General features: G+C 47.8%; 67 protein-coding genes and 2 pseudogenes (1 of these 69 running past the window's edge). 66 read left to right on the top strand and 3 right to left on the bottom strand.

Annotated features, from left to right (window positions below; genetic code table 11):
* The 50 genes and pseudogenes from DW677_RS03675 to DW677_RS03420 all read left to right on the top strand — a co-directional run.
* Positions 1-675: the 3' portion of a C40 family peptidase gene (locus DW677_RS03675; RefSeq protein WP_117566508.1), read on the top strand. Its footprint begins 318 nt before the window's first position; 675 of the gene's 993 nt are visible here — the last part of the coding sequence; its start codon lies off the left edge, out of view; its stop codon occupies positions 673-675.
* 591 nt (positions 676-1,266) lie between these two features.
* Complete coding sequence (locus DW677_RS03665) at positions 1,267-3,057, top strand: reverse transcriptase domain-containing protein (RefSeq protein WP_117566506.1); 1,791 nt, start codon at positions 1,267-1,269, stop codon at positions 3,055-3,057.
* 322 nt (positions 3,058-3,379) lie between these two features.
* Entirely contained in the window at positions 3,380-3,658 is a 279-nt protein-coding gene (locus DW677_RS03655) for a hypothetical protein (protein WP_002593799.1), read from the top strand.
* A 69-nt stretch (positions 3,659-3,727) separates the two neighbouring features.
* On the top strand, positions 3,728-3,991 hold the full coding sequence (locus tag DW677_RS03650) for a DUF6103 family protein (RefSeq protein WP_055650613.1): 264 nt from the start codon (positions 3,728-3,730) through the stop codon (positions 3,989-3,991).
* 407 nt (positions 3,992-4,398) lie between these two features.
* Positions 4,399-4,812, top strand: a complete 414-nt coding sequence (locus DW677_RS03645) for a hypothetical protein (RefSeq protein ID WP_117471965.1) — start codon at positions 4,399-4,401, stop codon at positions 4,810-4,812.
* 155 nt (positions 4,813-4,967) lie between these two features.
* A complete protein-coding gene (locus DW677_RS03640) occupies positions 4,968-5,387 on the top strand; it encodes a nuclear transport factor 2 family protein (RefSeq protein ID WP_117471963.1) in 420 nt (139 codons plus the stop codon).
* Between the two features lie 195 nt (positions 5,388-5,582).
* On the top strand, positions 5,583-5,999 hold the full coding sequence (locus DW677_RS03635; RefSeq protein WP_117471961.1) for a YjdF family protein: 417 nt from the start codon (positions 5,583-5,585) through the stop codon (positions 5,997-5,999).
* A gap of 43 nt (positions 6,000-6,042) precedes the next feature.
* Positions 6,043-6,363, top strand: coding sequence for a TfoX/Sxy family protein (locus DW677_RS03630; protein WP_117471959.1), 321 nt, complete (start codon positions 6,043-6,045; stop codon positions 6,361-6,363).
* 24 nt (positions 6,364-6,387) lie between these two features.
* Positions 6,388-6,987, top strand: coding sequence for an alpha/beta hydrolase (locus tag DW677_RS03625; RefSeq protein WP_117471957.1), 600 nt, complete (start codon positions 6,388-6,390; stop codon positions 6,985-6,987).
* Between the two features lie 110 nt (positions 6,988-7,097).
* Complete coding sequence (gene mobP3, locus DW677_RS03620; RefSeq protein ID WP_117471955.1) at positions 7,098-9,974, top strand: MobP3 family relaxase; 2,877 nt, start codon at positions 7,098-7,100, stop codon at positions 9,972-9,974.
* Between the two features lie 14 nt (positions 9,975-9,988).
* Entirely contained in the window at positions 9,989-10,927 is a 939-nt protein-coding gene (locus DW677_RS03615; protein ID WP_117471953.1) for a DUF3991 and toprim domain-containing protein, read from the top strand.
* 54 nt (positions 10,928-10,981) lie between these two features.
* Complete coding sequence (locus tag DW677_RS03610) at positions 10,982-12,760, top strand: VirD4-like conjugal transfer protein, CD1115 family (protein WP_117471952.1); 1,779 nt, start codon at positions 10,982-10,984, stop codon at positions 12,758-12,760.
* A 15-nt stretch (positions 12,761-12,775) separates the two neighbouring features.
* Positions 12,776-13,039, top strand: a complete 264-nt coding sequence (locus tag DW677_RS03605; RefSeq protein ID WP_002593789.1) for a helix-turn-helix domain-containing protein — start codon at positions 12,776-12,778, stop codon at positions 13,037-13,039.
* Between the two features lie 268 nt (positions 13,040-13,307).
* Positions 13,308-13,478, top strand: coding sequence for a hypothetical protein (locus tag DW677_RS18240; protein WP_181968292.1), 171 nt, complete (start codon positions 13,308-13,310; stop codon positions 13,476-13,478).
* 15 nt (positions 13,479-13,493) lie between these two features.
* Positions 13,494-14,609 (top strand): hypothetical protein, encoded by a 1,116-nt coding sequence (locus tag DW677_RS03595; protein WP_117566503.1) that lies wholly within the window; start codon positions 13,494-13,496, stop codon positions 14,607-14,609.
* Between the two features lie 13 nt (positions 14,610-14,622).
* On the top strand, positions 14,623-15,465 hold the full coding sequence (locus tag DW677_RS03590) for a DUF2262 domain-containing protein (protein ID WP_117471946.1): 843 nt from the start codon (positions 14,623-14,625) through the stop codon (positions 15,463-15,465).
* 31 nt (positions 15,466-15,496) lie between these two features.
* Positions 15,497-15,775, top strand: a complete 279-nt coding sequence (locus DW677_RS03585) for a hypothetical protein (protein WP_117471944.1) — start codon at positions 15,497-15,499, stop codon at positions 15,773-15,775.
* A gap of 21 nt (positions 15,776-15,796) precedes the next feature.
* Positions 15,797-16,306, top strand: coding sequence for a hypothetical protein (locus DW677_RS03580; protein WP_117471942.1), 510 nt, complete (start codon positions 15,797-15,799; stop codon positions 16,304-16,306).
* Entirely contained in the window at positions 16,303-16,536 is a 234-nt protein-coding gene (locus DW677_RS03575; protein WP_117471940.1) for an immunity 17 family protein, read from the top strand. The genes DW677_RS03580 and DW677_RS03575 overlap by 4 nt, the downstream gene beginning before the upstream one ends.
* A gap of 13 nt (positions 16,537-16,549) precedes the next feature.
* Complete coding sequence (locus DW677_RS03570; RefSeq protein ID WP_117471938.1) at positions 16,550-16,750, top strand: hypothetical protein; 201 nt, start codon at positions 16,550-16,552, stop codon at positions 16,748-16,750.
* A gap of 40 nt (positions 16,751-16,790) precedes the next feature.
* Entirely contained in the window at positions 16,791-17,378 is a 588-nt protein-coding gene (locus DW677_RS03565; RefSeq protein WP_117471936.1) for a hypothetical protein, read from the top strand.
* Positions 17,379-17,388: 10 nt separating this feature from the next.
* Positions 17,389-18,531, top strand: a complete 1,143-nt coding sequence (locus DW677_RS03560; protein ID WP_117566502.1) for a hypothetical protein — start codon at positions 17,389-17,391, stop codon at positions 18,529-18,531.
* A 31-nt stretch (positions 18,532-18,562) separates the two neighbouring features.
* Positions 18,563-19,642 (top strand): ankyrin repeat domain-containing protein, encoded by a 1,080-nt coding sequence (locus DW677_RS03555; RefSeq protein ID WP_117471932.1) that lies wholly within the window; start codon positions 18,563-18,565, stop codon positions 19,640-19,642.
* A gap of 84 nt (positions 19,643-19,726) precedes the next feature.
* The gene (locus DW677_RS03550) at positions 19,727-20,230 is read left to right on the top strand and encodes a DUF2004 domain-containing protein (protein WP_117471930.1); all 504 of its coding nucleotides are present in this window, start codon (positions 19,727-19,729) and stop codon (positions 20,228-20,230) included.
* Entirely contained in the window at positions 20,220-20,819 is a 600-nt protein-coding gene (locus DW677_RS19155; protein WP_117471928.1) for a hypothetical protein, read from the top strand. Before DW677_RS03550 ends, DW677_RS19155 begins: the two co-directional genes overlap by 11 nt.
* A 22-nt stretch (positions 20,820-20,841) precedes the next feature.
* On the top strand, positions 20,842-21,396 hold the full coding sequence (locus DW677_RS03540) for an SUKH-3 domain-containing protein (RefSeq protein ID WP_117471926.1): 555 nt from the start codon (positions 20,842-20,844) through the stop codon (positions 21,394-21,396).
* A gap of 23 nt (positions 21,397-21,419) precedes the next feature.
* A pseudogene (locus DW677_RS03535) lies at positions 21,420-22,268 on the top strand (YwqG family protein).
* A complete protein-coding gene (locus DW677_RS03530; RefSeq protein ID WP_242990540.1) occupies positions 22,234-23,268 on the top strand; it encodes a DKNYY domain-containing protein in 1,035 nt (344 codons plus the stop codon). The pseudogene DW677_RS03535 and the gene DW677_RS03530 overlap by 35 nt, the downstream one beginning before the upstream one ends.
* Positions 23,269-23,293: 25 nt before the next feature.
* A complete protein-coding gene (locus DW677_RS03525; protein ID WP_117566501.1) occupies positions 23,294-23,833 on the top strand; it encodes a hypothetical protein in 540 nt (179 codons plus the stop codon).
* Between the two features lie 16 nt (positions 23,834-23,849).
* Positions 23,850-24,176: a DUF5713 family protein gene (locus DW677_RS03520; RefSeq protein ID WP_117471920.1), complete on the top strand. Its 327-nt coding sequence runs from the start codon at positions 23,850-23,852 to the stop codon at positions 24,174-24,176.
* Between the two features lie 5 nt (positions 24,177-24,181).
* On the top strand, positions 24,182-24,529 hold the full coding sequence (locus DW677_RS03515) for a DUF6572 domain-containing protein (protein WP_117471918.1): 348 nt from the start codon (positions 24,182-24,184) through the stop codon (positions 24,527-24,529).
* A 3-nt stretch (positions 24,530-24,532) separates the two neighbouring features.
* Positions 24,533-25,285 (top strand): DUF4241 domain-containing protein, encoded by a 753-nt coding sequence (locus tag DW677_RS03510; RefSeq protein WP_117566500.1) that lies wholly within the window; start codon positions 24,533-24,535, stop codon positions 25,283-25,285.
* Positions 25,286-25,296: 11 nt separating this feature from the next.
* Positions 25,297-26,256, top strand: a complete 960-nt coding sequence (locus DW677_RS03505; RefSeq protein ID WP_117566499.1) for an NTF2 fold immunity protein — start codon at positions 25,297-25,299, stop codon at positions 26,254-26,256.
* Between the two features lie 8 nt (positions 26,257-26,264).
* The gene (locus DW677_RS03500) at positions 26,265-26,501 is read left to right on the top strand and encodes a hypothetical protein (RefSeq protein WP_117471912.1); all 237 of its coding nucleotides are present in this window, start codon (positions 26,265-26,267) and stop codon (positions 26,499-26,501) included.
* A gap of 17 nt (positions 26,502-26,518) precedes the next feature.
* On the top strand, positions 26,519-27,109 hold the full coding sequence (locus tag DW677_RS03495; RefSeq protein ID WP_117471910.1) for a hypothetical protein: 591 nt from the start codon (positions 26,519-26,521) through the stop codon (positions 27,107-27,109).
* An 11-nt stretch (positions 27,110-27,120) separates the two neighbouring features.
* Positions 27,121-27,366 (top strand): hypothetical protein, encoded by a 246-nt coding sequence (locus DW677_RS03490; protein WP_181968291.1) that lies wholly within the window; start codon positions 27,121-27,123, stop codon positions 27,364-27,366.
* Positions 27,367-27,376: 10 nt separating this feature from the next.
* Positions 27,377-27,820: an Imm51 family immunity protein gene (locus DW677_RS03485; protein WP_117471906.1), complete on the top strand. Its 444-nt coding sequence runs from the start codon at positions 27,377-27,379 to the stop codon at positions 27,818-27,820.
* Positions 27,810-28,139, top strand: coding sequence for a hypothetical protein (locus tag DW677_RS03480; protein ID WP_117471904.1), 330 nt, complete (start codon positions 27,810-27,812; stop codon positions 28,137-28,139). The genes DW677_RS03485 and DW677_RS03480 overlap by 11 nt, the downstream gene beginning before the upstream one ends.
* An 18-nt stretch (positions 28,140-28,157) precedes the next feature.
* Positions 28,158-28,454, top strand: a complete 297-nt coding sequence (locus DW677_RS03475) for a hypothetical protein (protein WP_117471902.1) — start codon at positions 28,158-28,160, stop codon at positions 28,452-28,454.
* Between the two features lie 16 nt (positions 28,455-28,470).
* Positions 28,471-29,157, top strand: a complete 687-nt coding sequence (locus tag DW677_RS03470; protein WP_242992102.1) for a hypothetical protein — start codon at positions 28,471-28,473, stop codon at positions 29,155-29,157.
* A gap of 14 nt (positions 29,158-29,171) precedes the next feature.
* The gene (locus DW677_RS03465) at positions 29,172-29,582 is read left to right on the top strand and encodes a hypothetical protein (RefSeq protein ID WP_117471900.1); all 411 of its coding nucleotides are present in this window, start codon (positions 29,172-29,174) and stop codon (positions 29,580-29,582) included.
* An 8-nt stretch (positions 29,583-29,590) separates the two neighbouring features.
* Positions 29,591-29,890 carry a hypothetical protein gene (locus tag DW677_RS03460; RefSeq protein WP_242990538.1) on the top strand — a complete coding sequence of 100 codons (300 nt, stop codon included), beginning with the start codon at positions 29,591-29,593 and terminating at the stop codon, positions 29,888-29,890.
* A 9-nt stretch (positions 29,891-29,899) separates the two neighbouring features.
* Entirely contained in the window at positions 29,900-31,540 is a 1,641-nt protein-coding gene (locus DW677_RS18235; RefSeq protein ID WP_181968290.1) for a hypothetical protein, read from the top strand.
* A 42-nt stretch (positions 31,541-31,582) separates the two neighbouring features.
* Entirely contained in the window at positions 31,583-38,281 is a 6,699-nt protein-coding gene (locus DW677_RS03450) for a DUF2185 domain-containing protein (RefSeq protein ID WP_117566497.1), read from the top strand.
* A gap of 15 nt (positions 38,282-38,296) precedes the next feature.
* Positions 38,297-39,160: a CbrC family protein gene (locus tag DW677_RS03445; RefSeq protein WP_117471898.1), complete on the top strand. Its 864-nt coding sequence runs from the start codon at positions 38,297-38,299 to the stop codon at positions 39,158-39,160.
* Positions 39,153-39,467 (top strand): hypothetical protein, encoded by a 315-nt coding sequence (locus DW677_RS03440; protein ID WP_242992101.1) that lies wholly within the window; start codon positions 39,153-39,155, stop codon positions 39,465-39,467. Before DW677_RS03445 ends, DW677_RS03440 begins: the two co-directional genes overlap by 8 nt.
* On the top strand, positions 39,464-40,624 hold the full coding sequence (locus tag DW677_RS03435; RefSeq protein WP_117471897.1) for a hypothetical protein: 1,161 nt from the start codon (positions 39,464-39,466) through the stop codon (positions 40,622-40,624). Before DW677_RS03440 ends, DW677_RS03435 begins: the two co-directional genes overlap by 4 nt.
* Positions 40,563-40,787: pseudogene (locus DW677_RS19150) on the top strand (hypothetical protein); the annotation flags it as partial. The gene DW677_RS03435 and the pseudogene DW677_RS19150, both read left to right, overlap by 62 nt.
* Positions 40,788-40,807: 20 nt before the next feature.
* Positions 40,808-41,587 (top strand): hypothetical protein, encoded by a 780-nt coding sequence (locus tag DW677_RS03425; protein WP_117471896.1) that lies wholly within the window; start codon positions 40,808-40,810, stop codon positions 41,585-41,587.
* 12 nt (positions 41,588-41,599) lie between these two features.
* The gene (locus DW677_RS03420) at positions 41,600-42,478 is read left to right on the top strand and encodes a DUF4261 domain-containing protein (protein ID WP_117471894.1); all 879 of its coding nucleotides are present in this window, start codon (positions 41,600-41,602) and stop codon (positions 42,476-42,478) included.
* A gap of 243 nt (positions 42,479-42,721) precedes the next feature.
* On the opposite strand, the gene DW677_RS03410 is transcribed toward DW677_RS03420, so the two are convergent.
* From DW677_RS03410 to DW677_RS03400, 3 genes are read right to left on the bottom strand one after another with little or no spacing between them, the layout of a single operon-like run.
* Entirely contained in the window at positions 42,722-43,306 is a 585-nt protein-coding gene (locus DW677_RS03410) for a hypothetical protein (RefSeq protein WP_117471890.1), read from the bottom strand.
* An 11-nt stretch (positions 43,307-43,317) separates the two neighbouring features.
* Positions 43,318-43,839: an ImmA/IrrE family metallo-endopeptidase gene (locus DW677_RS03405; protein WP_117471888.1), complete on the bottom strand. Its 522-nt coding sequence runs from the start codon at positions 43,837-43,839 to the stop codon at positions 43,318-43,320.
* A 38-nt stretch (positions 43,840-43,877) separates the two neighbouring features.
* A complete protein-coding gene (locus tag DW677_RS03400) occupies positions 43,878-44,315 on the bottom strand; it encodes a helix-turn-helix transcriptional regulator (RefSeq protein ID WP_117471886.1) in 438 nt (145 codons plus the stop codon).
* Positions 44,316-44,513: 198 nt separating this feature from the next.
* Here DW677_RS03400 and dinB point away from each other — a divergent pair, with 198 nt between their 5' ends.
* From dinB to DW677_RS03320, 16 genes are all read left to right on the top strand, one after another.
* Positions 44,514-45,752, top strand: a complete 1,239-nt coding sequence (dinB, locus tag DW677_RS03395) for a DNA polymerase IV (protein ID WP_117471884.1) — start codon at positions 44,514-44,516, stop codon at positions 45,750-45,752.
* 14 nt (positions 45,753-45,766) lie between these two features.
* Positions 45,767-46,309 carry a hypothetical protein gene (locus tag DW677_RS03390; protein WP_002593748.1) on the top strand — a complete coding sequence of 181 codons (543 nt, stop codon included), beginning with the start codon at positions 45,767-45,769 and terminating at the stop codon, positions 46,307-46,309.
* Between the two features lie 15 nt (positions 46,310-46,324).
* The gene (locus DW677_RS03385) at positions 46,325-46,528 is read left to right on the top strand and encodes a hypothetical protein (RefSeq protein ID WP_002593747.1); all 204 of its coding nucleotides are present in this window, start codon (positions 46,325-46,327) and stop codon (positions 46,526-46,528) included.
* A 318-nt stretch (positions 46,529-46,846) separates the two neighbouring features.
* Complete coding sequence (locus tag DW677_RS03380) at positions 46,847-47,290, top strand: sigma-70 family RNA polymerase sigma factor (RefSeq protein ID WP_002593746.1); 444 nt, start codon at positions 46,847-46,849, stop codon at positions 47,288-47,290.
* A gap of 635 nt (positions 47,291-47,925) precedes the next feature.
* Positions 47,926-48,180, top strand: coding sequence for a hypothetical protein (locus tag DW677_RS03375; protein ID WP_242990537.1), 255 nt, complete (start codon positions 47,926-47,928; stop codon positions 48,178-48,180).
* Positions 48,181-48,232: 52 nt separating this feature from the next.
* A complete protein-coding gene (locus DW677_RS03370; protein ID WP_038292372.1) occupies positions 48,233-48,586 on the top strand; it encodes a type II toxin-antitoxin system PemK/MazF family toxin in 354 nt (117 codons plus the stop codon).
* Between the two features lie 31 nt (positions 48,587-48,617).
* Complete coding sequence (locus DW677_RS03365) at positions 48,618-48,965, top strand: recombinase family protein (protein ID WP_117471880.1); 348 nt, start codon at positions 48,618-48,620, stop codon at positions 48,963-48,965.
* Positions 48,966-48,985: 20 nt separating this feature from the next.
* Entirely contained in the window at positions 48,986-49,381 is a 396-nt protein-coding gene (locus DW677_RS03360; RefSeq protein ID WP_117471878.1) for a hypothetical protein, read from the top strand.
* Positions 49,382-49,621: 240 nt separating this feature from the next.
* Positions 49,622-50,740, top strand: coding sequence for a tyrosine-type recombinase/integrase (locus DW677_RS03355; protein WP_117471876.1), 1,119 nt, complete (start codon positions 49,622-49,624; stop codon positions 50,738-50,740).
* Positions 50,741-50,757: 17 nt separating this feature from the next.
* Positions 50,758-52,734 carry a site-specific integrase gene (locus DW677_RS03350; RefSeq protein ID WP_117566496.1) on the top strand — a complete coding sequence of 659 codons (1,977 nt, stop codon included), beginning with the start codon at positions 50,758-50,760 and terminating at the stop codon, positions 52,732-52,734.
* The gene (locus tag DW677_RS03345) at positions 52,715-54,217 is read left to right on the top strand and encodes a site-specific integrase (RefSeq protein ID WP_117472695.1); all 1,503 of its coding nucleotides are present in this window, start codon (positions 52,715-52,717) and stop codon (positions 54,215-54,217) included. Before DW677_RS03350 ends, DW677_RS03345 begins: the two co-directional genes overlap by 20 nt.
* Positions 54,207-54,629, top strand: a complete 423-nt coding sequence (locus tag DW677_RS03340) for a DUF6262 family protein (RefSeq protein ID WP_242990749.1) — start codon at positions 54,207-54,209, stop codon at positions 54,627-54,629. The genes DW677_RS03345 and DW677_RS03340 overlap by 11 nt, the downstream gene beginning before the upstream one ends.
* 15 nt (positions 54,630-54,644) lie before the next feature.
* Complete coding sequence (locus DW677_RS03335; protein WP_117472700.1) at positions 54,645-55,019, top strand: DUF6262 family protein; 375 nt, start codon at positions 54,645-54,647, stop codon at positions 55,017-55,019.
* Complete coding sequence (locus DW677_RS03330) at positions 55,016-55,384, top strand: DUF6262 family protein (protein WP_117472702.1); 369 nt, start codon at positions 55,016-55,018, stop codon at positions 55,382-55,384. The genes DW677_RS03335 and DW677_RS03330 overlap by 4 nt, the downstream gene beginning before the upstream one ends.
* Positions 55,385-55,541: 157 nt before the next feature.
* The gene (locus tag DW677_RS19055) at positions 55,542-55,646 is read left to right on the top strand and encodes a Flp1 family type IVb pilin (RefSeq protein WP_117566495.1); all 105 of its coding nucleotides are present in this window, start codon (positions 55,542-55,544) and stop codon (positions 55,644-55,646) included.
* Positions 55,647-57,503 carry a DUF5702 domain-containing protein gene (locus DW677_RS03320; protein WP_117551948.1) on the top strand — a complete coding sequence of 619 codons (1,857 nt, stop codon included), beginning with the start codon at positions 55,647-55,649 and terminating at the stop codon, positions 57,501-57,503.
* Positions 57,504-57,671: the final 168 nt, after the last annotated feature.

Raw genomic sequence — 57,671 nt, 5'->3', positions numbered from 1 at the left:
GATCCCTACCAGGTAAAAGCGATTTTTTATGCCCTGTTTTTTGGTAAGGAGCACCCTCGGATGGATGAGGGGGACTACCGGGCATTCGCAGATTGTTTTGTAGAGTATGAGGAGAGAGAGGATGAAGAGGGAGAAACCTATACGGTTGCAATTCCAATCCAAAGCCTGAATATGGTCTATGGAAATCTTGCTGCAGAATTAAACCAGGAGGTTTCTCTGGAAGATAAAACGAATGTACAGCGCATCTATATGCTGGCAAAATACGGTGTGAGTGTACCGGGTGGAAATGGTCTTCCTCCCGGACAGGCTATGGGAGATGGGAGTTTTTCCGCGCTGATGGCAGAGGCAACCCGTTATATTGGTTATCCCTATGTATGGGGCGGTAGTTCTCCAGATACCAGTTTCGACTGCAGTGGATATATCTGTTGGGTCTACACGAGATCCGGGGTGTATCATCTTTCTAGAACAACAGCTCAGGGGATTTATGACCAGTGTGCGATTGTGTCAAGAGAGGAAGCTAGACCCGGAGATCTGGTGTTTTTTACGGGAACTTATGCATCTGCAGGGGCGGTCAGCCATGTGGGGATTTATGTTGGAGGCTCTAGGATGCTGCATTGTGGTTCGGTGCGTCCAGATAGGACGGAAGTAGAAGTAGACGAAAGGAGGGCAGCTTGAAGGTACTACCCCGTAAGATAACGCGGGAATCCACCTGACTAACCGAAAAGCGAAAGCTGGCACGGGACAATAGCACGTCAGGAAAGCGGTAAGTCACCTAAAGGCAATCGGGTGCGACTGAACTGCGAGGATAAGTGAATATGAGGATAAATCTGGGTTTGAATCTTGTGAGTTCCCAGCCCCTGTTCAGTGTGGGCATAGGAAATTTGCCTGAAACCTATGGTGCAAACAGGGCCAGAAAGGGGAGCCTTCTGACCTGTTATCAGAATACCGGAAAGGGTTGCCTTCCGGTAGGTTATCAAAGAAATGCACGGCGCGCCGGAGAACCGGTGTCAACGGAACGAAAGCATATCCGACAATTCACACTCACCTACTACTTCCGTTAACTGGAGATTGCCTAAACCAGAGCGCCCATAAGGGCTATGTGGCAGACACTGAAAATCTGGCATGGCAACGGAGCTTCCATAGTAGTCTGAGAACCCTGAATTGACAGGGAAAGCCGTAAATCGGATGCGGGAAAGCCGCTCACATGGCGAAGGGAAGCAGTCTGAGCGTATTAAAATCGAAAATTGATTAGGGAGGAAAACCTCATTGAAACCAACAATGGAGATTTTAACTAAGTTACAAGAAAACTCAAAGAAACACCATGATGAAGTATTCACAAGGCTTTATCGCTACCTGCTCCGGCCAGATATTTACTCTATTGCCTACCAGCACCTCTACTCCAATGAGGGGGCTGGGACAAAAGGCGTGGATGAAGATACGGCGGACGGATTCAGCGAGGAGTATGTGGAGCGTATTATTGAAGCATTGAGAACGGAGACATACCGCCCGAAACCTGTCCGGCGCAGCTATATCCAGAAATCGAATGGAAAAATGCGCCCATTAGGTCTGCCTACTTTCACGGACAAGTTGGTTCAGGAAGTCATGCGAATGATTTTGGAGGCGGTCTATGAACCTGTTTTCTCGAATTACTCTCACGGATTTCGCCCCGGCAGAAGCTGTCACACGGCACTGGCCCAGCTCAAGCATGAGTTTATCGGTGCAAGCTGGTTCGTTGAGGGCGATATAAAAGGCTGTTTCGACAACATCGACCATACGGTGCTGATTGCTGTTATCGGCAGGAAAATCAAAGACGCCAGATTTCTGAAACTCATACGGCTGTTCTTAAAATCAGGCTACATGGAGGACTGGAAATACTACGGTACTTACAGCGGCTGTCCGCAGGGCGGCATTATTTCGCCAATCCTTGCGAACATCTATCTGAATGAGCTGGACAGCTACATCGAGGAATTGAAAAAGGAGTTTGACGTTAGAACGCCGTACAGAACCACTCCAGCATACCATGCGATTGAGCGAAAGCGGGCAAATTTAAGGAGAAAAATAGACCGGCGTGAAGCTGGCCTGGAACGTGACTTGCTGATTGCGGAGTACAAAAAGCTAACCAGCGAATTGTATAAAACGCCAGCAAAGTTGTGTGATGATAAAAAGCTTAAATATGTTCGCTATGCGGATGATTTTCTGATTGCCGTCAACGGGAGCAAGCAGGATTGCGAATGGATAAAAGCAAAACTCACGGAGTTTATCCAGAACACTCTGAAAATGGAGTTAAGCCAGGAAAAAACGCTGATTACCCATAGCAACACGCCTGCGAGATTTCTCGGTTATGATGTGCGGGTACGCCGTGACCAGCAGATAAAGCCGTGGAAGAAATGCAAACAGCGCACGATGAATAACACCGTGGAGCTACTGATCCCGCTTCAAGATAAGATTGAAAAGTTTCTGCTCTCAAAAGGCATTGTAAAACAGAGAGCCGATAACGGAAAGCTGGAGCCAACCAGCAGACTTTCTTTATTGCGCCACACAGACTTAGAGATTGTGACGGTATTTGACGCGGAACTGCGGGGAATTTGCAACTACTATCACCTCGCCAGCAACTACCGAAGCCTGAACTATTTCAGCTATCTCATGGAATACAGCTGTCTGAAAACACTGTCCGGCAAGCACCGTTGTAAACTGTCCAAAATTTATGACAAGTACCGTGTTGGTGAAAAGCGTTGGGGTATCCCCTACGAAACAAAAGCCGGAAAGAAAATCCGCCGACTCACGAAGTTTAACGAGATTGACGGTAAAAAGTGTGAGGACATTGAACCGAAAGTCATTACGATTGTAGCCAAAGGACGCACTACGATAGATGACCGCCTAAAGGCCAGAGTATGCGAACTATGCGGCAGAACAGACGTAAAACTGGAAATCCATCATGTGAACAAGGTGAAAAATCTGAAAGGAAAAGAAGCCTGGGAGCAAGTGATGATAGCGAAACAGCGCAAAACACTAGCGGTCTGCCATGACTGCCACCAGAAAATACATCATGGTTTCTAAAAGTTATTTTTGTAATGGAGCAAAGATGGCGAGCCGTGTGCATTGAGAGGTGCAAGCACGGTTCTGGGAGGGGTCTGCGCAGACCTGCCGCAGAAATGCGGCAAGGCGGCGCTTTCCTACTCTACCCTATTGGCTATGCGGACCTTACTTCTCCTTACTGGAACAGCCATCTGTATGCTTTTGGAAGGCTGGCAACTATTCCGGAATGAGACAGCTAAAAATGAAATTTGTGCAGATTTGCCTGGACAGTTTATGGATATGTGATATCGACTTTTAGAAAAAAGTTCGGTATTGTGTGTGGCTGAAAGGAGGGAAGTAACCGATGGATGAGATTATGGATCAGTTAAATCAGGTAATCGAAGAACGAGTTCTGGAGTTGAAGAGGAAAAGTGAAGAGGACAAGGTTCCCGCTTATTGCACAGAGACCAAGGAGCATGTCCTCCGCATGGATCGAATTCTCAATAGCCTTTCAGAGGATGACCGACAATGGTTGGACGACCAACTTATGGCTAAAATGGATATACCGGAACAGGAGCGTCTGAGGTATTATAAGGCAGGTCTTGCAGATGCCATTGAACTAATCCATTATTTAAGAACCTGATGAAACGAGATCGGGCGGCTGTGTGAGCAGCCGCCTGATTTGCTTTCTGAAAGAAAAAGGAGATTTGAAATGAGAAATACTACGATCAATGTCAGTTTTAACACAGAAAAATTGGATGCGTTAAAGTTCCATATGGAAAAAAGGGATACCGATCTTCAGGGGGAATTAAATGATACAGTACAGAAACTGTATGAAAAATATGTCCCACAGGCTACCCGTGAATATATTGATGACAAGGTGGCAAGAGAAATATCCGCCAGAGAACGTACCCGGAGAGCTGATCGGACTGCGAGACGGGAGGAGTCCCAGCTGGAAGAATCAGAAATCGTATGATAACCAGAAAAAAGGAAACGGAATCCCCAGTCATCCATGACATCCCCGTGTAGCCCCCTGTGTGCCCCTGTGTCGGGCTTTGGACAGCTAGGTGGCATCGTGGTACCCATACGAGGATTTTAAGCGGTGTTGGGCAAATGTGAGAGAAGGTTATGGAAACAGCAAGAACACGGGGGAATACGGGATTCTTGAGTGGTTGGCTGGGTCGAAACGTGTGCAGGTTAAAGGGGGTATGCTGCTTTTGGCAGCCCACCCCTGGAAAACACCGACCGGCAAAGCCGTTCGGAAAATCTGGTTTGAATACTTTTGGGGAAGGCGGTCGTAAGAATGGTGCTGGATTTTTGAAAGTGGCAGAATTTTGGAGGAAATGAGAGAGATTTTGTGAATACCAGGGTTAGGAGGAAACGATGGGAAGCGAACATACGAAAGTACGTGCGGGAATTTATGTCGAAAAGGAAATCTTAAACCAGGCAGATGGTCTGTTAGAGACAGCCAATGTGCGTTCCCGGAATGAATTTGTAGCAGAAGCGCTTAAATTCTATATAGGGTATCTTCTTGCAGGAAAAGCAGAAAATTATTTTTTGCAGTCGTTGGCTTCTGTGCTTACGGGAACCATTCAGGATAGTGAGAACCGTCTGGCCAGAATGGACTTTAAGATAGCAGTGGAATTGTCCAAGCTCTCACAGGTAATTGCCTACACTCATGATGTGGATGAAGAATCTTTAAACAGGCTGCACGCAAAATGTGTTGATGAAGTGAGGCGGATCAATGGAACTGTGAAGTTTGAAGATGCGTATCATTATCAAAAGCGGGATGTGTAGATATTGTTGGAAAAGAAAAGATGGAAAGAAAATTTATATGTACTTCCCTCTGGTTGTGTGATGAATTTTCAGAAGAGATAAAATATAGATTTGTCCTTTACGATGCAACAGCTCATCGATTATAATATATAAGAAACGAATCGAGGTGTAGAATTTTGAATGAGAGAGAACAAATCATTCAACTATGGTTCAAAATGTGGCTTACACAACAGGATCTTGGTATGGATGACATTTTTGCGGAAGACGTGATTTATACTGAAAGCTGGAGTCCAAAATATAATAACCGTCAAGTTGTAAAACATTGGTTTAATGAATGGAATACACGTGGCAAGGTGATGGAGTGGAAGATCAAGCAGTTCTTTCATAAAGATAACCAGACGGTTGTAGAGTGGTATTTTAAAAATGAAATGAATAATGGGAATATAGAGGAATTTGACGGAATGTCCTTGATTGTATGGACAGCAGATAATAAAATAAAATCATTAAAGGAGTTTGGATGTAACTTAAACAGTTATAATCCTTATGAGGATAGTGATACGCCTAAATTTAGAGATGAAAAGGCGAGTTGGTTTTAATTAGAAACAGAAAAATTATATGTGTTAATCTGGCCGAGGAGGCTTGATTATAAAAGTAAAGATAAAAACGCAACGTATGCAGTGATGCATACCAGAGCCGGTAGGTAGCCCGGCCGTCCTGCATATCAGGGTAAGTAACCTGCCCCTCCGGGTTGTCCATTCTTTGCTCATTTCAATCATTAAGGAGGGATTGCCATGAGTATAAGGACAGGCAAGCTGACAGTGTTTTTTGAGGAACCATTTTGGGTAGGTATTTTTGAGAGAGTTGAAAATGGGAAACTTTCCGTTTCCAAAGTAACATTTGGAACTGAACCAAAGGACTATGAGATTTGGGAGTTTGTGCTAAAGGAATATGATCGTTTGCGATTTAGTCCATCTGTGGAGGTTACTGAAAAGGAACTAACAAAAAACCCAAAGAAGCTCCAGCGTGAAATTCATAAACAAATGTTGGATAGGGGCGTTGGAACAAAATCTCAGCAAGCACTAAAGCTGCAGCAGGAACAAAGGAAACAGCAGCGTAAGTCTAAAAGCCGGGAAGACAAATTGGCAGAAGAGAAAAAAATGTTTGATTTAAAACAAAAAAAGAAAAAAGAGAAACATCGAGGACATTAAGAATGTAATGTATTCTTACACAAAATTTGGTTTGAGGTAAACGATGGCATCAAGCAAAAATTATTTACAATTTATTTTAGAGCAGCTGTCCGAGTTGGATGAAATTACATACCGTGCTATGATGGGAGAATTTATTATTTATTATCGTGGCAAGATTATAGGAGGTATTTATGATGACAGACTGCTTGTAAAACCTACAAAGTCAGCAATTGCCTATATGACAGATTCGGTATATGAAGTACCTTATGAGGGAGCAAAAGAGATGCTGCTGGTAGAGGAGGTTGATCAGAAAGAATTTTTGACAGGACTGTTCCACGCGATGTATGATGAACTGCCGCTGCCCAAATCCAAAAAGAAAAAATAGGTATTGTGAAGGGAAAACAAATAAATGGACAAGGCAATTTTGTATATACATGGTAAAGGTGGAAATCCGAAAGAGGCAGAGTATTATAAAGCGCTCTTTGAAGAATATGATGTAATTGGTTTTGACTATTCCTCACAGTCACCTTGGGAAGCGAAAAAAGAGTTTCCCGGATTGTTTGACAACCTATGCGGAACATATGAAACGGTAACAGTGATTGCGAACAGCATTGGTGCTTTCTTTGCTATGAGTGCTTTGGCAGACAGCAAAATAGAGAAGGCATACTTTATTTCTCCGGTTGTAGACATGGAAAGATTGATTCGGAATATGATGCAGTGGGCGAATGTGACCGAAGATGACTTGCAGAAACAGAAAGAAATCCCGACATCCTTTGGAGAAACACTTTCCTGGGCTTATCTTTGTTATGTGAGGGAGCATCCTGTTACCTGGACTGTTCCAACGCACATTCTGTATGGAGAAAAGGATAACCTGACATCGTATGAAACAATAGCTGAGTTTGCAGATAGAATCGGAGCAACACTTACAGTTATGGAAAACGGGGAGCACTGGTTTCATACGAAAGAGCAGATGGACTTTCTTTCTGACTGGATCAAGCAATGTACATGATATGTTCAAATGTTGAAACTATGTAACGGAAGAAGATGTGATAAAAAGTAAAAGGAGCCATGGTGTGTGATAAGCCATAGGTTCCTTTTTGCTTTCTAAAAAGGAGTAACATGGCAAAACTTATTTTTACTTCCCGATATTTAAAAGATGCAAAACCATCTCAGAAAGAAAATTATGTCCATTACATTGGAACGCGGAAAGGGGTAGAGAAAATTGATACAAGTAAAAAGCACCTCCCAGCAACGGTGAGTCAAAAGAAGTTAGTGCATCAGCTCCTGCAGGATTTTCCGGCGACAAAAGAAATGCTGGAGTATGAAGATTATCAAAGAAAACCAACAATCGAAAATGCCTCGGAATTTATTTCCTGTGCATTGGAACAAAATCTTGATATAGCAGCGACGCGAAAAAATTATGTGGATTATCTGGCGCATCGTCCCCGTGTAGAAAAGATTGGGGAGCATGGCCTGTTTACAGATGAGGGAGAACCGGTGGTTCTTGGACAGGTGCAGAATCAGGTGGCAGATCACAAGGGAATTGTGTGGACACATGTGATTTCCCTTCGGCGCGAGGACGCAGCCCGGTTAGGGTACGACAGTGCTGTTCAGTGGATGGCATTGCTGCGTTCCAAACGGGCAATGCTGTGTAAGCATATGAAAATTGACAGCGCCAATCTGAAATGGTACGCTGCATTTCATAATGAAAGCCATCATCCTCATGTTCATCTATTGGTGTACTCAGTAAAAGATGGAGAAGGGTATCTGACAAAGCAGTCGATTGAGGCCATGCGTTCTGAGCTGGCACATGATATTTTCCGTCAAGATTTTGCAAATATTTATGAGGAGCAGGCACAGTCTCGTATGGATTTAAAGGAACGGTCGGAAGTTGTAATGAAAACATGGATAGATGAAATACGGGCGGGGACGCTTAAGAGTTCGGAAATTGAAACCAGTATGATGCAGCTTTCTAAACGGCTGCAGAATACAGGCGGGAAAAAGGTTTATGGCTACCTGAAGAGAGATGTGAAGGATCTGGTTGATCATATCGTAGATGAGTTGGAGAAAGATGACCGGGTGTCTGCCCTGTACCGGGAATGGGGGCTATGGCAGGATGAGATTGTGAAGACCTACCGAAAACAGACGGAAGAATTACCGCCTTTATCAAAACAGCCTAAATTAAAAAGTATCAAAAATATGGTGATTGCAGAAGCATTGAGGCTTGGCAGTCATCATTTTTTGTTTGAAGAGAATGAAGATGGATACTCAGAACCAAAGGACGATTTTTTTATACAAGAACCAGATCCGGTAGCAGAGCTGACAGGGGAACTAGATTCGGACTATGCGGAGGAGGAACTCAAGCAAGAGCTTTTTCCTAATGGCAGAAAAGAAAAATCCAGTTCCAACTGGTGGACAGATGGATATATACAGGCTAGGAATTATTTGTATGGCAGCGATTCTACATTACAGGATTTTGAAAAGGCATATCAGAAGTTCCTTCAGGAAGCAGAGCAGGGGAATGGGTTTGCCATGCACGACCTTGGCCGGATGTTTGCGGATGGCTTGGGACGGGATGCGGATGTGGGGCTGGCACAGAAATGGTATGAGAAAGCATTGGAAGCATTTCTTGTAAGAGAAGAATCCGTAAAGAAAAAGGAGAAACCATATCTGCAATATCGTATTGGGAAAATGTATGCTTCTGGTTTGGGAGCAGAACAAAATTATGAAAAGGCGGCACACTGGTTTTCTCAGGCGGCTGCAATGGACCATAAGTATGCCCAGTATTCTCTGGCTGGGCTTTACCGACGGGGACGGGGGGTGGAGCAAAATGATATGCGGGCATTCTCTTTATACAGGAGTTCGGCAGAACAGGGAAATCCTTATGCCAGTCTGGAACTGGCAAAGATGTATCGGGATGGTCTTGGTACAGAGCCGGATCCCAAACTAGCAGAGAGAGGATTTCAGGATGCGTATTCCGGTTTCGTGATATTGGAAGAAAAAAGTCATGATGATAAACTGCAGTACCGAATTGGTCAGATGCTCCACACAGGAACGGGAACCGAAGCGGATGATAAGAGAGCAGCTGAATATTGGGAAAAGTCTGCCAAGCTTGGAAATACCAATGCTCAGTATGCACTCGGAAAACTCTGGCTGGAAACGGGAAGTGGAGACAGCGGCCAGGCAGTGGAATGGCTTACAAAAGCAGCAAATGCAGAGCACTCAGCTGCCCAGTATGTGTTGGGGAAATTATACCAGGATGGTGTGTATTTTAATAAAGATATGGATCAGGCCATGAAATGGTTCCGCTCTGCAGCAGAACTTGGAAATGAATATGCTGCATATCGGATGGGATGTTTGTTGCTTTTGGGGGAGGAAATACCGAAGGATGTGGAAGCGGCTGTGAAGTGGCTCAGTCTGTCAGCGGAAAAAGGAAATCCGTATGCGCAGTATCGGCTTGGAATGCTATATCTCAAGGGGGAAGAGTTTTCTCCCCAAGTGGAAGTGGCAATGAAATGGCTTCAACAGGCAGCGGAGCAGAAAAATGAATGGGCCTTTTATCAGTTAGGGAAGTTATATCTTTCAGGAGAACATGTAACGAAAAATGTGGAAACAGCAGTACATTACCTGGGACTATGTGCGGAAAAAGGAAACCAGTATGCTCAGTATGCGTTGGGAAAGTTATATCTCTGTGGCAGAGATGTTTCCCGTGATCGGGAAAAGGCAGTGGAATATCTGACAGCATCGGCAGAACAAGGAAATCTGTATGCCAGTTTTTTACTGGAACATCTGGATGCATATCAGGATCCGTCCTTGTTTCTGGCAGCAACCAGACTGCTTCATCATCTGGAAAAGCTGTTTTGCGAAGAAGTACAGAGACCAATGGAAATGAAGCGGTATCAGATTGACCGGAAACGACGCAGGAAACTGTCAGAGAAAAAGCAGGCTCAAGGACATCATAGGGATGATCAGGAGCCGGCACAAGGTATTTATTGACGAAGGAGGATGGCATGGGAGAATTTGTTTATTTTACGGAAGAACAGAAACAGAGGGCCAATGCGGTGGATCTGGAAGATTTTCTTTCCAGGCAGGGGGAAAAGCTGCTTCGTTCTGGAAGAGAAAAGCGCCTGGCCAGTGATCACAGTATTACAGTGAGGGGAAATCGATGGTATGATCACGCGACAGAAAAGGGAGGCTGTGCCATTGACTTTGTGCGGATGTTTTATAACCAGAGCTTTCCGGACGCAGTTACAATGCTGCTTAGCGGAGAACAGGGAGTTGCATACCAGGAAAGCGTGAATCAGCAACCAGAACCGAAAAAGCCATTCGTACTTCCAGAAGCGAACCAGACCATGCACCGTGCTTTTGCGTATCTGATAAAGACAAGGTGTGTGGATCCTAAAGTAGTATCTGTATTTGCAGGAAAACACATGATTTATGAAGATGTCAAATATCATAATGTTGTGTTTGTGGGTTTTGATTCAGATGGAATTCCACGCCATGCACATAAAAGGGGAACCTGTCAGAAGGGACAACCATTTAAGGGGAATGTAGAAGGATGCGATCCAAGGTACAGTTTTCGTTGGGTTGGGAAGAGCAATACCGTGTATGTATTTGAGGCACCGATTGATATGCTGTCTTTTATTTCCATGTATCAAAAGGGGTGGATGGATCATAGTTATGTGGCACTCTGTGGGGTGGCAGAACATGCGTTGATGCAGCTTTTGAATGATGCACCGCACATCTCCCAAATTGCTTTATGTCTGGATCATGATAAGGCGGGAATCCAGGCAAGGGAACGGATAAAGAAAAACCTGTCTGAGCGGGGATACCATATGATATTCTCGCTTTTTTCAAATCTTAAGGATTGGAATGAGGATCTTCAAGAACTGAAGAAGCCACCGCCGGAATATATGAACAGACAGCAGACAGTTATACAGATGATGTGAGAGGAGGGGAGTAGGATACAGGGAGTCATTATATTTATTTGTATAGGTTTGGGGATGTTCGCTGTAATCGGCAGTCTGGTAATGATATCAAATCATTATACCTTAAACGGAATTAAATCGAGAACGGTAGGAGACGGGCAGTATGGAACTGCACGGTTTGCAACGGAAAAGGAAATACGGGAAACGTATGCTCATGTACCATATGAACCGGAGCAATGGAGAGCAGGAAAGCGTCTACCAAAAGAGCAGGGGCTGGTAGTTGGATACAAAAAGAAAGGAAATTCCATCACAGCACTGGTAGACAGTGGAGATATTCACTGTCTCATGATCGGGGCAGCAGGAGTGGGTAAGACCGCAAACTTCTTATACCCCAATATCGAATATGCCTGTGCTTCTGGAATGAGTTTTCTCACCACAGACACGAAGGGCGATCTGTTTCGTAATTATGCAGGTATAGCCAAGGAATATTATGGCTATCGGATTTCCATTCTGGATTTACGAAATCCCACCCGTTCTGATGGCAACAATATCCTGACGCTGGTTAATAAATACATGGATGAGTATTTAAAGAATCCTGAAAATCTGGCAGCAAAGGCAAGAGCAGAGAAGTATGCAAAAATTACAGCTAAAACAATCATCTGCTCTGAAGGGGCTTCTGCCAGCAGTTATGGACAAAATGCTTTTTTCTATGATGCAGCAGAAGGTTTGCTGACTTCTGTGATTCTGTTGATTGCAGAGTATTGCCCGCCAGAGAAACGCCATATCATTTCTGTGTTCAAGCTGATTCAGGATCTTCTGGCGCCATCCCCCGTGAAGAACCGGAGCCTGTTCCAGTTACTTATGGATAAGCTACCACCTACTCACAAGGCGAAGTGGTTTGCAGGAGCAGCTTTAAATTCTGCGGATCAGGCAATGGCCTCTGTGCTATCCACAACCATGTCCAGATTGAATGCGTTTCTGGATTCTGAAATGGAACAGATCCTGTGCTTTGAGAGTACCTTGGACACGGAAACATTCTGTAGGGAAAAGTCAGCAATTTTTATTGTGCTGCCGGAAGAAGATAACACGAAGTATTTTATGGTATCCCTGTTTTTACAGCAGCTTTACCGGGAAATGTTGACGATTGCAGATGAACATGGAGGAAAGCTGCCCAACAGAGTCATGATGTTTGCGGATGAAATCGGAACCATACCGAAAATTGAATCCATGGAGATGATGTTTTCTGCAGGCCGTTCCAGACGGATCAGCATGGTTCCTATCATTCAGAGCTTTGCGCAGTTGGAAAAGAATTATGGAAAAGAAGGTTCCAGTATTATCATCGATAACTGCCAGGATATTTTGTTTGGAGGTTTTGCACCAAACTCAGAGAGCGCAGAAATCTTATCCAAAGCATTGGGAAACAGAACGGTGTTGTCTGGTTCTATATCCAAAGGAAAAAATGACCCCAGCCAGAGCCTGCAGATGATGAGCAGACCATTAATGGCGCCGGAGGAGTTAAAGACATTGCCAAAAGGGAATTTCATTCTTGCTAAGACGGGGGTATGCCCTATGAAAACAAGACTTCCTTTGTTTTTAAAATGGGGTATCCGGTTTGAGGAGGTTTATGAAGTCCCGGAACAGGCAGCAAGAGAAGTTGTATATGCTGACCGATTGGAATTGGAGGAGGAAATAGTAAGGCGGTCTGATTTTGATGAGGAAGATTTATGGAGGGGATCTGTTGAAAGCGGAAAGTTGGAGGAGGCTTCTTTTTTAGGAGGAAAGGCTCATGGAGAGACAGCGAAGGAAAAACAGCATAAGGCAGCTACTCGAAGACCACCTCTTAGAACCGATTAGCAGAGAGGAGAACAGATGGCTTATTTTTCTAAAATTTATTCTTCAGATCTGCCCCATCGGGCTAAAGCTGTGTATATGTATTTGAAAGACCGGAGTAATACAGACGGACAATGCTATCCTGCGATTGGTACTATCGCAAAGGAATTAAACCTATCACGGAGAACTGTAGAGCGGGCGATTCAGGATCTGGTAAAGGCTGGGCTTATAAAAAAGGAACAGAGGTGGCGTGAAAACGGAGGAAAAAGCAGTCTTTTATATACGCTGATAGACAGCAGCTAGAAGATACGCCACCAAGGGATCAGTTTGTTTTCTTGGTGGCATATGGGATATGGCAATATGACATATGAAGAGAAGGTATCACTTGAAGAAATATAATAATCAGAGAAAAAATTAGACAGTTATCTATAAAAAAGGAAGGTGGGTGTGAGGTTAATGCGTATCAATTTTTGGTGAATATAAAACAACTTAGGGTAAGAAAAATATTCCCGAATAAAACAATATGTGGTATAATAAAAAAAAATGCTATGTGAACAAAAAGGGTGCTGCGATGAAACAATATATTGGACAGCAATTTGCTGCTTTAAGATACGAAAAAAATATTTTGGTTGTTGAAGAAACTACATCTGCTGGTGGATGCGGCTCCTTCAACGCGGCTTCTTCATGTCCTGCGTCAGCCTGTCTTTATGACAGTGCGGCGTGGGGCTTTTTTATTGCCTGAAAGGAGTATGAGAACATGAGTCTGAAATATACCTGCCCCAGCTGTGGAACCCCCTTGGGTTATGAGGGATTGTGTTGGAAATGTAAGTGCGAGCAAGAACGGCAAGCTGCTCTTGCCTGGACGCCGGAACAAATCACGCAGAAACAGAAAAACCTGATCCAGAACATCCAGAAGCTGGCTGATATGGAGGACCCGGAGTTCACCGACTTTTGGCAGCTGCTTGGCTACCATGATGCCATCACCCCGGAGATTCAGCAGGTGGCACTGGCCGCAGAGGTGTTTTGGCCCTGTGAGCTCTACTACCACGCGCCAGAGGATGTGCGGGACGCTTTAGTTGCTGCCCTGCTAAAAGCAGAATACTCTCGGAATGCCGCCGACCTGATGAGTTGCCTTGCTATGCAAGGAGATGACAAGGCAATGGAGACTCTGCTGGAGCTGGAGCGAAATCCCCGGCCCTGGCGCAAGGGTCTCTATGTAGACTCATCCAGCTATGCGCAGATCGGAGGCTGGACCTTCGACAAGGAGGGCCAGAGAATCCAACTCAACTTCGACACCTGCTATCCTATGGTCAAGGGAACCACTGGCGAGAAATCTCCCATCCGCATTGGCCGAGCACGGGAGGACACCTGTCCCCACTGCGGCGGACACATGGTGGATATTTTGGTGCTGGATGGCCGGGATGAGCGGCTGAAATTCCTGGGGCTGGACGGCATCCTGACCGCCACCTGCTGCCCCAACTGTGTGGGATTTTTGAAAGGCCCCGCCTTCAACCGCTTTACTCTGGACGGCGGCGTGGAGGTCTTTCCCTCCGAACTCTTTGATGGTGCGGAGAAGACGAAGTGCTATGTTCGGCCCGAGGACTACAAGGCCCTCACTGAAAATCCCTTTGTGCTGGGCAAGACGCCGGTACCCTTGTTTTACGGCGCGGCCTGTCAGGATGTGAACACCATCGGCGGCTTTGCCAACTGGGTGCAGGACGCGGAATATACGACCTGTCCTCACTGCGGCAAGCCCATGAAGTATCTGGCCCAAATCCAGTGGGATACGGTGTTTGACTGTGCGGAGGGCACGCTCTATGTGGAGTTCTGCCCGGACTGCCATATCGTGTCCATGCAGCACCAGCAGACCTGAAAGGGAGAACGCCATGAAAAAGAGAACGGTTAAGGACTTTATTGCTCTGTACGCCCCGGAAGATGAGGAAAAGCTGGTACTGATTCAGGACGGTATCAGCGCGGATAAAACTTTTCTGGATACCTTCTGGGCGGCGCATACCCATGTCCTCGCAATGGCAGATGTCCAGACTGGACAGGTGATCTCCAGTCGATGCTACCTGAGCTGGCCGCTGACGGACAAGGAACGGGATGCCGGTGACTATTCCAAGCGGTTCGCCAAGGGCCAGATATACCGGATCAAAGCCCGCGGCTGGAAAGGTGATGCCCTCAGTGAACCCCAGTGGTATGTCACGGAAGTGTTGGAGGAAGGTGTGTCCTGTCCGGCACTGGAGGAAATCTGGGCGGAATATACAAAACCCATTCTTCTGAAAGATGAAGTGCTGGGAACCCTCACGCTGGATCGTGAGATGAGCACATTCGATGGGACCTGTAAGTGGATGGGAAAAGAAGTCCAGATCTCGTTGGATGTGGAGATTGAAAAGAAAGCGTCCTGGACCCGCGTCACCAATGTGATGAAAAAACTGCTGGCAGATCAGGAAGTCTGGGATAAATCTCTGCGAACTATGGCTGCCCAGAAACTCACTGCTCAGGCCAACGAATGGCTGGCCGACAATGACCAGACTGACCGAAACCCGGAGAAAGACCCCATCACCGAGGATGAGTTCGCCCGGCGCATCCTGCTCACCGAGTTTACAGTATCTCCTGGTGGGCGTTTTACCGTCTGGTATGAGGACGACGATATGTTCTGGGGCCATGTGGTCACTGTGGATGGGACACTGAAAAAAGGCCCTGTTGACGCTGATATACAGGGCTGACTACAACCGTTTATGGAAGGAGGTGCCCATTATGTGCGAGCACTGCCGAAACATTCAAATATGGAGAAAATTTGATGCCCCCAAGGACTACCTGGCCTGTATTGCTTATATTCAGCAGTTGGTGGGACAAGGCGAATTTGAACTGATAGCAGAGGACTCCACCTGCTCGCTGGAGAAGGTAAAGACTGAGGATGGATGGGCAGACGAAATTATGGCTCACATGATTAGGTGCAAGCACTGTGGCCAGATCTTCACCTGTGTGGTCAACACCTGGCGAGGCAGTGGACACTTCAAAAAAGGCAAGGGATAACACAGAAAAGGCGGTGAAACGATGAATCGGACAGAAGAAATAAAGCTGCTGGAGCAACTCGAACAGTGGAATAGCAAGGACGAGTATTCCCAGTGCATCCAGGCCATCGAAGCTATCCCGGAACAGGAGCGGGGCTATTTGCTGACCGTCAAGCTGAGTCGGGCTTACAGCAATCTGGCGGTTCTGGGAGATCATGGAGTGCATGGGACCGACGGTGAAGTGGACGAGGATCTCATCCGACACGCCATTGATCTGCTGGAGTCCGTCCGCACCCAGGGAGAGAACGACCCTTACTGGAACTCCCGGATGGGCTATTCCTGCCTGATGGCATACCGCTCCGCAGCCACCGCCTATGAATACGCAAAATGCTGGCTGGCCCTGGCCCCGGATGACCCAGCCGCCCAAAAGCTGGTTCGGGACTGCGAGGAATATCTGGAGGAGGAAAAAGCTCTGGAGCTGGATTTAAAAGAGCGGGAGGAAATCATCCGAAAGGAAACTCCCGATGATGTAAAGGGGGGTATCTGTAAATGAACAGTGGACAGATCACAGCATTTTTGCAAGAGCATTGGTACATTGCCTGGGTGCTCATCGGGGCCGTGATTTTAATTGGGGCGATCCGCAACTGGAACTGGCTCTGCGACCCCACTGGTACGCGGGATGCTCATCGACACAGCAGAGGATACCGGCGTGTGGTTTTCTTTCTGCTGGGTGTCCTCCTGATTGTGGTGAGTATCTGGGGATTTGTGCTGAAATTGAAATAGGAGGAGCAATCCCATGACCCAAGAAGAACAGATCCGACTCTATCGGCTGATGGAAAAACTCAACTGGTTTTTCCACCAAGAGATGCACTACCTGAATAGAGATATTGCGGAAAAGACCGCACGGGAGTGTTACCCGGAGATTCGGGATTTTACATACGATATTTTGTGGAATGACCTGCCCAAAGAGGTGCAAGAACAACTTGAAGCAGATTAACCCCCAATGACTTTGTACTGGCTCAGGAGGTGGAACTACAATGTCGATCACTGCTTATAAAATAGAAGCCGTCGGCCATGACCGAACCGGCGAAGACTATGGCTATGTAAATATCATGTACCGCTACGGCAACAAACAGCCCTGCCCCCGACCGGATCAGTGCGAAAAGATGGAAGTCATGTGGGCGAATGAGAGCGTCTATGGACCTCCTGCCCCCGGCAGCAAGGTGGGGGATTCTATACAGACATGGCTGATGGGCTCCTGGAACTGCGGCGTGTTTACCCACTGGGAGATCGCCCAGCGGCTGATGGATGCCTTCACTGGCCTGAAACTCAAGGAGCTGGAATGGTTCGAGAACCCCAGAGAAAAGACACTGAAAAACGGCAAACCCCGTGCGCGCCGGGCCAAGTGGCTGCCGGAGCGGGAGGCGGATTTGGTCTATCTCTACGCCGACCACTACATTGACGCCAGAAATCCGACTCCCGCAGAAACCGACTTTTTCACCGTCACAAGGATGGACGCCTGGGGCGTGAGCACCTGGTTTATGTGTACCCCACAGGCCGCTGAGAAGCTGATTGCCATGGATTACGACAATCTGGCCGTCAAGGAAACCACCATTGTGGGATAGGAGAAAACGAATGATGACTTTGGAACAACTGCCTCCCAAGGGCGTAAAGCGAGAACAGGCCATTTTGGAGCTGGGCAAGGATGAAGCAAACGGCGAACTGCTGTTCCAGCTTGTGAATACAGAAAAGGGCAAGTGCAAAACGGCTGCTCAGAAGGCCTTGGCGCAGCTGGAGTATGCCCCTGCTGCCCCACTGTGGGCCAAACTGGTCAAGGGCAAATGGATGGGCAGCAATATCATGTCAGATGCCTGCTCCGACTGTGTATCGGAGCAGATCGCCCCGGTTATTCTGAAGACTCTCTCCCAGCTGCTGGACGAGGGGGACACAAAGCCACTGGATATAGAACAACTGAACTTCTGTTTCCATTTGATGTTGGGGAAAGCCTCGCCTAAAATGCTGGAGGTCTACCGCTTCCTGGCGGAAAACACCCAGCGGATCGCCCAGCTGAAACGCACGCCTGTTTATTCTCGTGATGATTGTACCTCCTGGTGGATTACGGACGGGCTTCGCATTTGGGATGCCACACCCAAGGAAAAAGAGAAAATTCCCGCTGTAGTGCTGACCGCCGCCCTGATCCGCAACCCGGATGAGCGACTGCAAGCATTGGCTGATGAGCTGAATGAACGCTACGGCGGCAGCTGGCTGATGCCGGTCTTTATGAAGGCAATCATCACCCAGCCCAAGGAGCAGGTGTATGAGACCTATTCGCCCCTTCTGGATACGCCGCAAAAAGGCTATTTGTTCCATGCGCTGGGAATGCTCCATTACCGCTGTTATCCGGAAGGCTGGACCTATGAACGCCTGGGCCCGGATGGAATGATCGCTCTGATTTTTTGGGGTTATTATAGCTATGGAACCTATGACACAAGGTTTATGATTGAACGCTATGTGGATCTGGATGAGCGGTGGTTCTTTGATCTGGCTAAAGACCCAGAAGGACGCAAACCTACGGTGACATGGCAGACTTACAACCGGGGCGGTGTTCTGTATGGAAGCTACGACGAAATGTTCATCAGTCTGCTGCCCCGCAAGGTGGAAAACCCGGAACTGAAGCGCATTCTACGGGACTACTTCCGTATTCGCAGCGAAAAAGTGAGAGTGGAAGAAAGTATTACTGTTTACAAAGACGCTGCTGAGCGGTTCGGAGATGAATAATAATTGAAACAACAACGAAAGCAGGTGTCTTATGTACCAAATTGCATATATTGGCCGCTGGGAGACTCTCCCGGAAACGGCTGCCGCCATCTGTGATCATGACACTCCCAAGCTGGAGGCGCTGCTCCAAGACGGTCTGGATTTAGATGTTCCCATCCAACTCAGCGAATACATCAAGCTAATGCCATTGGAAATCGCGGTTTTTCGGAATGATGTGCCCATGATTCACTTCCTACTGGAGCATGGAGCTGATTCCGGTCTGGCAGAGGAACAGCCCTTGCTGCTCACCGCTGTCCGCTGTTGTGGGTCAGAGGTGGTGGCGCTCTTTGCTGGACAGGCCGCAAAACTCAGCCCGAAGCAGAAAGAGCGGGCCTTCCAGGAAGTGCGCTGGGGCAAGCGCCCGGAGAATATCCAGGTGCTGGAGCAAGCCGGGATCACAGTGGACAAGTTTGGCGGCGAGGCATTCCGGGCCGCTGTGTCCGAAGGCAATACCAAACTTGCCCGACTGCTTCTGGAAAAAGGGGCAGACATCAATTACCACAAGCCGGACATGGTGTTTCCGAACGCCTCCACCGCTGTCACTGAAGCTGTCCGACACAAAAATCTCCCCATGGTGCGTTGGCTCATTGAGCAAGGAGCCGACATCACCATTGCTGACAAATACGGCGACCGGCCTTACACCGTGGCGGTGCAGAACAAAAATCAGGAGCTGGCCGACTACTTAAAAGCCTTGGAACCGGAGGAATGGCACAACGAACAGGAAAAGGTCCGGCAGCTCATGCCCTATAAGCTGCCCGCCAAGCTGGTGGAATATCTAAAAACCGGCCCCCTGCGGCTGGAGTTCCAGGAGCAGGAATGGGTGAAATGGGCGGAGCTGTACGCCTACATGGATGTGCAGGAGATGACCTGGAAACGAAAAAAGCTGCTCTCCCTCATGGCGGCCATGGATAATTACAGCGACTACCTGCTGCTGTGGAGCCCCAGGGACAAAAAGCTGTGGTATCTGGACATCGAGCATGAGGAATTCCACCCTCTGGCCAAATGGGACGACTTCATCGCAGACCCAGGCCGGTATCTGAACGGGATGATCGAGGGTGAGTTTGAGGAATAAGGAGCAAACCGATGACAGAAGAAAACAGAACTTACATCACCCATCTCAAAGCTGCCTGCATTGAGGGGTAAGGAGGATACCATGATGAAACTGAATTGTAAACGCATTGATTTACCATATACGCCCGGCGAGGAGATCTTCACCTTTCCCGAGGAATCGGGACTTCCCTTTCTTTTCGATGTAGAGGAAGAACTGACTGCTGATCCTGCCGCTATGGATGCGGTGGGAGAAATGCTGGATGAGGCGGAGAAACTGGCGGAAAAGGCCAAAGCCGCTATCAAAGGGGCGCTGGCGGACGAGGACAGCTGCTACCATAGCGTTGTGACATTTTTCATGGAGTTCCACCGGGACGAGGTAGGCCCTGATATTGCGGCGGATCTTTTTCCAGGAACCGACCTGGCCAAGCTGTCCTTTACTGAGATGGTGGACTTTTTGCGGCTCAAACGGTTTGGCAGCCTGGTGGATAGCGAGATGAACCAGCAAGTTTTCATTCTGGATCTGTCCTTCAATCCGGAAATCACCGACGAACTGATGGTGGTCTACTTTGATTTGAAGAAGGAGATTTTCTGTATCACACATGAGAGCTGAGGAACGAAAAAGAGAAAAATATCTGCCCACACTTCTGATCCAGCAGATCCGCCTGCAATGGTATAAAGACTGTCGGGGCGGAAACGCCGCCGCACAACGAAACCAGTATCCCAGAGCGATGCGGCTGCCTAAAGACTTCTTCTCTTACTATTCCTTTGGCCTGCCTACACACTTTGTATCTATCTTACAGAGGCCCGATGGATTTCAGATCGATAAGGACTGTCGCAGGCTAATGGAATGGAAGCCTAATAGCACAATGCGGCTTCACCCTTTTGAACTGATTCAGCTGGAGTCCGGAATCCAGGTGCGTTACCGCTATGATTGGCATATTGGTGCGATGCCGGAGCGATATACCTATGATAAGACCGGGCAAAAACAGCCTCTCAATGAGCTGGCACTGGATTTGATTCCTGGTGATTATGGTCGGGCTGTCTGCAATGGGCGGTTCCGAGACTGGGACACCGGGATCTGGTATTATGTGCTGGACATTTTGAATGTGATGCCGCTTGCAGAACCCACCGACTCATTGACCAGTTTTATGGACAGAGAACCGAATAAGATATATACCCAGATCGACCGGCTGTGGTGACGAAAGACAGGAGGATACTACCATGACGAAAGAACGCATCCCTATCTCTGGCGATCTGGGCAGCAAGGTTAAGCAGCTGATGGAGTACGCCGGATGGTACGAAGGCCGCAGTGTGGATATTTCCATTGCGGAGAAGTATTACGCCGATCATGGCGTCCCGATGATGAAGACCACCCAACGATTTTACCGCAAGTATTTCGGCCTGTGCTGCGAGTGGTACTTGGCGCAGAAAAAGCTGAAATGGGCGGCTGACTTTGAGTTTGCTTTGTTCCCTTACCTGGTCAACGAGATCAAAAACCATTTGGAAGAAGCCTATTTCCGGGATATGTCCGGCTGTGAGCTGGCGGAAATCGAACAGGCTGCCGGTCAGAAGTGCCAGCCCATCGGTCACATCGGCTACTACTACCCGGCAGAGGTTTGGATCTCGGAGTACGGGAAACTGTATGCGAAATATGAGTATCAGGACGAGATTGAGTGCTTTCCTGATGTGTTTGCCCTGATCGAACGGGAACTGCGGCAGTGCAACTTTGATTCCGCTGCCATGAAAACAGTTGAGGCACTGGATGGAAAGGTATGACGAAACAATAAGGAGAAAATGTTATGAACATGAAAGAAAAACTGGAGTCGTTGGGCAAAAACAGCATTGTGTTGAAAATTGCTAAGAAAGAAAAATATAAGCTGGGCGCCACCCGCTTCGGTGGGAAGCCGGATGTGCCCCCGGACTTCGTTTGGCCTACTTATGAGGGCGAGAGCTATGACCATGTGGTGAAGGATCGTCCCCTCACTTTCCTGGCACAGTTCAACTGTGAGGAGCTGGCCCAGTTTGACAAAGAGCATCTTCTGCCCGATCACGGCCTGCTCTCCTTCTTCTATGAAACGGATACCCAGTGCTGGGGCTATGACCCCAAGGACAAGGGCTGCGCCCGCGTCTATTGGTTTGAGGATCTTTCGGCACTGTCCGCTGCAAACTTTCCTGTTGATATGGAGGAAGATTTCAAATTTCCTATGGTCAAGATCAAGATGGACGCAAAATACTCCTATCCTTCCTGGCAGGACTTCCATGAGGTGTTCCCGGATGAGAAGGATGACGAGGCTTTCAACGATGCATGGGAGGAACTGACCGGCGAGGACCCAGAGGACCCGGATGACCGCTCCCAGCTGCTGGGCTGGCCCTATGTGATCTAGAACAGCATGTTTGCCGAATGTGATTTGGTTAACCAAGGATACTATCTGGGCAATGGCTGGGTTAAGATTCCAAAGGAGGTTCGTCAGCGGGCGGAAGAAACGGCCCGTGACCGCTGGATGCTGCTGTTCCAGCTGGATATCGTGGAGTATGGCGACTTCGAGCTGATGTTCGGAAACTGCGGGCACATCTATTTCTACATCACCAAAGAGGACCTGGCAGCCCGCCGCTTTGATCGGATATGGCTGGTCCTCCAGTGCTACTAAAAACATGAAACAGGACTTTACTATTTGGCGCAATCAAATATTACAGAATCCGCGGGACATTTTACCGCTGAAATTCGGAATATCGCAGGATGAGGTCATAGAAATCTTCGGGAATCCTGATGCCGTTTCCACCATGAAAAGCGATGGGAAACCTTTGATCCTCAAATACCATGACATTGAACTGCATTTCGATAGAAAGGCTCCTCATGGGCTCTACTTGATTTACAGCGACGATGAGATTGAACTGAGCATCACAGCCGAGCACGAAGAAACGCTGCAACCAATCACCAACACAGAGCCGGTGGACAACGAATTTTTCCTTCGGGATGGAGCCGTCTATTTCTCTGGCCTATATGAAAACGGCTTGTTGAAGGGTGTTGCGCCCAAAGACTTCTGCTGCTGGCGTTACTGGGGCAAATCCTCTACGGCCTGCTTTCTCGGCGGGATTCGCCTGCGTGGAGCAGTCCCGGCATCGTTTCGGGTGTTAAACTATGCCTACGCGATTGACAAAGCAGCCGTCTACACCACCAGCGGGAGAATTCCAGATGTAGATCTGGCAGCCTTCCAGGTATTAGACAATGGCCAGAACGATTCAGGTGCGCCCCAGGGATATGCAAAGGACAGCCGGCAGGTCTACTTTCATAACGGGGACGGCAGGGTGAAAATCATCAAGGGCGCGGAAGTTTCCTCTTTCCGCTCGTTGGGCGATACCTATTTTGCCAGGGATGAGAAACGGATCTATGCCTACGGCAAACAGCTTCCAAAGGCAGAGCTGACTTCCTGGGAACTACTTGGGCACTGGTATTCCCGCGATGCCAAGCGGGTGTATTACCTCAACCGGGAGATCAAGGGGGCGGATCGGGACAGTTTCACAGTCTGCACTCCTATGGATGCGGCTCCGCTTGCCGATCATCTGGCCCGCGACAAAGACCATTTTTACCAGAACGATGAGATGATAGACGAAACACTGTGGCTGGAAAGGCTGCACGAGATAACCTAAAAACCGTAAACGGAGGAAAACGACAATGGACTATTTGAAAATACTGCATGAAAACCCTGATTTGGCAGAGGAATTTGATTCGCTGTTCGACTTCTTCCTGCTGGATGAGTTATCCCCGCGGGATGACGCGGAAGGCCGATGCACCTTTTCAATGCCCGGCATGGCGTTTGCCAGAGATGGCTCCGGCGGAGAATACCACCTGTTGGAAGATGGCTCCATTGGATATTACAGCAGCGAAGGTGAGGCAGGCCGTCTGGCCGAGAGCATGGACGCTCTCTTTTCCCTGATTGTGAGCTGTATCTGCTGGCACGACTGCTGTGACGCAAAGCAGTATGTAGATTCCAAAACACTGGAGGAATATGGGCAGAGACAGCGTAACACAAACTTGGAAGATATGGATAGCTTGCGGCGGGTGTCTGATGCGCTCGGTATCCCTACCGGTGAGCCGCTGGCTCCGGTTCTGGAGCGGTTCCGCAAAGCAACCCAGCGTGAGCCCGTGTATCAGTGTATATTCCACGAGGACGACGGAAGCTTGACCGAATCATACGGTTTGATGTTTGAATGAGAAAGGAGGAATCACGATGAAAACATTTGATCCGAATTATAAACTGCTGGACGAGATGTATCAGGACGATTACTATCCTGCTTTTCTGGTAGACAAGGTAAAGGACGAGCTTCAGAAGGTCATCGACCTGTTGGAAGGCGGCGAAACCGATACCGAAGTGGTGCAGGAAACGCTGGACGAGGCGGTCTGCGGCATCAATGATCTCCAGGAGGAGTTTGACGAGAACGACAGCGAGATCGAAACGGTGGCACGGGAATGTATCGCGGCAACCGTGGCCTACATTCTGGAGTGGTTTGGCATCCCCATTGACACCGAGGAGGCCATCCGGGAAAGGGATTGGTGAAAACGATGTCCATTGAAAAAATGTTTGGCGAACTGGATAAGATCGACATTCTGGCAGAAACCAAAACCGGAGAAGTTCTAATGGTTTTGGTCTGCAATGGCTTTATTGACGGCTCCCCGGAAACGCAGAAGGCCCTGCTGGACAAGATGGAGGGCTATCTGAACCACACCCAGAGCGAGGAATTTCAAAAGGAATATGGGGATCGGCCCGTAATTCTGCGTGTGACCCTTGGCCGGGAGCCGGATGAGCACATCCTGGCCCTGCTCAGCAAGTGCCCTGCTTGGGCAGAGGACTATGGCGTAGAGCTGGAAATAGAAATTGGAGGAAAACAGGTTCGCATTGTAGAGAGCTGACCGATGCTTAAACCGAATCAACAGGAGGAAACCACTATGCCGACTACCGAATGGCTAAATAAATACGAATCAATCAAGGATAAACTGGTCTGCAAAACGGACCTGGACGCTCATTTCACAGAAAAAGTGATTGGGAACATGGGCGTGAATGTGCTGGACATTGGTGCCGTCCACTTCCCTACCGGGACGATCTTCGCCTGCGATCCTCTGGTGGAGCTGGAGGATACACCGCCCTTAATCCAGACGATCCCCGCCGGGACTTATCCCGTAAAGATCTGCGTGGTGCCCAGTGAAAAATACGGCGACCGCTACGCCTGTGTCAAGGTGGAGGTCAGTCGGGAGAAGCCTGTCCGCTATGAGTTGGGTATGACGGGCAAAGAAGATCTGGACGAGGACGATTATTTTGGCTTTGGCGTAGACGCCGGGATGGGCTGCGTTGCGGACATCCAGACCCAGGCGGCTTTCAAGACATACTGGGCTAAGCGGCTGGAGGAAGCCCCGGACATTGACCCCTACAACGACCTGTTCTGCGACTTACTGGAGGAAAACGCCCAAGCCTACCCCAAATATCAGGGGGACTGCGGCGACTGGCTCAACTGGACAGTGCCGGACACGGACTGCAACCTGCCCATCTTCTCCTCCGGCTGGGGTGATGGTTACTATCCCGTCTACTTCGGCTACGACGCCAAGGGCGAAGTCTGCGCCGTGTATGTGCGCTTCATCGACATTGAAGCCAGCTACAAGGAGCAGGAATAAGGAGGCGCACTATGGAATTACCGAAACGGGCGCGGACAGTGAACTGGGAGAGCGGTGTCCTGACCTTAGATGGGGAAAAGCAATTTGAAGTCCCGGAGCTGACCGCAGAGATCATGGAGCAGCTGGCCGGTTACACCCTGGTGGGCTTTCATGTGAAAGGCTATCCGGTGACCGATGAACTGCTTGCCCCCTTTGCCGGGCATAAAAGCATGGCCAACTTCAGCGTGGAGGACGGTGCGCTCACCGACGCCTGCTTTCCCGTTTTTTCTGCTATGCCCAAGCTGCGCTATCTGCTGTTGGACGGCAACGCCGCCATTCACGGCAGCGGCCTGTCCTCCTTGCAAGGCTGCAAGCTGGACCTTTTGACCCTTAACCGGACCGGGCTGGATGATGCCGGTCTGCTCCAGGCGGCTTCCATCCCCAAGCTCTCCCACATCCAGATCGACCATACCGCCGTTACCTATGAGGGCCTGTTGGCCAGCGCCGGCAACAACCGCATTGAGCCGGTATCCCATGTGCAATTCACCAAGAAGCAGATGGAACACTTCTCCCAGCTCCAACGGGAAAAGGCCAAAAAGCCCGTCCAACTGGATGGGCAGGCGGCGGAAGAATGTCGCAGAATCTTGTCCGCTTTCTTTGCCGAGATGACAGAATGGGAGAAATACATGGAGCAGGCTGGGTTTGAAGATGCTGATGCTGTGCCCCGCGTGCTGGCAATTTGGGAGAAGTATGTGAGCGAAAAGCCCCGTCCGGGCTATCGACCTCTGGGCCTCTCATACAGCGCCCAGGGCACCTACAACGGGGAAGAATTCCTTGACGCAGAGCAGATTACCAAAAACAAGCTCTACATTTACACCAGAGAGAAAAACACCGGCTTTGACCGTCGTTTCCTCATGAAGCGCGTGGGCGAGGGCTGGATGATCGATGCGGTGCAGGAGCGGCTGGACGGCTGGCAGCGAACAGGATTGTGAGGCATCACATGGCTTGGGAATATGAAACCTTTGGCTCGGACGGTCAATGCAAATTGTTCGGTGTGAACATCTTTGACTACGACTGGCAACCCACTGGGAAGCGAGTAAAAGTCCAAGACCCGATCTATCACCAAAACCATACCTTCGAGGTCTGGCAGGTAGAGATTGACGGGCAGATCCACCGCTTTGCTGCTGGAGAGTTCTCCAACTGCGTATGGGGATTTTATTTAGAGAAAGACGGATGAAAGGAGTGTGTGGGCGCATGAGCCGAATTGTTGATGAACCCTACTTTACATATAGTGCCTACAGCGCCCTCGCCACCGGCATCCAGGTGAAATGCCCCAAGTGCCACGGCGCAGGTGTGGTGACAGCGGATGATGACAACGCCTATTTCCGATGCCTGAGCTGCGGTCATCAGGAAATCTGTGACTGGACGATTTACCGCTATGATGTTCATAACCAATGCAAAAACTGCGGCAGGTACTACCGAGTGGATATTGAAGATACAGCAAAACAGCACTTTTCCGTTCTCCATGTGGCCTGTCCCTATTGCGGGGCAATCATGTCGGGAGAAGTCCATAAAACAGCGGAGGCTTTCTCCTACATTGCTGATATTCAGAACGGACGAGAACCCTATTTTGGCCTGGAACTTTGGTTTTTGACCTCCTTCCAGGGTAAGCCAGTCTGGGCCCTCAACCGGGAGCACCTTGCCTATCTGATCGACTATCTCAGTGCCGATTTGCGGGAAAAGCCGCCGGGAAGAGCGAAAAAGACCCAGGCCGATCATCTTCCAACCTTTATGAAAACCGCAAAGAATCGGGAGCGGATCGTGAAGCTGCTGAAGAAAATGTAGGAGAAATGAGAATGGAACAGAAAGTAATTTACAACGGCCAAATTCTTACTCTGACTCACTTTTGGGCAACGGGAGAGCCTTGCCTGTGGATCACCGACCCACAGCAGATCGGGATGCCTAAAATGGAGTTTGTGGGAGGCCACCCGGACGAATACTGCATTTTCCTGAAAAATCTGACAGAAACAGAACTGTCACAGATCACATCTCTGGACGGTGCTCCACTGGATTTGAAAGAAGAACTAAGCGACATCGAATGAGGAGAACACTATGAAAGACCTTTGCCAATACGGAAACCGGCCAGAGGACGAATGGGAAATCTTGCCCTGGATACCTGATCTGCGCCCGCCCTTCAAAATTTGGGTGAAACCAGAGCAGATCGCGCCATTCTTTCTCATTCCCCACCACCCCTATGCGATCTCCCTTCTGCTAAAGATCAGCGACGGATTCCGGACAGAGGAATTCCGACGACTGGGACTGATCGGCAGCAGCAAGGACTGGGAACAGCTTGTCCGGGGCGTGATCCAGGAGTTCGAGGAAAGTAACAGCGGCGTGGATCTGTTTCACTTCGACTCCGACGAGGATGTGTTCTGCGTGTACTCCCAGTACATCGACGATTTGATGCTGCTGTCCAAAATGATCCGGGCGGCCTGTGATGATGTAAAAGCGATGCGGACTTATCTGGGTATAGGTGAGGTGGAACATGAGAAATAAGGAGCAGGAGTTTGCATGGCGAAAAGTAATAGAAGCCTGCATGGAGGATGTGAAAAATCACTTCGCTGACATCCAGCAGGCCATTGAGTTTGGTTGGTACATCCAGCCGGACAACTACTTTGTGTCCTACATCTTTGCCACCGACTCGCAATTAGAGACGGCGCGGCGGAGCGGCCTGACGGAACAGATCAATTCCTATCACAGAGAGCAGCTGATAAAGCGTCATTACCCCATTGAGGGAATCAAGGACTGCACCTTTGCCTCCCAGGAGGAATGTGACCGGGAATTTGGCGGGAATTGGTATTACTATTTCAAATGATACGATGAGGGTATCGAGATGATTGAATATATCAAGCTCTTTTGGGAGGACGCACCGGAGGGAGAACCATTGGTGATCCTCTATGAAGTGGATACAGGAAATGAGCGGCTGGCTCTCCGCTCCATTGACATCTTTGCGGATGGCCGCACCCGCAATATCCCTGCTCTTTACGAAGGCGCTATCGAGATCACGCCGATCCCCACCGTGGATGAACTGAACGCCCATGTCTGGGGCGAGGAATTCCACGCCTGCGTCATAGAGAAAGCGGAATTTGAGGCTATCTGGGAAAGCCGATTTTATAGCGGAGCGTTTTGAAAAGCGAGGAATGACAATGGTTGAGATCAATCGCGTCTGGATCAATGTGGATACAGACACCAACAAAATCATACTATTCGGCCGCCCCCGTGTATCCATCCGTGTGGATGAGTACATTTGGAGTTTGATCAAAGAACATATCGTGAAGCCCCATAAGCTCATGCGCAGCGAAAAGCATAGGTATCTGCTGAAAATTTCGTTTCACCGATTTGATCCGGTGCGGCACCGATATTATCCGCTTTCCCCGTACAACGGGCCGCTTCGGGAAGGCGTCAAGCCGGACAGCGCAAACGGATGGTATCCCCGTGAGGACTTTGCAGACGCTGAGGAACGCGCCACCTGGTTCTCTCCTGATAAAATCTGGACAAACTGCGGAAACAAGGTTCTGGATGTCAATATTGATGCCGCCAATGTGAGCGCGAGCATCACCACCAGAGAATATGCTGACCTGCTGTTCGATGGAATCGGGTCAGCATTGGTGTTTAATTTCAAAAGGCTCAAGCGCGAGGAGTTTGATGCGTTGAAATCCGAGATCGACTGGAGCGTGGTAGAGAGTTTTCCCTTTCCCGCACCCTTTGAAGATCAGCAATACATTGGAGATGAAGGCAAAATTCATGTGTATTCCTGGGATGGCAGACAGGAAACGACTCTTGTAGGCCCCTATTCCGTGCGGGAATTGTATCTGGAACATTTCGGAGAATAGTTAGGAGGAATCTGATGAAACAGACAGATATTTATACCGAGGCTCTGTCTTGCCTGCGCCTAATTTTGTTGGCTGATCACCCTGAATTTGAAAACTGGATCGACTGGCTGGAGCGGGATATTGAGGACTGGACCCAGCGGCGGGAGGTCGCCCACCACCTTCGGGCATACGGAGGCATGGGTTCCTTCAACGACCTACCCAGTATGCGTGGAAATCATGACTATATTTTCGGCTTTCTCAAGTCAGTGTGCTATGCCTTCGGCCACCTTTATGGCAAACGAGAAGGAGTTTCTCCGGAGGCGTTGATGGAGGAATGCGTTCGCGGCATGGAGCAGGAAGATTATTATTGCCGCAAGGAACTGAACCAAGCCATTGCCCAGCACTTGATGCAGGGCGATTTGCAGGAAAATTGGGATAAGCTGTAGGAGGATAAATGATGGTTCAAGCGTGGCGCAAGGTGGATTTTGGCACCGGAACGGTCACCTTTCTGGATGACACACAAAAAGAAGATATACTGCAAGTGGAATATCCAAACGGATTTTTGTTGGATATGGGCTGGTATCAGGACAGATATATCATTCTTGTCATTCGGGATTTTGATTGGGTGCATCCGGTCAAGCAGTATGAAACGGCAGATAGGGATCAACTTCCTGCGCTGTTGACAGAGGCGGTTCGCAGTGTAGAACGGGCATCTCAGAATGACAAAGTGGAGAAATGGTGCAAAGAATCGTGAGGTAAGCGTATGGCAAAGGACATCAGGGAGTGCCTGCTGGAGCAGGCAAGAAAATTTCATCAGTGGCAGGAAATCACTTATCCCGGAAAAACCACCGAGGAGATTGGCGGTGTGTGGGAGGTTGATTACCCTGCGTGGAATGATATATTTGATGCCTTTTGCCATGTGTTGACCCAAATGAATGTAGAAATGGCAGACAGCGTCCTGATGGATGAGATGGTCTATTTAATTGCCAGGGACAACGAAGCGGAGGGATTTATACAGGAAACCACTTCCCATCCCCAATGGTTTGAGTGCCTCTGCCGCAGGGCCTCAGCCTCCAATGAGAGTGAGGCCAAGTGGCAGTTTGCCGCCTATCTGCCGGAATGCTCATGTAGTCAGAAAGTCAGGGACATAATTCTGGATTTCGCAAAGGACCCCAATGAATATGTGAGCCGTCGGGCGCTTTTGGCGATGCCCGCTCTGCGTCCTGACTGTGTGGAACAGTTCGCTCCGCTGTTTTGGGAGCGCAACTGTTACTCTCCTGAGCTTCAGGAATACCAGCGGATCGCCGTTCTGGTCTCACTGGATGCCATCCATTCCGACCTGCTTCCACAATACTTGGAACGGGCCAAGCAGGATGGTCGGAGCTATCTGCTGGAACACGCAAAAAGGATTGAAGGAGGACTTTCCATGAACGAAAAACTATTTCGCACCCAATTCAATCAAATGGAAAACACCGAGAAGCAGGCGCTGATGGAAAGCCTGGCTGCTCGTTATGATATGACCTTTCTCGGTCTACATACCTTTGACCGTTGGGGCCAGAGCTGCACCACCGGCATCTTCGAGAAAGATGGCCGGGAGTTCGTCTTTGTCCCCGGAGATACCGTCACCCTGGGCTGGGAGCAGTTTGCCGTGGGACTGAATCAGGAGAGCCGGGAGGAATTGGACTATCTGTTCCAGGAGTGGGAGATGGAACCGCAGAACCCGGAGGAGATGATCCGGGAAAGCATGGCTCCCGTTCGGCAGGCGGCCATTGGCCCCATGCTGGTGGGCCGGGAGTTGGAGGAACTCTGCTGGGAGCCAGTCAAGATAGATGATTCCAGACTGACCGCCCATCCTGACTGGCTGAAGGAGTTCCGGGATTTTGCCTGGAGTGACAGCAGCAGTCTTACCTTGCATCAGTCGGCTCGCATAGAACGGACAGAAGATGGATTTCAGACCTGGATTTATAACCGCACAGACTACAATGCGCTTCTTGCCAGGCTGGAAAAGCAGGGGCTTTCGCTGCCCACGGTGGACGAGTGGGCCTACCTGTGTGGCGGCGGATGTCGGACCCTGTTCCCATGGGGAGATGGGTTAGACTACTCCATGCATCTGCACTGGTTTGAGGACATGGATGAGGATGAGAACCGGCCCTATGACATGGAGGAACCCAACTTCTTCGGCCTGTCCATCGCCTACGATCCCTATATGCGGGAAGTGGTGCAGGCTGATAGGCTTACCACCTGCGGCGGCGATGGCGGATGTAATATCTGCGGTGGGCTGGGCCCATTTCTCGGTTTCCTGCCCTGTTCGCCCCACTGTAAGCCGGAAGTGCAGGAGGACAATGAACTAAACGGAGATTATGACTTTTATCGGCCTATCATTCGGCTGGAGAACTATGATTGACAATAGAAGCTTGATACAAAATAAAGAAAGAGAGGTGCCGACATGGGAGCATGGGGCATAAAAGCATTAGAGCGTGACGAAGGGCTGGATGTACTGGACATCCTTAAAAATGAATATGTACCGGAGCATCCGGTAATGGATCTGGGCGAGATGATCGAACTGATGAAAGAGGAGGTCATGCTGGGATCTGACTTCTCACAAATCGACTTCCTCTTTGACAATACTGCGATGGCTCTGGCGGAGCTGTATTTCCAATGGAAGGATAACGGCAAGCTGGACTACGATCATGAAGAAGCTATATGGGATAAAGTTACCGGTTTCACAGCATCCAAAGAAGCCCTTGCCTTCCTGCTGTGTCAGCTCACCGACATCAAAAACGAAGTGCCGGACGAGGACGGCATCCGTGAGATTGTGGATCTTTGGAAGAACGAGGACAGCGGTGAGATCGCTCCTGCATGGTTGGAACACTTGAATCAGCTCATTGAGCGACTGGCTTCAGAACAGGAGGCACGACAAATGTATATCAAAAAATACTGGGGCAACTTTATTGGCGGTTCCGATGACAGTCTGAACCTTGTGGCATTTTTAGAGGATCAGAAAAAGGAGGAGATCCCCCTCAGCGAGATTTTCGCCAAGATCGGTCTGGACAAGCAGAACTGGGACTTCCGCCAGACTGTGGAGTATCTGGAGTTCACCCACTCCAATGGCGTGGAGATGGACTTCCACTTCGCCATTGATGTGGTCACCGACCTGGCCGCCATCCTGCTGGAGTGCAGCGTCAGCGGCAGTGTGAACCTCCACGATCTGGACGAGTGCAACACCCCCGCCCGCCGTATCCGCATCACCGCCACGTTGGAGGAACACGAGGCCATGGACAAGGTCCTGGCGGACTTTGTCCAAGATCCTCTGTCCTATGACATCAGTGAGATGATGGGCGAGGATGAGATCACGGATATGGCTTATCAGGTGGAGATGCTGCGGAAAGAGCTGTACGAAGTCTCCGGCCGTAACCGGAACTACCATGTAAAGGCGGAAGATGTGAAACGTCTGCTTCCCGACTGGGAAGGTGCCGATGGCTGCATCGCCACCAACCGCATCACGGTGGAGGGCTGCAAGGTTGGCTACTGCTACCGGGAGGAGCCGGACGGCGGCTGGGACAGCGGCTGGCGCTTCACCGCTGGTGACGAGAGCGAGGCGTACATGGACGACCCCAACAACGCAGGGATCTACAAGCTGAATACGATCTGCAACGACGATTCCGACATCATTCCGCTGCTGCATATGCCCGCTCCCTGCGCCTTTGAGCGGGATGAGAATGGCGTGTTCCAGCAGATCAAAGACTGGAAACCGGATGAGGACGAGGAGGAGCCTGATATGGATATTTTGAAGCAGTGCCAGAAGTGGCATGAGGAGAGCAAACACCAGAAGATCATTGACGCGCTGGAGGCCATCCCCGCCGAGGAGCGTACCCCGGAAATCGATATGGAGCTGGCGCGAGCCTACAACAACCTGGCGGACCCCAGCGAGCCGGAGGGAAGAAAGCTGCTTCACAGGGCACTGGAATTGATGAAGTCCCACGAGGAGGAACTGGGAGACACTAATTCCTGGAATTTCCGCATGGGGTATGCCTATTATTATCTGGATCAGGAGGGCCGCGCTCTGCGGTATTTTGAAAAAGCTCTGGAACTGCATCCCGGTGATGATCCTAAGCTCAACACCAGACAGGACATTGAGGAACTGATCGACTGGTGCGGGAAGGGCATTTCCCTGCCGCAGTTCTCGGAGTGCTTCCGAGAGCGGACAGAGAACTGGTGGGAAACCTTTGCCGAAATGGAAGCAGAATTGCGCCAGATGATGGACGAGGACAAGGATCACACCCGTGGTGCGGAGATCGTGGCCCAAATGCAGGAAACCCTGAATCTGGTTTTTGATGAAATTTCCTTCGAAATGGGCTTCAATGGCGAAAAGCATGAGCTGATTCTCACCCCGGAGGGGGACAAGGTCAAGCTGTTTGAGCTGGTCTACTTCCAGAAGCACGCCCCCAAAGAGGTGCTGGAGCACTGGAACATCCTGGTGGGCCGCCAGCCCATCCGAAACATCGGCCTGCGTACCGAGGATGGCTGGGACATCTCCGGGGAGGATGTGCAGATCTGGCTGGAGGAGCAGGGTGAAAACAGCTTCGCCATCTCCGCCTACTGCGAAAAGCTGCTGCCCATGCTCCGGGAGGAGGAAGGCCGGGCCTGGTGGATGCTCACCACCCTCACCGATCAGGTGCTGGGCGAGATCCCACACATGAGATACATAGACAACTTTGATGTGTTGGTGGAACCCAAGGCGGAGCCGTCCATTCTTATGTCCCAGCTTCCCGACGCTCTGAAGGAGCGGGGGCTGGAACTCTCCACCGATCCGGAAGCCTATCTGGAGAGCTACCTTGGCTACAAAATGGAACCCAACCAGGACCCGGACGCCGACTGGCGGCTGGATGTGATGGCCGGTTCCACCAACTGTGTGCCACTCATCAACGGCTATCTGAATGTCGACAATGACTTCATGGACGATCTCCACGCCGATGGCGCGGTGGCGGGCTTCTTCTGCTATCCCTTGGATACCCTGCGGGAGGAGGAAGGCAGTCAGAAGATCTTCGACTTCCGGGACAAGCTGGAGGAATTGTTCACCACCGGTGACGGACCGGAGGTTCTCACCCTTACCGGTGGGGCCACCGGCCTCTACTGCGGCTATGTGGACTTCATCGCCTGGGACATCCGAGAGGCACTGAACATGGCGAAAGAGTTCTTTGAAGGCACGGACATCCCATGGGCCATCTTCCACACCTTCCGCCGTGAAGCAGGTTCTGTGCCCCTAAAGCAACAAGATGATGGGCCAGAAACTGAGAATCAGGATGACGAGTTGGACGAGACGCTGACGGGCATGGACTATATTCCTTATACCCAACAAAACGCCGAAGCATTCTTCGCTCAGTTGGAGCAGTGGAACGATGAGGACGAGTACACCCGCTGTATTCAGGCATTGAATGCCATCCCGGAGGACTGGCGGAACTACCGCACCGCCTACGCCCTGGCGCGGGCACTGGAGAACTACGCCATCATCGGGAACCATGACGAGGGTACTTTGAAATCCAAGGGAGACAAAGCCCTCCTGAGGGCCATTGAGGTGCTGGAGTCTGTCCGGGAGGAAGGCCAGGACAAGTCAGAGTGGAATATGCGGATGGCCTACGGCTATCAGTATCTCTATGGGCAGGAGGAAAAGGCCATTCCCTACGCCCAGCGGTGGGCAGAGCTGGACCCGGAGGACGCAGATGCCCCGGCGGTGATTCAGGAGTGTAAGGAGGAGATCCGGAAACGCCAGCGCAGCCGGAACAAGAAGGCCAAATTCGTGCCCGGTGATACCCCCTTTGAGGATTTCGACCTCACCAACTTCTGGGATGATAATTGGTATGCACTGAAAGAATATATCAGTGAGCCGCCTTCCGATGAGCTGATCGCCAGTGTGGAGGAGGAGCTGGGCTACAAGCTGCCCGCCGCCTACATCTGGCTGATGAAGCAACACAACGGCGGCATTCCGGTGAATACCTGCTATCCCTGCGATGAGCCTACCTGTTGGGCAGAAGACCATGTGGCCATCACCGGCATTTTCGGCATCGGACGGGAAAAAAGCTACTCCCTCTGCGGGGAATTGGGCAGCCAGTTTATGATTGATGAGTGGGAGTATCCTGCCATCGGAGTGGCCATCTGCGACTGTCCCAGCGCCGGACACGATATGATCTTCCTGGACTACCGGGCTTGCGGCCCCCAGGGAGAGCCTGCGGTAGTCCATGTGGATCAGGAAAACGACTACAAGATTACCCATCTGGCAGACAGCTTTGAGGAATTTATCCGCGGACTGGAGCATGAATCCTTATATGATCTGGATGAAGATGTAGAGGATCTTAACGAAGATGATGACGCTGACGAGGAGGAAACTGACTGTAAAGGCTCCTTTGCCGGGTCTGTGCTCCTCTCCAAAGCAGAGTGGGACAAGGAGCAGTTGATCCGGGATCTGCGGGAAGAATGGGGCATCGTAGATGAGGAGCCGGATGATGGCGACGAAGATGATGAGAGCAGTGATGACGCTGTGGTAATGCGGATCGGCAACATGATGCTGATTGCGACACTCTTCCACGGCCATATCCCCGACAATGAAGCGGAAATTAACGCTGAAAACAACTATATGTGGCCAGAAGCTATAGAAGCGGCCAAAGCGCACAAGGCCCATATCATGGTGGCTGTGTTGGGCGAGGAGGAAAAACTGCTGGAACGGGGTAAGCTGTTCACCAAGGCGCTGGCAGTGTGCTGCAAGCAGAAATACGCCACCGGCATATATACCAGCGGTGTGGTATTTGAGCCTCGTTTCTATGAGGGCCTTGCCGATATGATGAAAGAGGACGAACTACCCATCTTCAACTGGGTCTGGTTTGGCCTGTACCGGAGAGAGGGGGGCTTGAACGGCTACACCTACGGCATGGATGTGTTTGGCAAGGAAGAGATGGAGGTGCTAAACACCGACGCCGAGCCGGAGGAACTGCGGGACTTTTTGGCAAGCCTTGCCTCCTATGTGTTGGCGTGTGATGTGACGCTACAAGACGGCGAGACTATCGGTTTTTCTGCGGACGATAAGCACACCATCACCCGCAGCCCCGGTGTCTCTCTGCCAGAGGAACAGATGACCCTGAAGATTGGTTACGAGCCTATAAAGGGAGATCCGGAGGATGACAGCTGCGACCACTCAGACAATGATGACACGCAGGATGAGGAAGAATTCAGTAATCCCGAAGTCTACACTGAGGAGGAGATGGAGGCCGTCGAGGGGCACATCCAGCAGTATTTCGGTGAGATCGAGAATGTGTTCCACGAGCTGGTTTCTCCCGACATCCATGTGGACATCTGCATGGTGCCGCCCACTGAGGAGCGGGACTATTACACCCTGGTCACCATGGGTATGGGCGCTCACCGGATGAATGTGCCGGAGAAGCTGGCGGAATACAAGCTGGAGCGGGCGGAGTTGGCTATCGCCCTGCCTGCGGACTGGAAGCTGGATCAGGAGTCCATGAAAGACGAAAAGTGGTACTGGCCCATCCGCCTGCTGAAAGTGCTGGCTCGCCTGCCCATTGCCAGTGATACCTGGCTGGGCTTCGGCCATACCATGGACAATGAGGATGACTTTGCAAAAGATACAAAGCTGTGCGCCGCCATTCTGACCGGTCCCCAGGACACTGAAGATGGCAGCGAGGTCTGCATCCTGCCGAGCGGCGAGGAGGTCAACTTCTATCAGGTGCTTCCCCTCTACCGGGATGAATTGGAATATAAGATGGCCCATGACGCGGATGCCTTGCTGGACAAAATGGACGGCATCAGCTTTATGGTGGAGCCGGATCGCCAGGATGCCATCACCAGAGGCACCCTTTCTAACGATGATTTTGACGGCGAGATGGACGATGCCTCCTATCACCTTGAGAGCATTGAGGAGAAGGAACTGCCTATTGCCCCCATCAATGCCTACAACCACATGGCCATCTACTTGCGCTGGTGCATGGAGCACGACCTGATGGGCGAGGACTTCCTTAAAGAATACAGCGAAGTGGCCAAACAGGTCAAAGCCGACCCTGTCAGCGTGGATCTGCGGGAGTTTATCCGGGATGAGCTGGACGGCTGTCTGTTCTCTGTGCTATTCAATCAGCAAGGCCGTGCCTTTGCAGGCTACTACTACGGAGAGGGCGACAGTCCCTACTATCCTGCCGATGTTGACGACAACGCCCTCCGCTTCTTCGGCCCAGAGCGGTATCACTCCGATGAGTTCCAAGATGAAGCCTACCTGTTCATCTCCTTTGACGAGGACTACTATGAGGCTATGGCTCAAGTGATTGAGGAACGCTTCGCCAACTGGCAGGGACAGGACTTCGACGAGGATACGCTGGAGCCTTCCGAGGTGGCTCAGGCCATCATGGAGTATCTGGACTGCGAGTGTACCTATTTCCCATCCATGGCAGATGATGACCCCATCATGTCGGCATACAGCTACGCCCAGCGGCTGGGGGTACGGGAGGGCTTTGTTCCCGTGCTTATCCAGGCGGATGATGAAACGCTGTTGGAATGCCTGGTAATGAACGCCGACCCGGAGCATGATGCGGACTGCTATGAATTTGACCTCAAAACCGTGGAGGAGTACCGGAAGAAGATACTGACTGCCCCTGTAAAAGACGGCAAGGCGGTTCTGGAGGAATTGACCGGCCAGCGCAAGGAAGAAGCCGAGGATGACGATATGGACTGGGATGAGGAAGTCCTGGGCGAGATGGAGGGCGGAGAACCCAACGACCGCTTCGCAAACTATTGGAACGATGATACCGGAATGACATATCCGCTCATTCTGGCTAAAATTCCGGTAAAGAACCCCTGGGAGATATTCGCCTATCTGCCCTTTGGAAATTGGAATGAGTGTCCCGACACACCGGACCTGATGGCAGTGGCAAAATACTGGTTCGAGCAGCATGGTGCCATCCCTGCCGCCATGAGCCACGATGAATTGGAGTTTGAACTTTCAACTCCGATCTCCAAGGAAAGAGCTATGGAGGTGGCTGTGGAGCAATATGGCTTCTGCCCAGATCTGGATCAGAATGAGGATGGAAGCATTGGCTCCTTGGCAGATGTCTTGTGGCAATCCACCGTCTGGTATTTCTGGTGGGATTGATGGGAGGTTGTGACCATGAACGAATACCTAAAGCAATATATTGAACTACAAAAGCAGTTTCGGGAGACAGAAGGAAATCCAGACAGTGTCCGCGCTCTCTATACTTTTAAGGAGGAACTGGAGCAGAGTGAGGAGCAGCAGGCCAAGGAAGTGCTGGTGGATGTGTATGACCTCCTGGACTTTAAGAAGGACGCCTACGAACTGCTCTGCCAAATTGGAAATCGTTCCGACAAGAAGACCCTCAAGCGGCTGGGAGTCTTGAAGGACTATGCGGAAAACTGGGGCAATCATTACGCCATCCCCAAGCCCAAAACACCAGAGGAAAAGCAGAACGAGAAGGAGCGGCAGACCCGGCTGGGCCTACCCACCTTCCGGTATCATCCGAATCCGTTGGCAACCGGCGCTTTTGAGGAATCCGCAGACGGCGTTGTCTGTGACTGCTGCGGCAAGATGACCCATATTTTCTATACAAATCCGTTCTTTTCTGTGGAGGATATTGCATATCTGTGCCCAGAGTGCATCGCCAACGGCGAAGCGGCCCGGAAATATGATGGTAGTTTTCAAGATGATTTCTCTCTGGATGATGGTGTAGACGATCCGGAGAAGCTGGACGAGCTGATCCACCGCACTCCCGGCTATTCCGGCTGGCAGCAGGAATACTGGCGCGCTCACTGCGGCGACTATTGTGCCTTTTTGGGCTATGTGGGTGCCAGAGAACTGCGGGCGCTGGGCGTGCTGGAGGAGGTGCTGGACGACCCCATGTGGGACGATGAGCAGAAAGAAATGATTCGGGAATCCGTCAATGGCGGGCATCTGCAATGCTATCTGTTCCAGTGCCTCCACTGTGGAAAGCACCTGCTTTGGATGGATTTTGATTGAGGAGTTTTCAAAAGGTGGGATACAAGTGATGAACCCCAAAACACTGACCATTCAATTCAATGATGAACAACTGCCCATCCTTCCAGTGGAGCCGGAAGCCCACCTCTCCTTTGCCACTCATGCCGATGGAAATGAATTGGAATTAACGGGAAACCGGGCTGGGCTGCTCCTATTGGCGAAAGCCGCTCTGGGTATGGCAGAAACCATTCGTGAGGATGGATTTCACATCCATCTGGATGACCTGTATGGCATCAACGCCGAGGGAAAAAGCATCCTGATCCGAAAGGAGGAACAATCAAAACCATGATTGAAAAAACATTCCTCAACCCCGCCACAAATAAGCAGTGGCGGATTGAAATTGACGGACATACCATCCGAACCTGCTTGAATAGCGGGAAGGTCAAGGAGATTCTGTGCGACTCCGCCTTCCAGGTCAAGAGCAAGGCGGCCAGCGCCATGATGGGCCAGATGCGGAAAGGATTTGTCTATCAGAATCCGGACGCCGCCGTTGAAGAAGCGCGATGCCATCGGTTTGTCGGAAAGGATAGCAACGGTTTTATGCCCTTAGCTACCGCTCTCACACGGGATGACTTCTTCCTGACGAGGATGGCCGGAGATTTTGAGGACGAGATCCTTTATCACTTCGATGGCAACGGGGAGATTCTTGAAACGGTCTCTTTGGGTGCCAAGCGGATGACCTATGAGCAGGTTCTCTGCCCCAATGATACCCTGCTGCTGAACAACAGCTATCTTCTCCAGCAGTTCTCACTCCGCACCCATGAGGTCACGCCTTTTGCCAACAAGAAAAACAGAATGAAGACCATGCTGGATGCCAGCGGCGACCTGGCCCTGTGGTACACGGGCGAGGAGATCATCGTCTTTGACTTTGGCAGCAACACAGAGGTGTGGCGGGAAACGGTAAAATGCAAGAAGTCTAAGAATCCGAATTTTGCCTATTACTGCTTTGGGATGCTCTCTCCCCGGCAAAGCAAAGCGGCCTACCGTGTCACCGAGGGTGAGTATGTGCTGGTCGATCTGAAATCTGCCCAAAAAGTAGTGATTCCCAATGAGGGCTGGCATCCCTTCTTCTCCCCGGATGACCAGTGTTTCTCGGTGGGCGGTAAGTTCTATCTGACCCAGACCGGAGAGGAGATAGACAATCCTTTCCCGTTTTCTGTCCGGCAGGGGCTGAGTTTTTCAGACACCTGTATGGTGCGGACAAGGGGCAGCCTGATGGCTGTTCAGCAGGATCGTGGCAGTTCCCCCATAGAGCTGTGGGATATCGGCAGCGGCCAGCTGCTGGCCACTATTGATGACCCCTTTGTGGTGCGGCAGGTGAATTTTGCCTTTACTGGGAGCGGACTTGTTCTGCACACCGATTACGGGGCCATGAGCATCTATTCCTGCTCCCCAGACGGAGGATACCCCGGATTGCGCTCTGCTGGCGGGAGAGCTGGCGTCTAAACTGCTGGCAGCTCAGCGGGAGCAGAATCTCCAGGAACTGGCCGCCGAAATTGCCCCAGACTGGAACCTCCCCACCGAGGCGGTACAAAGCGGACTGGAAACGCTGCGTTCCCATCTGGAGCTGGTGCAGGGCGACGCTGCCCTGCTGTATGAAATGATATAGACAAAAAAGGAGAAAAACTTATGGGACTTGACATCTACGCCGGAACACTGACACGGTACTATTCTCACAACTGGAAAACCATCGTCCAACAGTGGGCGGAGGAAAACGGATATACTTTCAACCGCATCACCCCGGATGGAGAACCTGCTGACAACGAGGAGGAGCTGTCCCCGGCTGAGGTTCAGGAAACGGTGGAGAACTGGCGGGATCAGATTCTGGCAGCTATTTCCCAGCCGGACCAACCGCCCTACACCCCCTGGCCGGAGGACAATGAGAAGCCATATTACACCGACAAGCCGGATTGGGATGCGTTCGGCGCCATGCTGCTGGTGGCTGCCTGCCATACATATGAGGAACCGGTGCCACCTACTGTGGAGAAAGACTGGGACTTTGGGGAGCATCCCCTGATTGCCCGCCTTGCATCGGACGAGGAGCGGGTGTGGTCCCTGTTCAGTGGGGCTACCTGGTGGCTGCCTCTGGCGGATTCCTTCTTATTTCAGGCGCTTCTGCTCACCGATGATCAGGCGGTGATCGCCACTCTGGGCGGACTGCGGAAGGAACTGGAGAAGCTGAACCAGCTGGCGTGGCAGGCCGATGAGGATACCATCCTTGGCTGGGCCGACACTGAGGGATACCCGGTAGATGGAACCATAGACGCAGATGGACGGTACAGCAAGGCGGACATCCCGGAACACACCCCGTATGACACCCAATCCCTTGCCAAGTTTGCCTTCTCCATGTTCTGGCGAGCCATGCGGTTTGCCGAGGAACAGCAGGTGCCCATCCTGCTGGATTATTAAGGAGGAAACCAAATGAGCAATAAAGTTTTCCAGCAAAACCTGGACGACAAAAAAGGTCCCCAGCCCGGAGGCCCCTATCTCATTCAGATGCTGTTCAAAGAGCCGGTAGAAATGCCGGATAAAGAAAAAATGACTGCCGTAATGGAGAAGCACATCGGATCAACCGAGTGTTTCTGTTATGATAAGAAAATGGCCGGCTTTGCCGCACAGGAGCATATTGCAGAGTTCAAGGACGGAAAATGCCCGGTGCAGCTGATGGTGATGAAATGCGACAAGTTCAAGGGCAAAGGCTTTGATGCCTTCCTGATGAGCCAGATGTGGGATTGCCAGGAGGACCGGGAGCGGATCTTCCGGGAGTGCAAATATCAGGTGGTAGCCACCGATATGCTGGCTGCGGCGCTTCCGGCGCTGGAGCGTGCCAATCTGGATGCCGACTTTTTGGAGGCTCTGGCGGAGCTATACCCCACCTGTGAGGCATTCTATTTCCAGAACTGCGGCAAACTGTTTCTGGCGGAGGATGTGCGTTCTCACCAGATTGAAGGCTCGGATCGGTTCATCCGCTTTGGCGTCAATGTCCGCTTCTTTAACATTGAGGGCACCGAAGATATGCTCATCGACACGGTGGGCATGAGCACCCTGTTCCTGCCCGACCTCCAGTACCACTTCCACGACATGGACCCCAACTGGGTGGTAAACCACGCCTACAATGTGGCATCGTACATATTGGAGCATGATAACCCCATTCAGGATGGGGAAACCATAGACGGCGTGGCGAATGGCCAGATGTGCCGGGAGATTCAGTGGAAGTGCCAGTATGAGGACGCCCTGATCCAGCCGCCCAGAGGGGTGCTGGACATTAATATGGGAGAGTGTGCGTCTGGAATGCGTTAATATAAAATGATGCCATATAAAAAAGATAGTTGACATTATATCGTAAAATGACAGCTATCTTTTTTATATAAGGGTTTTGGTTAAGATTTTCGTTCTACAAACCACCGGCCTATATAAGCTCCCGTTAAATTTGTACTGCGTTCAAAAAAGAGATGGCTTTGCTTTCCGTTTACCAAAATTGTATAACAGTCGCCCTGACCTCCAGCTTTCCTTGCGACAGAGGGTTTCACATTCAAAATGCGGTCAATTGTATAAGGTGTTCCGTCTTCCCAGGTAAGTTCTTCTGGAAGCATCTTTCCGTCTGGAAGGAAGGCTGCTCTTACGTTTACATAAACTTTGCAGTCTGTCTGAACACCGATCATATAGTTCTACCTCCTTAAAAAGTTTTTTAACTTCTTCCAGTTCTTCCTCAAGTGTAGATGCATCGGAATGGAAAATGAGATGCGCTTCATCCTTTGTCCATCCGCATAGCAGATAATCACCGGTATGTGCTAGCTCAGAGGTATAGTAAAAATATTGCTGCTTATCTAATTGACAGCAGAAATAGACACACCGGGTAAGAGGGGAGAGGACAGGAGATGGAGTAATAAGCTGATAGATGATAGTTGTCCCATTGTTGCAAAGTTCTTTTCTAAGGGAAAAATCGTTTTCCGTATATGGACAAATATAATCAGACTCTTCCTGATACATGGCATGGAACAAGTCAAGGTATAGATCGGGGCCATTTTTTTCAAGATCCTGGCAAAATGATTTTGGGGAAAGATAGAAAAAATGGGGGTTCCATTTATGTTCTACATAGTATATATCGCGGATAGTATCTTCGTTCATCAGTAGTCCTCCTATTCAATTGTTTTCAGAAAATTCCCATGTGATACGATGGGAGACTCCAGTTTATAACCTTTACGTTTCATGACACGAAATTTAAAGTCCAGTAATTCTGCTGGTACATAAAGAGCTTTGGCTGCCTGAAAGAAAAACTGGTCTTCGTTTAATGCATTTAATACGCAGTCATCAGATAACAGCAGTTCGGCAGCAAAGAGATTTGCTTCATATTCCTGCCGATCTGTATCGTCAAATAGTGTAAATTCATGAAATGCAGCTGTTATGTTTGCATGAAGCACGGAATGAGCAATTTCATGAGCCAGTATGACCCGTTGAATCACTTCCGGCAAATCGCTGTTGATTGTGATATGTTTGATTCTGCGGTGCTGAACATAAAATCCTTTGCAGCACCCCTTATATCTTCCCATCGGTTTTAATACCACGATAATTTTCATTGCCTGTGCCAGACGGAATGGATCCGATTCACCATATTTTTTCTGGATCCGTCTGACTTCTTCAGATATGGATTGAATAGTCAAAACAGCTCCCTCCTTTCGGACTATATTACGGGAGAAGATTATTGTGGATTTTTCTTTTTGCCAAAGGTTTTTCTGGCTGCTTTTTTACAGTCATAGTATGCTTCGGCAACTGCCTGAAAATAAGCATCTTTTGCTTCTTCGCTTAGAGTGCCTCCTGCAAAAAGAGCTGTGTTCTCAGCCAGCATTTTTTGTAGATCCAATGCCTCTCTGGTTCCGCTTTTTTTTCTCATATCTTCTACATATTCCATGCGGTCTAAACCATAAGATGGATCCTCTATGTTATCGTTTTGCAGATACTCGGTTGATACCTCCAGTGCCTTTGCCAGCTTATAAAGCTGTGCCTGGTATGGTTTTCTTTCTCCTAATTCATAAGAAGTAATTGTTCGGATACCCATTCCGGCTTTTTCTGCTAATTGTTTCTGACTTAATCCAAGATTTCCACGTTGTTCTTTAACTTTAGCACCAAAAGATTTCATGTCAGACCTCCATTCGTTTTAGTGTGCGTAAACTTGCTAACTGTGCTATTGACAAGTGTGCATGTAGTTGCTAATATTTGAATTAGCAAGAATTAGCAAGTATCAGTGACTATATGCACATTATAATAGTGAGTGTGCAAGCTGTCAAGAATAAGTGTGCTAATAATTGCTAGAAAAAATTGGAAGAGGGTACAGAATATGAATCGGACAATCCTTCATAGTGATATGAACTGTTTTTATGCTTCTGTAGAAATGATGCTGAACCCAGAGCTACAGGGAAAAGCAGTAGCAGTGTGCGGGTCCACAGAAAACCGTCATGGAATTGTTCTTGCAAAATCAGAGAAAGCGAAACAAGCAGGAATAAAAACAGGGATGGTTAACTGGGAGGCAAAACGACTTTGTCCGGATTTGATTTTGGTTCCACCCCAGTATGAACAGTATTTAAAATATTCCAACATGGCAAGAGAGATTTATCAGGAATATACAGACCTGGTAGAGCCTTACGGAATGGACGAGTGCTTTTTGGATGTGACAGCAAGTCAGGTTCTTTATGGTTCTGGAAAAGAAATTGCAGACCAGATTCGCTGCAGGATGAAGAATGAACTGGGATTGACTGTTAGTATAGGAATTTCATTCAATAAAATATTTGCAAAACTGGGAAGTGATATGAAGAAGCCGGATGCCATAACTAGCATTGAAGAATCAGAATGGAAACAAAAGGTTTGGCCGCTTCGGGTATCGGAATTATTATTCTGTGGCCGCTCAACTACAAAGAAGCTGGAGCAAGTTGGAATTTATACGATAGGAGATCTGGCAGAAATGGATCATGATTATGTGAACCAGCTTCTTGGTAAAAATGGGCTGATGCTGTGGTCATATGCAAATGGTCTGGATGATAGTCCGGTAATGGAGAAGGACTTTGTGTCTCCGATGAAAAGTGTGGGGCATGGAATTACTTGTACAGCAGATCTTAAAACAGAAGAGGAGGTCTGGAAGGTTATTCTGGAATTATGCCAGGACATAGGACATCGATTAAGGATTCATGGATTGAAAGCACAGGGGGTTCAGATAGCGATTCGCAATCAGGAATTATTTACAAGGCAGTATCAAGGTCAACTTTCCCTTCCGACGATAGTGCCTTTGGAAATTGCAAAACTGGCGAGGGAACTATTTCAGAGAAATTATGATTGGAAGGAACCTGTGCGTTCGGTAACTGTTCGTGCAATCAACTTGGTATCAGCAAAAGAACCGGAGCAAATCTGTTTGTTTTCGGATCCAATCCGGCTTGAGAAAGAAGAAAAATTATTTCTGGCGATTGAGGAAACTCGGCGGCGATTTGGAAAAAGGGCTATCTATCCAGCGGCCTTGATGAAGGATCTGAAGATGCCGGAATATCGAGATCATGGTTTGATTATGCCGGGAGTTATGAACCGGTAAGATAGGAGGGGCTTATGGGACGGAAAAACTCATTGGCAAAAAACAGTATTCAGATGCTGTGTGTGATGCAGCATCTGGATGAACAAAATTTATATGAAAGGTCAAAATTGTTATTATCTATTTATCGAAATGTATGCTGGACGGCCTGTGACCGTGCTGCAATGCTTCGTGAAGAAGCAGAATATTGTTATGGTAGAGAACTGGAGGAGGGGCTTCTATATCTGAATGATTTTGCTCCTACTGTAGAGAGGGAAAAGTTTGAAGAAACAGTAAAAAGCCTGTTCCAGACCAAGTGGCTTGTGGAACTGGTAGACTCGGCCATGGTTAAAATGCGTGATTTTCCATATTCACCACAGCTTTATTTTGACATTGTGTTTAAGTGTTATTTAAGCCGGTTCCGATATACAGAGCCTGAATTACTGGAAACGCTTCGGATGGAAAGAAGCACATATTATGATAGAAAAAAGGAAGCAATTAAAATATTCGGTCTATCTCTTTGGGGGAGTGCTCTTCCTCAAATCAAACAGGCTTTGGAAGAACCGTTACTTTATGAATAGAGGAGAGGTGGTTTTATGAGCAACAAAAAGAAAATGGAAGTTTTGTATTTTGTTGAGCAATACATAAAAAGGTATGGATATCCGCCTACTGTACGGGATATCGGAAAAGGTTTAGGGTATCGTTCCCCATCAACTGTGCATGGTTATCTTCGGCAATTGAAGGAAGAACATCTGATTGAAAGTGACGGAAGCAAACCGAGAACGCTTCATATCAATTAAATAGTCCGACTAAAGTCCGACAAGAGTCCTACTGAAAGTCCGACTTCTCTCATGTTATAGTCAGTACACTGGATGGTCAGTGTGCTGAGCGAGAAGATCTCATACAGAAATGTATGGGGTCTTTTTTATAGTGTTTTGTGCGCTGCATCCAATTTCTAATTTGTTAAAAGCCAGCGGGATCCTCCCGTTGGCTTCTTTTTTTCTAAGGAGCAGCGTATGGAGAAAAGCTCTTGCTTGAGGATTGCCAGAAACCTATGTCGTAGTCCGCCACTTGTCCTTCGTTTTCACCACCCAACGAAAACTAAGGAGGACAGGAACATGGCAAAACCGTATAAGATACCGGATTTTAGAAAAATGTATCCGGAAGCCAGCGAGGAAGTAATCGCTGTATTGAGAACAAGTGAAAGAAAAATGCAGTATCAGGAATATGACTTAAAAAGAGCAAGAAATATCGTAGATCCTAAAACAGGAGAGAAAATGACCATTCCTAGCAGAGAGGATTCCTATGAACGCCTGCAGGAAATGGCTGTGCAATTTCCAGAAGAAAACAGAAGTGTGGAGGATCAGATTCTGAAAAAAATAGAGTGTGAACAGTTACATAAATTCCTTTTAGAACTCTCGAAAGAAGAACAGTGGTTGATTCAGGAACTCTATTTTGAGGAACGGACGGAACGGGAGGTAGCTTCGGTACTTGGATTGTCACAGAAGGCGATAAACAAACGGAGACAGAAGATTTTAGAGAAACTGAGAAAATTATTTTAATTATTTTTCTGTTTTTGGTTCTCAAACTTCTCTGCCAGCGTGGAAGGAAGTGAAGGGGACTGATTTCTCTTTCTGTTCTTTGGCAAAAACTGTGTGAAACAGTCATATCCGGCAATACAGATACCTTAGTTGTTCAGCCCAAAAGGAAAAGCACAAAGGAAAATCCGCCACGACCACCTGCAGATAGTCAGAGTGTCTGTCAATAAGATGACATCAAAGGTGCAGAGCGAAAAAAATTTGTCCTTAAAGCAGTTTTGGCAGACTGCCTGCAATGACCTGAACAGCCTATAATGATACTTCCGTCCAGTCACAGCCCCGCAAAACGGGAACACGCAATGAGGGCGGCTCGGAGAGACCCTCGGAGGGGAACAATCCCATGACAGCCTTAAGCCATGGCTGGTCAGTGTTGCCGCCCAAAGATATCGGTTGTAACAGGAATATCAGTATTTCCGATATCTGGTTCCGGGAAGTTGTGTCGAATAGGAACTTTTGAAAATGAAGAACAAGTGATTTTTAACAGAAACTATGGCGGCAGCTTTATATTTATCCAGCGGAAAAGGAAAGATAGATCAACTGGATAAGGCTGCCGCTATCCTTGTGTTCTAAATCACAAAATGATAAGGAGGAAGATGTATATGCGTGTCAAAGAATTTATGGAATTATATCCTGACAGCAATTTTCATTTTATGACATCGAAAGGATATTTATTTCTGAATTCTGACCAGGTAAAATCCATACTTTTGCAAGGGCAGAAAGAAGCAGCCAAGAAGGAGCTGGGAAAGGGAATCCGAGCGGATGAACTTTTGGCAGGCGAGGTCATCAGCGTAAGATGGAAAAAAGGCATTTGCCATATGATGGCAGAATTACATAGAGATAGAGACTTTTCATAAAGAGTAGGAACATTCGTAGTCCAGAGTAGATGGAAGGAGGGGAAGTGTTACGATAAAAAAAGGAGATATATATTATGCAGACCTGATGCCGGTAATAGGCTCTGAACAGGGGGGAATCCGGCCGGTTTTGATTATTCAGAATGATGTTGGTAATTGTTACAGTCCAACCGTCATTGTGGCAGCAATTACAAGTCGGCCTAATAAGCACTGGATACCTACACATATCGAATTGGGAAATCATGTAAGAGGACTCCATAATGATTCTGTTATTTTATTGGAGCAGGTAAGGACGATTGACCGGATAAGATTAAGAGGGTATGTAGGAAGTCTGAGTGGAGCCATGATGCGTAAAGTAGATGAGGCAATTCTCGTGAGTTTTGGTGTAACAGTACAGAGAAGAACATAAAGGGTGTTTGGAAAAGGAGCAGGAGGCAGGAATGGGTCAGGGAAAACGTGCGTGGATCTATTGTGCGATTGATGCACCGGAAGATAGAAATGGTGCATTAAAAAGTCAGTTTAAACAGCTGATTGATTATGGAGAGCAGATGGGATTTGAACTGGTTGGAAGTTCCAGTGATGTGGGGACAACTCCGCTTTGGAATCGAAATGGATTTCGTCATTTTATAGAAGCGGTCCAGAAAGAACAGGTAGATGTTCTTTTGATTGTAAACCGGGGCAGGCTGTCCAGATCATCCATGCAGCTCGCAAGATTTCAGATCCTTCAGGAAAGCTATGGTGTCGATGCATATTCGCCATTGGAAGGGAAAATTGAGTTTGGCAGTTAAAAAATAGGAGAGAAGATTTTATGAGAGCAGAAGAAAAGAATATGGTAGAACGGATCATGAACACAGAAACGATGGGATATGCCTATGAGTATCCATATGGTGGGGGAGCCAGAAAAGAATATATGTTGGCACTGACCCCGGAGAACTTGGCAAATTTTATCGGTGCGAGAGGATATGATGCTAAAAAAATAGTGATTACCGATGTGTTGGATCGCCTTATTGTGAATACCTGTATGGGGATGCTGGATATTTGTCCGGACCAGAAATTATGTGGGAGAATTATTAAGTATTTGGCGCCGATCCAGCTGGGAGAGAAGGAGGCTGGAGAGATTTTGGCGGTGGAACGCAATGTGGCAGATGAATATTTTGCTATGGAAGATGAAGCGGTTACGATGGCAGAATGCCAGATGTTATAGAGATTGTTGAGGAGGTAGAACGATCATGATTGGGATATTGATTGTTGCGGCAGTTGGAATTATTGGATTTTTGTTAACTGCAGGTATTGCATTTGGAATAGCAGGGAGTTATCAAATCGATTGACGTTGTTTATTGATAATGCTTCGTTTGAAAAGGAAAGATTGTTACATTGTGTGATAGCTATGAGAAGAGTAACACGGTATACTGTGTATAGCGTTAGAGGAAAGGAGTAAAGTAATATGGCAAGGTATATTGTGGATTCCCAGATAGATAATCACGAAAAATATTATTTCATTCGTGAGCAGGAGAGCCAGGATATAGTGTTACTGCCCTCCAAGTATCTAATGCATAAAAAAAGATCAAAATTGTCACCTAATACTATCAGAAGAAGTGCAGGAGCCATTTCATACTATCTGAATTATATAGATGAGACTGGCATCCAGTTAGATGATGTATGGGAGATGCCATATGATAAGCAGCAGGAACACTTTACAGACTATTTGATATGGTTACAGGCAGGATTGCATAGTGGAGATAGTTACAAAAAGAAACCATATAATGAGACCTGTAATGCGTATTTAAAAGAGGTGTTCCGATTTTATAGATTTTCTGGACAGCAGGATGAATCTATAAAGCAATTAAAAGTCCTCTCTGATATGAGAATTATTGTACATAATTCAGTGGGAGTAAAAAGGACATTATACCGGAATACATTTCATGGATATCTACAGGAAAAAGGACATATAGGGAAGACCATAGAGCAGGATAAGATCGTGATTTTATTAAAGGCATGTGCCAATTGTCGCGATCAAATCCTGCTTTTATTATTAGCAGAAACGGGATTTCGCATCGGGGAGCTTTTGGGAGTCCGGTATGCGACAGATATTGATTATGAGAGACACTTACTGTATGTCAATTTTAGAGAAGATAATGAAAATGGAGCCAGGGCTAAGAATGCAGAATACCGGAAGGCAAAAATCAGCGATGCCACCTTTGAAATTCTGCAGTTTTATATAGAGGAATATAAAGACCTTATTTTCCAGCAGGAGTACTTGATTATTAACATTTCGGGAGATTATGCTGGAAAACCGATGCAGGACTCAGGCGTCTATGCATTGATGGAACGGCTGCAGAAGAAGACTGGGATTAAAGTAACACCACATATGCTGCGGCATTATTTTGCAAATGCTCGCCGGAAGGCTGGATGGAAGTTGGAACTTATTAGTCAGGCACTTGGGCATCGAAATATAGAAACAACGATGAGATATTTAAATATATCGGATCAGGAGTTGATTGATGTCAGCGATGAATTTTATAGAAAACATCAGTCCATTTATGAAATCGACAAATTACTTTAGGGAAGGAGGAGAAGCATGTGCCTGCATTAAGATTATTGAATACGGAATCACAGGATAAAGCGGATTATCTTCATAACCAGTTGACAACGGATATAAATGTACCGAGTACATACTGGGAGTGTGCAGAGTCTTATCTAAAAGGTGTAGGAATATATGATGTTTTTCTTATAGAAGAACAGGATTTCCGTAATTATAAAATCTTTTTGCATGAAACGGGGAGCTTTACAAAGAAACAGGTGTTTGAGCGAACTGGATTCTTGAGAAATTTGCAGAAGGCACTTATCCGGAATGAGTATAAAGAATTGCTGGATGAAATTGAGCGGTGCAATACAGTGCAAGAACGCTTGAAAGGAAATGTTAGGAATTTTTTGATACGGCAGGGAATTCATCATGTAAGGGAAATTGATTATAGAACCAGAGAACTGTATGAAAGTGAGTTACGTAGGACAAAAACTTTCTCTAAAAGCCTTGAATATTTGAAGACATTGGATCGGATCAAACAGTTTGACATCCGAAAAGAAATGGAAACACTTTCTGGAAGAAACAAAGAACAGCTCAAGTATGAAGGGCAAGTGATTTTTCTTCCCTACATACCAGATCAGGACATAGGGTCAGATTTTGATTATATCCAGGATAAAAGCGAACTGGTATGGGATTTTAGCCAAAAGGCGTCAGAAAATTTAAAAAGGCAAATTTTTCAGATTTTATGCTATGCCTTGAGGAATATAAAAGACAGCAAGGATCGCAGAGTGCGTTATCTACTTCCTTTAAGGTGGATGTATGAGTTTTGCATAGAGGAAGGAATTGATGATATCGAGCGTCTTGAACTGGAGCAAATAAAGAAATTGGAAACAATTGTAGCCAGGAAAGTTGTAAATGTGAAGAACAGTATGCAGATTGTGGATAACAGTCGCAAAATACTATTTATGAGTGGAAAAGAAATTCACTGGTATGCAAATGTCTGGTATATGGAAAGGTTCAATTTTGCACCAGAGCGTGTAAACCCAAGTAATCCTGTTCAGCGACTCAGTTTTTACGAAGTGACGAATGAGAGAAACAGGGAATTGCTACAAGAGTATATGAAATATCAAGTAGGTATCAGTGATTTGGCACTAGGAAATATACGAAGTCAATTGTGTTACATTAAAAAATTTCTAGTTTACTTTAATACAATAGAATCCATATGTGAAATTACGGAAGAACAGATAGCAGAGTACTTCAAGCTCCTGCAGGAACAGGAAATTAAGGCAGAAACAGTAAACAGGCAGATATTTGATATTCACCGATTTTTTGCATACTTAAATGTTAAAGGACATATCAAGGGGCAAATTTTTGATCAAAACTATTACAGCCAGAAAGTCTACCCATATCACCATGATCGAAGTGTTCAAGAAGATGAGTATATGGAAATATTAAAAAAGCTAAAGTTTTTCCCAGAAGTACAAAGGCTTATTTTCCTAAATTTATGGGCAACAGGATTACGGATCAGTGAGGTATGTACATTAAAAGGAGACGCATATTATTGGGATGGAGAAGATGCATGGATTAAGGTTTATCAAATTAAAATGAAAGCGGAAAAAATGATACCAATTTCATTGGTGCTTTATCGAATTATGAAAATTTATATAAAAAAGCATCATATCAAATCCACTGATTTCCTTTTCAACTCAAAGGATGGTGGGGCATATAGGATTGGCACATTTGTTAAGGGATTCAAAGCAAGTTGTAAGAAGTATGGAATATATATTTCGGGCGAAACATTCAAAACGCATGATTACAGGCATACATTGGCAAGTAGTTTCTATGATGATGGAGTGTCCATTCAGACGATTCGGGATTACTTAGGGCATAACAATGAAAATATGACAAAGCAGTATATAGACTATATGCCTAAACGGATCGAACAGGCGAATATGGAATATTTCAATCAGACAGAAAATCTTCTTGCAACTGGGATTATTCCAAAGAAGCGGGGTGAAAAAACTGGAAAATAAGATACATATCTATGAATTAGACTGCTATAAGAATGCGACAGAAGAACAGAAAAAGAAAATGAGGGTCCGGAAAGAACGTTACTTCGACCTGGAAGGACTTCCATCAGAAGCAGTAAGAAAGCTCCTGGAAGATTTTGTATGGGAAAGGGGAAAGGAACTTGCTCCAAGTAGTTTGGCGTCCGAAATATTATATTTTAATAATATCCGGCATTTTCTTATAAAAAAGAATATTAAAACATTAAGATATGAGGATGAGAATAAGATTATTTTGCAGCTAAAGAGCTGGATGATGGAGCAGGGATATGCCCTTACAAGTAAGAAGTATCGAAGCGTTTATGAAATTGTAGCAACAGAAACACCTGGCATAGTAAAGCATATGAAGAAGATTCTGAGGTATTCTCAGAAGGATGAGGAGTACTTAGAACAGGATAGAGATGTGTGGGAATTGGATAAGTTTGAATTTCCTCTTCGCAGCAATCCGATAAAGAATGTAAAGACTATAAATTTTAAAGGAATCAGTCAAATAACAATCCGAAAAGAAGTTAAAACAGTAGTTTTTATGCATTTGAAATATATGGCAATAGGAAGTATTACGGCTGAAATGGTAGCGACTAAAAGGTTTTGCAGATATCTGGCATTAAGGTATCCCAAGATTAAATCATTACTAGATTTGACACGGGATATTATGGAAAACTATTTGACCTATCTTCAGACAGAGGCAAAAGAGAGGAAAAATTATCGCTCTGATTTATATGGCTTACGAAGAGTGATTGAAGATGTGGGAAATCATTATGATAGGCAAGATATCAAAAACCTATTTATAAGTACTGATTTTCCTAGCACACCAAGATATCTATTTAAGTTTTATTCGGATGAAACCGTAAAGAAGCTGAATGAAAACATTTTTCAGATGGATGAACAAATAGCGAGGGCATTAATCCTTCATCAGCTGCTGGGAACACGAATTTCGGATACGCTTACACTAAAAACGGACTGTTTGAGCATAAGAGAAAATCGATATTTTATACGAATCGAGCAGGTAAAATCAATCACATTTGAAAAAGCAATTAGTGATGAAATAGCACAGCTTATTATAAAGTCAATTGATTATACCGAGGAACATTATGGAAAGACAAAATATATTTTTGTAAAAAAAGAGGATCTATCGAGACCATTTCAGTATAGCATGCTTCAACATCGAGTCATGCAGATGATTAGGAAAAATGATATTCGGGATGAGAATGGAGAGCTGCTGAATTTTGGAACACATACATTCCGACATTGTTATGGGAAAAAGCTGACAGAGATGCATATCGACGACTGGATGATCGCAAGGCTTTTGGGGCATAAAACATTACAAAGTGTACATCATTACCGAAAGATTGGGAACAAGATAATGGCGGATGAAACGAGGGCAGTCAGAGAGAAAATCGATATGATTTTAATGGATGTGGTAAAGGAGTGGGATGGATATGAAATATGATAAGATGATAGCCGTTAATAAAGCTGAGAGTGAACAGAAAATAAAAAAGGCGATTCGGGCAATAGATGATATGGGTGCCAGAGGACTGCCGATTTCTGTAACAGAATTGGTTCGTTGGACAGGTTTATCAAGAGGATTTTTTTATAAGAATGAGCAAGTCCGTCAGAAACTGGAGGAAGCTATTAAACAGCCACGGCGGATAGATGTACAGCAGTCATCTGAAGAAAGAAATGTTGCAGGTCATAATTTTCAAGAATTGAAGAAAGATTTTAACAGCTGTCAGTCAGAGAATCAAAGGTTAAAGGTTGAAAATGAGCAGCTTCTTCAAAAGTGCAGTATACTTCAAAAAGAGGTGGACACGCTGAAGAAACGGTTGGATCGAAAGGAAATTGCATTGTTAAAAAAACTATAAAGGTTGTGATTAAGGATGAAAGCAAATAAAATCATCGAAATGAGCCAGGAAAAAAGCAGGCAAAAAGTAAAACTGGCAATGGATGAAATTCAAAGAATGCGTAATGAGGGCGAAAGGATTACAGTTTCCGGATTATGCAAAAGAACAGGCTTATCTAACTCGTTTTTTTACAGAAATCCAAAAATCAAAGAAGAAGTACATAAAGCTGTTGATATTCAAAATCAAAGCTATAAAATGAACATAGACGAAGTGGAACTCCTTGATGAGTATAAGGAAAAATTGTTAGCTATGAGAATCGAAATTATAAAGTTGAAAGCAGAAAATCAAAAGCTAAAATCAGAGTTAGATTTTTTGCGAATACAACAGGAAGGTGTGAGTGATGTTAAATGAAGTATGATAAAATCGTAGGGCTCAAGAAACAGCAAGAAAAAGAGAATTTAGAAATTATTCAGAGAGAGATTGATGCGATGCTTCGAAGAAAGGAGCGGATATCAATTACTGCATTGGCAAAATATGCAGGGGTGGATAGGAGCTATTTTTATAGAAATTTGCAGGCCAAACAAATGGTAGAAGAGGCACAATTGAAGCAGGGAGAATGTTATAATCCTAAAAAGGCAATTTTTGATAGAGCAACTGAGGAAGTTAATAAACAGCTGAAAAGACAAATGATTTTATACAAGAGACGAATTAAAGAGCTAGAGCTGCAGATAGAATTACTAGAAGAGGAAAATCAGAAGTTGAAAGAAAGCAAATAGGTAATTTTACATAAAGTAAGAGAGCAGACTTTTGGACAAGAGGATATCCAAGAGCCTGCTTTTTTACTAAATTAAAAAGAAAAATAATTTACACATCGGAGTGATGTGAAAGATGTGAAAAGTATTTTCAAGCATTCCGGGGCAGGTACTGGATTTTATGGTTGTGCTCATTGGGCTTGTCATTGTGTTTAAGACCCAGATCAACAAGCTTTTGACGGCAATCTTTACGGAGATCAACAAACAGGCGAAAGAGGTATATTAGATGAGGTACCGGGGAGAGATTACGGTTTTTCTGAGTCTGACGCTGATATGTGTGCTGTCGCTTGTCCTGGGACTTGTGGAATCGGCGAGAACGGCGGGAGCGAGACTGTATCTTCGGATGGCATCGGATTCGGCGGTGTCATCGGTGATGAGTTACTATAACCGAAATTTATGGGATCGCTATCAGCTCCTATTTCTGGAATATGAATCGGAGGCGGCGATCAAGGAGACCTTCGGCCGCTATCTCGATTTCTATCTGGAACAGGCAAATATGTATCCGGCAAGACGGAAAAACGTAACACTCTCCGGAATGTCCCGTATGGTGGATGAGAATGGGAGATGGCTTGAGGAGGAGATCGCTGCCTATATGAAGTACCGTCTCCCGGAGCTTGCAGTGTCCGGAAGCGGGGTTTTGAAGGAAGCGGAGCAGGTAAAGAAAGCGGGAGACTTCCATACTCTGTATGATTCCTGCTGCGGATCCGGGCGTTCGGTGCGCAGGCTGGAAAAGGCGGGGCAGGCGGTTGAAAAGTCACTGAAGACGATAGAAGAAACTCGGGAAAAGCTTTGCGATGCGGCAGATGAAGAGAGAGCGGCTGCATTTAAGAGGCATGCGGCTGTTTTAAAGCGGGAACTAAAAGGATTTCCGGGTCTGGTGAAACAGTTTCAGAAGGAACTGGAGCGCCTGGAAACAGAGAACAAAAAAATGGATTCCGGACAGTTGGAAGACGAGACAGCGTCCGGGACATTGGGACAGGAAATATCAACATGTAATGAGGTGGTCAAAAGCGCAAAGGAGCGGCTTGATGGATATCTGCAGAATGAAACGCAAACCGAGCGGAACCTGGAGCTTCTGGAGGAGGCATGCGGGCTTCTCGATATGGAATCGGATGCGGAGGATGAAGAGGAGGAAGAAACAGAATGGGAGCAGATCAGTCAGTGCGTGGAGGAGATGGAGAACTTGGAGTCAGTGGATTCTGGGCCGAAGGATAAGAAGAAAGCGGCTGCATTGGACCGCCTGGAGGAGCTTTTTGACAAAGAACTGCTGGATATTCTTCTTCCTGCCGGAACGGCGATCTCGCAGAACGCTGTTTCCTTAAAAGGAATTCCGTCCGCGTCGAAATATCAGAATGATACGGAAAGCTCAGATACAGAGGGAACCGGGCTTTTGGAGGCGGCATCGAGACAGATGGCTGTAAATGCATATGTTCCGCTGTATTTCTCTTCATTCTTAAAAGAAAATGAATCAGAACCATCGGCATTGCGATATGAGATGGAATATCTTCTTGCAGGAAAAAAATCGGACCGGGAAAACTTAAAGGATGCTGTGAACCAGGTACTTACACTCAGAGGAGCAATGAACTTACTGTTTTTGCTGAATTCTCCGGATAAAAAGGCGGAGGCGGATGTCCTGGCGGCAGCAGTGGCGGTGGGAATCGTACCAGCGCAGATGGCGTTGTCTTTTTTTATCCTGACGCTGTGGGCGTTCGGGGAGGCAGTGCTGGATGTAAAAATGCTGTTGGCGGGCGGAAAGATACCGTTCTGGAAGACAGAAGGAACCTGGAAGACCTGTCTTTCCGGGCTGTTGGATCAGTCGTTTTTGAAGGAGACAGGGGAATGCTCCGGGGATGGAAGAACATATACGGAGTATTTAAGCTGCTTGATCTTTCTCATGGATCGGAAAACAAGAAATTTCCGGATGATGGATCTGATCCAGTGGAATATCCGGACGGAACAGGCGGATTTCTCAGTGGCGAACTGCGCATACCAGATTGAGATCGAGGCGGAGGTTTTGCAGAAGCATATGTTTTTTCAGAAAGAGGAATATAAGGGAACTGTGTATGTGGCGGGATCGTATTAATGCTGTGGAAACAGCCCCCATCATCTGACTGTAAGAAAACATAATCTGGAAGACAAAAATCCCATCGGCGCAGCCGATCTGGAATAGATTCCTGATTGTAACTATGAAGGTACTGAGTAGTTACATTTAATTTAACCTGTTGTGCTAGATAAAATAATATAAAGAAAC

Origin of the sequence: Clostridium sp. AM25-23AC (assembly GCF_003435125.1) — a bacterium.
Taxonomy (GTDB): domain Bacteria; phylum Bacillota; class Clostridia; order Lachnospirales; family Lachnospiraceae; genus Pilosibacter; species Pilosibacter fragilis.
The sequence above is the reverse complement of the archived record's forward strand: the minus strand, read 5'-3'. Positions and strand labels throughout refer to the sequence as shown.

Coding starts and splice junctions, on each gene's coding strand:
- DW677_RS03655 (WP_002593799.1), top strand. CDS start 3,380: ATGGATGAGATTATGGATCAGTTAAATCAGGTAATCGAAGAACGAGTT.
- DW677_RS03650 (WP_055650613.1), top strand. CDS start 3,728: ATGAGAAATACTACGATCAATGTCAGTTTTAACACAGAAAAATTGGAT.
- DW677_RS03645 (WP_117471965.1), top strand. CDS start 4,399: ATGGGAAGCGAACATACGAAAGTACGTGCGGGAATTTATGTCGAAAAG.
- DW677_RS03635 (WP_117471961.1), top strand. CDS start 5,583: ATGAGTATAAGGACAGGCAAGCTGACAGTGTTTTTTGAGGAACCATTT.
- DW677_RS03630 (WP_117471959.1), top strand. CDS start 6,043: ATGGCATCAAGCAAAAATTATTTACAATTTATTTTAGAGCAGCTGTCC.
- DW677_RS03625 (WP_117471957.1), top strand. CDS start 6,388: ATGGACAAGGCAATTTTGTATATACATGGTAAAGGTGGAAATCCGAAA.
- mobP3 (WP_117471955.1), top strand. CDS start 7,098: ATGGCAAAACTTATTTTTACTTCCCGATATTTAAAAGATGCAAAACCA.
- DW677_RS03615 (WP_117471953.1), top strand. CDS start 9,989: ATGGGAGAATTTGTTTATTTTACGGAAGAACAGAAACAGAGGGCCAAT.
- DW677_RS03610 (WP_117471952.1), top strand. CDS start 10,982: ATGTTCGCTGTAATCGGCAGTCTGGTAATGATATCAAATCATTATACC.
- DW677_RS03605 (WP_002593789.1), top strand. CDS start 12,776: ATGGCTTATTTTTCTAAAATTTATTCTTCAGATCTGCCCCATCGGGCT.
- DW677_RS18240 (WP_181968292.1), top strand. CDS start 13,308: ATGAAACAATATATTGGACAGCAATTTGCTGCTTTAAGATACGAAAAA.
- DW677_RS03595 (WP_117566503.1), top strand. CDS start 13,494: ATGAGTCTGAAATATACCTGCCCCAGCTGTGGAACCCCCTTGGGTTAT.
- DW677_RS03590 (WP_117471946.1), top strand. CDS start 14,623: ATGAAAAAGAGAACGGTTAAGGACTTTATTGCTCTGTACGCCCCGGAA.
- DW677_RS03585 (WP_117471944.1), top strand. CDS start 15,497: ATGTGCGAGCACTGCCGAAACATTCAAATATGGAGAAAATTTGATGCC.
- DW677_RS03580 (WP_117471942.1), top strand. CDS start 15,797: ATGAATCGGACAGAAGAAATAAAGCTGCTGGAGCAACTCGAACAGTGG.
- DW677_RS03575 (WP_117471940.1), top strand. CDS start 16,303: ATGAACAGTGGACAGATCACAGCATTTTTGCAAGAGCATTGGTACATT.
- DW677_RS03570 (WP_117471938.1), top strand. CDS start 16,550: ATGACCCAAGAAGAACAGATCCGACTCTATCGGCTGATGGAAAAACTC.
- DW677_RS03565 (WP_117471936.1), top strand. CDS start 16,791: ATGTCGATCACTGCTTATAAAATAGAAGCCGTCGGCCATGACCGAACC.
- DW677_RS03560 (WP_117566502.1), top strand. CDS start 17,389: ATGATGACTTTGGAACAACTGCCTCCCAAGGGCGTAAAGCGAGAACAG.
- DW677_RS03555 (WP_117471932.1), top strand. CDS start 18,563: ATGTACCAAATTGCATATATTGGCCGCTGGGAGACTCTCCCGGAAACG.
- DW677_RS03550 (WP_117471930.1), top strand. CDS start 19,727: ATGAAACTGAATTGTAAACGCATTGATTTACCATATACGCCCGGCGAG.
- DW677_RS19155 (WP_117471928.1), top strand. CDS start 20,220: ATGAGAGCTGAGGAACGAAAAAGAGAAAAATATCTGCCCACACTTCTG.
- DW677_RS03540 (WP_117471926.1), top strand. CDS start 20,842: ATGACGAAAGAACGCATCCCTATCTCTGGCGATCTGGGCAGCAAGGTT.
- DW677_RS03525 (WP_117566501.1), top strand. CDS start 23,294: ATGGACTATTTGAAAATACTGCATGAAAACCCTGATTTGGCAGAGGAA.
- DW677_RS03520 (WP_117471920.1), top strand. CDS start 23,850: ATGAAAACATTTGATCCGAATTATAAACTGCTGGACGAGATGTATCAG.
- DW677_RS03515 (WP_117471918.1), top strand. CDS start 24,182: ATGTCCATTGAAAAAATGTTTGGCGAACTGGATAAGATCGACATTCTG.
- DW677_RS03510 (WP_117566500.1), top strand. CDS start 24,533: ATGCTTAAACCGAATCAACAGGAGGAAACCACTATGCCGACTACCGAA.
- DW677_RS03505 (WP_117566499.1), top strand. CDS start 25,297: ATGGAATTACCGAAACGGGCGCGGACAGTGAACTGGGAGAGCGGTGTC.
- DW677_RS03500 (WP_117471912.1), top strand. CDS start 26,265: ATGGCTTGGGAATATGAAACCTTTGGCTCGGACGGTCAATGCAAATTG.
- DW677_RS03495 (WP_117471910.1), top strand. CDS start 26,519: ATGAGCCGAATTGTTGATGAACCCTACTTTACATATAGTGCCTACAGC.
- DW677_RS03490 (WP_181968291.1), top strand. CDS start 27,121: ATGGAACAGAAAGTAATTTACAACGGCCAAATTCTTACTCTGACTCAC.
- DW677_RS03485 (WP_117471906.1), top strand. CDS start 27,377: ATGAAAGACCTTTGCCAATACGGAAACCGGCCAGAGGACGAATGGGAA.
- DW677_RS03480 (WP_117471904.1), top strand. CDS start 27,810: ATGAGAAATAAGGAGCAGGAGTTTGCATGGCGAAAAGTAATAGAAGCC.
- DW677_RS03475 (WP_117471902.1), top strand. CDS start 28,158: ATGATTGAATATATCAAGCTCTTTTGGGAGGACGCACCGGAGGGAGAA.
- DW677_RS03470 (WP_242992102.1), top strand. CDS start 28,471: ATGGTTGAGATCAATCGCGTCTGGATCAATGTGGATACAGACACCAAC.
- DW677_RS03465 (WP_117471900.1), top strand. CDS start 29,172: ATGAAACAGACAGATATTTATACCGAGGCTCTGTCTTGCCTGCGCCTA.
- DW677_RS03460 (WP_242990538.1), top strand. CDS start 29,591: ATGATGGTTCAAGCGTGGCGCAAGGTGGATTTTGGCACCGGAACGGTC.
- DW677_RS18235 (WP_181968290.1), top strand. CDS start 29,900: ATGGCAAAGGACATCAGGGAGTGCCTGCTGGAGCAGGCAAGAAAATTT.
- DW677_RS03450 (WP_117566497.1), top strand. CDS start 31,583: ATGGGAGCATGGGGCATAAAAGCATTAGAGCGTGACGAAGGGCTGGAT.
- DW677_RS03445 (WP_117471898.1), top strand. CDS start 38,297: ATGAACGAATACCTAAAGCAATATATTGAACTACAAAAGCAGTTTCGG.
- DW677_RS03435 (WP_117471897.1), top strand. CDS start 39,464: ATGATTGAAAAAACATTCCTCAACCCCGCCACAAATAAGCAGTGGCGG.
- DW677_RS03425 (WP_117471896.1), top strand. CDS start 40,808: ATGGGACTTGACATCTACGCCGGAACACTGACACGGTACTATTCTCAC.
- DW677_RS03420 (WP_117471894.1), top strand. CDS start 41,600: ATGAGCAATAAAGTTTTCCAGCAAAACCTGGACGACAAAAAAGGTCCC.
- DW677_RS03410 (WP_117471890.1), bottom strand. CDS start 43,306: ATGAACGAAGATACTATCCGCGATATATACTATGTAGAACATAAATGG.
- DW677_RS03400 (WP_117471886.1), bottom strand. CDS start 44,315: ATGAAATCTTTTGGTGCTAAAGTTAAAGAACAACGTGGAAATCTTGGA.
- dinB (WP_117471884.1), top strand. CDS start 44,514: ATGAATCGGACAATCCTTCATAGTGATATGAACTGTTTTTATGCTTCT.
- DW677_RS03390 (WP_002593748.1), top strand. CDS start 45,767: ATGGGACGGAAAAACTCATTGGCAAAAAACAGTATTCAGATGCTGTGT.
- DW677_RS03385 (WP_002593747.1), top strand. CDS start 46,325: ATGAGCAACAAAAAGAAAATGGAAGTTTTGTATTTTGTTGAGCAATAC.
- DW677_RS03380 (WP_002593746.1), top strand. CDS start 46,847: ATGGCAAAACCGTATAAGATACCGGATTTTAGAAAAATGTATCCGGAA.
- DW677_RS03375 (WP_242990537.1), top strand. CDS start 47,926: ATGCGTGTCAAAGAATTTATGGAATTATATCCTGACAGCAATTTTCAT.
- DW677_RS03365 (WP_117471880.1), top strand. CDS start 48,618: ATGGGTCAGGGAAAACGTGCGTGGATCTATTGTGCGATTGATGCACCG.
- DW677_RS03360 (WP_117471878.1), top strand. CDS start 48,986: ATGAGAGCAGAAGAAAAGAATATGGTAGAACGGATCATGAACACAGAA.
- DW677_RS03355 (WP_117471876.1), top strand. CDS start 49,622: ATGGCAAGGTATATTGTGGATTCCCAGATAGATAATCACGAAAAATAT.
- DW677_RS03340 (WP_242990749.1), top strand. CDS start 54,207: ATGAAATATGATAAGATGATAGCCGTTAATAAAGCTGAGAGTGAACAG.
- DW677_RS03335 (WP_117472700.1), top strand. CDS start 54,645: ATGAAAGCAAATAAAATCATCGAAATGAGCCAGGAAAAAAGCAGGCAA.
- DW677_RS03330 (WP_117472702.1), top strand. CDS start 55,016: ATGAAGTATGATAAAATCGTAGGGCTCAAGAAACAGCAAGAAAAAGAG.
- DW677_RS19055 (WP_117566495.1), top strand. CDS start 55,542: ATGGTTGTGCTCATTGGGCTTGTCATTGTGTTTAAGACCCAGATCAAC.
- DW677_RS03320 (WP_117551948.1), top strand. CDS start 55,647: ATGAGGTACCGGGGAGAGATTACGGTTTTTCTGAGTCTGACGCTGATA.